The sequence below is a fragment of the Actinomyces sp. HMSC065F12 genome (assembly GCF_001814535.1).
Lineage (GTDB): Bacteria > Actinomycetota > Actinomycetes > Actinomycetales > Actinomycetaceae > Pauljensenia > Pauljensenia radingae_A.
This window is the reverse complement of record NZ_KV817033.1, coordinates 1,276-58,946: the sequence shown is the minus strand read 5'-3', so window position 1 is coordinate 58,946 and position 57,671 is coordinate 1,276. Positions and strand designations below refer to the sequence as shown.

Genomic DNA, 57,671 nt, shown 5'->3' with positions numbered 1-57,671 from the left:
AGTCAGCTGGATCCGCAAGGTCGTCCCACACCTGCGGCAGGAACGTGGCGCGCCGAGTCGGACCGGCGATCAGGACGACCCCGTCAATTCCGGGACGCAACGATTCAAGCACCGCTTTCTCACTCAACGCCGGTAGGGCCACCGGGGCCGACAGCACCGACACCTCCACGCTGATGCTCGGATATTCAGTTGCGTCAAGGGGATCGAAACGCGGGTCGTGGAAGGCGGCTGCGAGGGCATTATGGATGACGTCGTCGTACAAAGATCCGCGCGGTGAGAGCGACCCAATGCATCCTCGCAAATGAGAGTTGATCGTCAGCGTCACAAAGCTTGCTCCTGGCTCCTGCAGCCATTCGGGCCGGTCGTGCGGTGCCGGTAGGGAGTTCATGACAATCTGGTCGGTACGTGTTCCCTGCAGCCTGAGCCGTATGGCTCCTCGCGCCAGTGGAACCAGGATGCGTCCCGCATTGTCTGGCAGTGATGATGGCATCTGGGTCAGTCCTTTTCGTCAGTCAGTGCAAACGCTGCGTATCCGACGACACGCGCGGTGTCACCTCCCAGAACGTCTCCGGAGTTGTGTGAGCCGAGCGCGGTCACCGTCAGAGAGTGTCTCCGGGCATATTCGAGCAGGCCGTTCATGGGACGGGCGCCGCAGGCCTGCTCGGGTTCAACGGGGTACTGTCTTCGTTCGATCATGTCGATGGTGCGTTGGTCGATGCGGCGCGCCTCGTCGTATGTGTGGTAGTGCGAGAGGTCTGAGCTGACTGCGATCAGCGTGGTGGGCGAGGTGAGCGCGTCGATCACGTCGGCAACTGCTGTGGGAGAGGCTTCTCCGACGTTGAGGGGCACGAGTTCGACGTCGTCTCCGAACAGTGCCGTGATGAAAGGGACCTGGACTTCCAGCGCGTGTTCATCCCGGTGGGTGCCTTCGTCGCAGTGGACAGGTTCGACGCACGTGCGCGTGGATTCGAGGATGTCACGGGTGGGGATATTGAGCATTGCAGCCGGTGTTCCGAACCGGTCCGCACCGGGCAGCGCGATTCCCCGGATGGCGACACGGTGGGTCGGGCCGAGCAGGACGATTCGTGTGGTTCGGGGGCGACTGCGCGCCGCGTACGCCCAGCCCAGCGCAGCAAGATCGCCCGAGTATCGCCAACCGGCGTGGGGCACGATGATTGCGCGTGCCGGGTGTGCCTCACTGTCTGACGGGGCGGTGTGCTGGCGGGCACGATCAATCAGCGCACTGGCAGTTGAGTCAATATCGGTTGGACTATCTGGGTAGAAGAATCCGGCGACTGCGGGGGCGCGGACGGTCAGCGAGGTATCGCGAGTGTCAGAGCCGGTCGATTCGGGCGCGGTAGACTCAGGGGCGGTGAGGTCGGGAGGTTGCGTCACACTCGTTCTCCTCTCCTGGCGTGGATGGGGCACCATCGACCCATCCACTGTATGTGATTCTAGCCTCTTGCGGGTGCCGCTTGTCACACTCCTTCCATTATGTGACAACGTTGCAGGTCACCCCCATTCCATCAGCATCAGTTAATGCACAGTCACCTGCTGTTTACCGAATAGTCATTTACTCAAAAACCGAGGCGGCCCAACATTTTCGGATCTGACTGCCAATCTTTGGCGGTGCGCACATGCAGATCCAGGAAGACTCTGCGTCCCAGCAGCTCCTCGATTTGCTTGCGGGACTTCGTGCCGATGTCACGCAGGCGCGACCCGCCTCGTCCAATGATGATCGCCTTTTGGGAGTCACGTTCCACATAGACATTGACGTGGATATCCAGCAGAGGTGGGCGCAAATCGCCCTCCTTGGCCGGGCGCTCGATAATTTCTTCGACCTGCACCGCCAGGGAGTGCGGCAGCTCCTCGCGAATGCCTTCAAGCGCTGCTTCGCGAATGTATTCAGCAATGAGGGTGTCGCGGGATTCATCCGTCACGTCATCTCGCGGATACAGCGGCGCGGATTCAGGGACAGTGCGCGAGAGCACGGAAATCAATTCCTCCACCTGCTCACCTGTCTGAGCGCTGACCGGGACGATCGCTTCCCACGATCCCAGCCGGTCAATCGCCAGCAGGTGTTTCATCAGACGGTCTTTCGGCACCAGATCGATTTTCGTGGCAACTGCGATGACGGGGCGGCGCACATCAACCAGTTCGCGGGCAATAAAGCGGTCCCCCGGCCCGATCTTCTGATCGGCCGGCAGGCAGAACACCACGCAGTCCACCTCAGCCAGTGCTTCTCGGACCATGTCATTGAGGCGTTTACCCAATAAGGTTCGAGGGCGATGGTATCCGGGCGTATCGACGATGACGAGCTGCGAGGTGTCCCTATGGACAATCCCGCGTATGTTATGGCGCGTCGTTTCAGGCCTACCTGACGTGATCGCCACTTTCTGGCCGACCATTGCGTTGGTCAACGTGGATTTTCCGACGTTGGGGCGCCCGACAACCGAAACGAATCCGGCACGAAAACCCTCCGGGTAGGTCAACGACATCAGTCCGTGCGCATCGGCAGCCTGCTCGGCTTCCTGACGTGCGTCGCGAATGCTGGCGACCTCGTCACGCACCTGTTCTTCAGAGGCGTCATCCCACTCGTCAGTGGAGTCATCCCACTGGTCATCACGGTCATTCATCGGTGTCCTCGCTCTCCGGCGTGCAGCTCAGTTCAAGCAGTTGTGATTCGTCGAGGATGCGGAAACCGTCCTCGAACGTGGTCGGCAGTGGCGACAGCGCGCAGACAACGGTGCCGACCTGACGGCGTCGCCCTCGTGCCTCCTCGGCCAGCATGTAGATGCCGTCCATTTCACCGCGAGCGCCGGGCAGCGGCACACGGTCAATCGCCTTGGTCAGCAAACCGCCGACCGAGTCCACATCATCGTCCTCGAGCTCCATGCCGAAAAGCTCGCCCAGCTCGTCGATCGGGAATCGGGACGGGACTCGCCATACCCCTTCGGCGACCTCTTCCGGCTCGATTTCGCGACGGTCATGCTCATCGGTCACTTCGCCCACGACTTCCTCGATCAGGTCTTCCAGGGTGACCAGGCCAGAGATCCCACCGTACTCGTCGACGACCAGCGCCATGTGGAAGTGCTCAGCCTGCATCTGGTGCAGCAGATCGTCAGCCGGTTTGGTCTCCACAGTAAAAACTGCCTGTCGCATCATGTGGGAAGCGGTCAGATCCTTACTGCCCGCATCATGCACCATGCGCGAAATGACGTCCTTGAAGTACAGGATGCCGCGCACGTCGTCGATATCCTCACCAATGACAGGCAAGCGGGAAAACCCTGATCGGATGAACAGTCGCAGTGCTTTGGAAGCTGGCAGATCCACGGTCGCGGTGATCATCTCGGTGCGCGGCACCATCACCTCGCGCACCACCGTGTGCCCCAGTTCAAACACGGATCGCAGCATCTCGCGATCTTCTTCTTCAAAGCCTTCTGTTTCACCAACCTGGTCGACCATTTCGCGCAGGTCGTCAGCCATTTCCTGCCGCGCTTCCGCATCGGTTTGGTTCGACTGAGGCAGGCGCTTGCGTACGAAACGGACAATGGGGTCGGCAATGTGAGAGATGGCAACCAGCCGCGACGCCAGAGGCGTTCCAACCAACGCCATGCGTTCAGGGTTACGCGTACCCAACGGTACCGGCAGCATCACCACGGCGAACAGTTCGATCAAACCCACCGCAGCGACTGCAATGATGCCGATGAGCCACCACCTCAGCGACGGGTGCACCAGCGCCAGGGTGATACCGACGGCGGCGATGACCTGCACAAACATGCGCACTGTGCGCAGGGTCAACGCGGTGCGCCTGCGCTGCGCAAGCAAGTCAACCAGTTGAGGAGCACGTTTGCGGCCTTCTTCGACAAGGTCTTCCGCGGCCGCCCTCGACAGTCGGGAAAACGCGGTTTCGATGGTGGCGAGGATTCCCGCCAGCAGCAGGCAGATCACCGATACGGCGATCAGCACTGCAACAGGAGCAGTATCCGACAGACCTGACGGGGATGGCTGGTGAGCGAAAGGAATCATGATCGTGTTGCCAGGAATGTCAGCAGGAGTTTGCGTTGCAGGGCAAACATTTCTTCCTTTTCCTCCTCCTCAGCATGGTCGTATCCCATCAGGTGCAGCATGCCGTGCGTCGCCAGCAGCAGCATCTCTTCAGCGGCAGAGTGCCCCGCTTCTTTGGCCTGTTTGTGCGCAACCTGCGGGCAGATACAGATATCCCCCAGTACACCCTCGGTGGGTTTGTCGTCGGTTCCCGGCCGCAGCTCATCCATCGGGAAGCTCATCACGTCAGTCGGTCCTTCCAGGCCGAGCCACTTGACGTGCAGATCTGCCATCGGTTCGGGATCGATGAACAAGATGTTAAGTTCAGCTGTCGTTGCCACATGCATCTGCATCAGAACGTAGTCTGCGAGTGCGGCGAATTCAGACTCGTCAATCTCACATTCCGTTTCGTTTATCACTTCAGTCATGATCATTCCTTCGTGACCTGCGGCCGCTGCGCGTCGCGGAGCGCGTGTCGGCCTGCCTGTGGGCGCGTTCTTCCCACCGGGAATACGCGTCGATGATCTGTCCGACTAGGGGGTGCCGGACGACGTCCGCGCTGGTCATGTAGCAAAATTCGACATTGTCGATATCTGTCAGAATATCCTGCACGACGTTCAGCCCCGATCGGGTTCCTCCGGGAAGGTCGATTTGGGACACGTCGCCCGTGACAACCATGTGCGAGTTAAAGCCCAGACGTGTCAGGAACATTTTCATTTGCGAGGGCGTCGTGTTCTGCGCCTCATCCAGGATTATGAAGGAGTCGTTCAGGGTGCGTCCGCGCATGTACGCCAGGGGCGCCACTTCGATTGTGCCGGCAGCCATCAGTTGCGGCAGTGCCTGTGGATCGATCATGTCATGCAGGGCGTCGTACAGGGGCCTGAGATACGGGTCGATCTTTTCAGTGAGAGATCCTGGCAGAAAGCCGAGGTTCTCCCCCGCTTCCACCGCGGGACGTGTCAGCACAACGCGCCGCACCTCGCCCGAGAGCAATGCGCGCACGGCCTGGGCCATTGCCAGGTATGTCTTACCGGTGCCGGCCGGGCCGATCCCGAAGACCACAACCGAGCGTTCAATGGCCTTGATGTAGCTGCTCTGCCCTGGGGATTGCGGGTGAATGGTGTGGCCGTCAGCAGTGACGATGTCATCGGAAGTGTCCTGGCCGGCGCGCGGCTGAGGAGCGGTCAGCAGCCGGATGGCGTGTTCAACGCCGGGCACATCAAGCATCGTGCCGGATGCCGTGAGGTCAACCAGTTCACTTACCAGTTGAGCGGCGACGTCAATGGTTCCTGACGAACCCGTCATCGTGATGGTGCGTCCGGCGACGAAGAAACGGACGGTTGGAAAGCCGCGTTCCAGTGCGCGCAGAATCTGATCCGATGTTCCCAGCAGCTGAATGGGTTCGACATGCGATGGGATCTCGACGCGGCGGGTTGACATCGCCAGTGTCGGGTCGTTATGCGTCGTGTTTTGCTCACTCATACGCGTGTCATGCGGTGGGCCACACATTCCTTTGCATCTGCATCCATCGTGTCTCTACTTTATCGTATGGGAGAGCCTGCAACATGGGCATCCTGCCTGTCAGTAGGCGCCTCGTGACGCCATGTCGTCAGCGCGCGTATCAGCGTGGTGGCAACGGGGCCGGCAGTTGAGGAGCGCAGGACGTTCGGCCCCAGAAGAACCGGGATGGCACCTGCCTCGGTCAGGGTCGCATATTCCTCATCATCGATGCCTCCTTCAGGCCCGACAATGATGGCAATGCTGCGCGGTGACGCACCAACCGCTTTGACAGTTCCGACCTCTCGAGGAAATGCAGACCCAGCGACCGTCAGCCCCAGTTGGCTCATAGCCTCCAGGATCGACACAGTGGCCTGTTCGTGACACATGAAGACGACATCACCATGCGAGCAGCGATCCTGAGTCCACCGGGCAAGAGCGCGCGAATCCATCGATTCCAGAACCTGCGGAATCCACGCGCGTCGTGACTGCTTAGCTGCTGCGCGCACAATGTTGATCCATTTGCTGCGTGCACGCTCTGCTTTCGACCCGGTCCACCTGACGATGGAGCGGTGCGCCTGCCAAGGGATCACGCTGTCGATACCGATCTCCGTCGACGTTTCGATGGCCTGCTCATCGCGTCCACCTTTCGCCAGGGCCTGCACGAGGATCAGGTGCGGATCAGAGGCAGGTTCACACATGACGTGCTCCACCACCAGATCCAGTTCCTGACCGTTCACGGCTCGCACGCGGCACTGTGCTCGCCACCCTTCCCCATTCACAAGATCAAACTCATCTCCAACCTGCATGCGGCGCACCGTGGCAGCATGTTTGCCTTCGGCTCCGCCCAGGTGGACGTGGTCCCCCTCGGCAATGATGGATAAGTCGGAATTGAGGTCGTCAGCGAAGAAGACTGGAGCGGTCATGGGTGCTCCTAGTTCGTGAACTTTTCGCGGATACGGTCAAAGACTGACTGATCGGCCCGTCGCGGCTCCACGCGGTCCTCTCCACGATTGGCAGCCAGTTCTTCCAGGATTTCGCGTGAGCGCTGATCCAATTTGCGTGGAATCTCCACATCAATATGGACCTGCAGGTCACCTCGGCCGGCGTCCCGGCCCGAACGCGACAAGCGCCCCACTCCCAGACCCGACAGTGTCACTGTTTCCTGCGGCTGCGTACCGGGTTTAATGGTGACTTCCTTCGCGCCATCGAGCGTGTCCAGCTCGAACACGGTGCCCAGCGCCGCCGTGGTCATCGGAATGGTGACCCACGTGTGAAGGTCATCGCCTCGGCGCGTGAAAATCGGGTGCTTCTTTTCACGCACCTCAAGGTAGAGGTCTCCTGCGGGACCACCTCCCATGCCGACATCGCCACGGCCACTCATGCGGATACGGGTTCCCGTTGTCACACCCACAGGAATATCCACCTTCATCGAGCGGCGCGTGCGCACCCTGCCGTCACCGGAACATTCCGAGCAGGGCTGGTCGATTATGGAACCGTGTCCGCCACAGTCCGGGCACGGGCTTTGCGTGCGGATGACGCCCAGCAGTGAACGCTGCATCCGGGTCACGCTGCCCGACCCGTGGCACCCTGAGCAGGCGCGCGGTTGAGTGCCCGGCTCACAGCACGAACCTTCACATCGCGCGCACAGCACATAGGTATCCACTTCGATGTTCTTGGTGACACCGAAGGTAGCTTCTTCCAGGGTAACGTCAATGGTCAACAGCTGGTCTGAGCCATGTGTGGCGCGCGAGGTCGGTCCGCCTGATGAGGCGAATCCTCCCCCGCCGAACATAGTGTCGAAGATGTCGGAGAAGTCGAATGGCATACCGCCACCGCCAAACCCGTAGCCGCCTGCTCCGCCCCCGTGCACAGCTTCAGGTCCACCGAGGTCATACATTTGGCGCTTGTCAGGGTTTGACAGTGTTTCGTAGGCAACTGAAAGTTCCTTGAAGGCTTCTTCGGAATCAGGCCCGGCGTAGTCAGGATGCAGTTGTCGAGCCTTCCTGCGATAGGCCTTCTTGATCTCTTCCGGTGAGGCATCCCTCGAGACGCCCAGGATCTCGTAGTAGTCGTTCACTCGATTCAATTCCCTCGTTGTTTCGACAAGCGTTGTTCCGACAAGCAGCTCGCGCCGGACATGTCAGTGTGGCAGATGTGTGCACTCATGACGCTAGGTATTTCGACAAGTAGGACGCAACTGCCCTGACGGTTGACATCGTGCGCCCGTAGTCCATGCGCGTCGGACCGATGACACCGAGGTGCGCGACCGCTCCGCTGGACGTCCCGTACGTTCCCGATATGACGGATGTTTCCGCGAACGCTCCGTCAGGGTTTTCCGTCCCGATCGACACATGCACGTCACCGCTGGAATGTTCCTCGTCCAATTCCGACAGCAATCGCAACAGCACCACATGTTCTTCGAGGGCGTCCAACAGCGCGCCGATATCGGTGAAATCCACATGTGAACGCGTCAGGTGGGACATCCCCGCGATGACGACGCGCGATTCAGCTGCTGTGGGATGCAGTAGTTCCGTCAGTGCACTGCACACGGCGTCGACGAAGTTCTGATGCCCGCTTGGAGCCTGATTCCTGATCTCATCAACGATGGTACGCACCTTGTCGGCAGTGTGGTTCTCGCATTCGTCGTTGAGCTTTTCGCGCAGAAATGAGATGACATGTGGGGGAACCTGCTGGGGGAATTCCAGCATGCGTTCTTCCACGCGTCCCTCGTTCGTAATGACGATCAGCAAGACTCGATGCGGTGCGAGGTCAACCAGTTCGACTCGGAGCAGTGAGGACGTGGACAGCGAAGGGTACTGGACGACCGCGACCTGCCTGGTGACTTGCGCAAGCAGTCGAACAGTCCTGTTCACGACGTCTTCGAGGTCAACGCACTGGCCGAGGAAAGTCTCAATCGCCCGCTTCTCGGGTGCGCTCATCGGTTTGATCTCAGAGAGCGTGTCGACGAAGAGGCGGTAGCCCTTTTCAGTGGGAACTCGCCCGGCAGAGGTGTGAGGCTGGTAGATCAGATCATTTTCTTCCAGCACAGCCATGTCGTTGCGAATGGTTGCCGGTGAGACGCCTAAATCCTGCGTTGCGGCGATCATTTTCGAGCCGACGGGTTCGCGGGTGTGGACGTACTGCGACACGATCGCACGCAAGACGTCGAGCCTGCGATCAGTGGCCATGTTGTGTCCTTTCCACGATCCGTTCTGTGGTGGTGCTGTGGCACGTCCATGTCTGCGACACAAACGCCACATTTGGCACTCACCCTGTCTGAGTGCCAATTCTACTCCGTTCAGGCGATTTCCTCTCACCGGCTGCGGTGGAAAATCCGCGTCTATTGCTCAGGGCGTACATGCGTTCCCACGGCGCATTGTCGGCTAGAGCGTTCCCTGCGCGGTCACAAAATCAATGAGCTCTTCAACCCTGCCAAGCAGTGCCGACTCGAGGTCACGATAGTCGCGCACAGTGCGCAAGATTCGTCGCCACCCCTGCGCAATATCAGCCTGCGAGGCATGAGGCCAGCCCAGCGCCTGAAGGGTTCCCACTTTGATGTCAACGGATCGCGGGATCGCCGGCCACGTGTCGAGTCCAACACGCGCCGGCTTGACCGCCTGCCAGATGTCAACGAACGGGTGCCCAACAATGAGGACGCTGTCCCCCCACCGCTGCTGCACGCTGTGAGCAATACGGGATTCCTTCGAACCGGACACCATGTGATCGACCAGTATTCCTGCACGTGCGTGAGGCGTGGGCGAAAACTCTTCCAGAACGGCTTCCAGGTTATCGACCCCTTCGAGCAGTTCGACCACAACCCCTACATCTGCCAGGTCATCACCCCACACGTATTGGACCAGGTCAGCATCGTGGCGCCCTTCGACCCAGATTCGTGACTGGCGAGCCACACGCGGATGCGTGCGCGCCGATTCTTCCGGGCGGGCGCGTCGCGACCCAGAATTGGTCACCGCCCGCCCACTGGCGGACACCGATCCTGCGTTCTGAGGCGTCGCCTGCGCGCGAGGCAATGGCGGCAGGGCAATAATCGGTCGGCCATCGAGCCAGAATCCACCGCCCAGGGGAAAGCTGCGGCGTCTCCCTCGTCGATCTTCCAACTCGATCACGTAGATCCCTGCGGATTTTTCAGTCCGGATGACTGCGCCCACGAATCCGGTGGTGACATCTTCGAGGACCATGCCAGGCTCAACGTGGACCTCTCGCGAGCGCGGGCGATGCGCGTCGGGACCATCGCGATGCGGGTCAAACTCGAAGATATTTGTGCCATACGGGTCATCCATCACCCGGCTATTGTACGGGCGAAAAAGATGCGCCTAGTCAGTGAGCTCGCGCGTCACGTAATCAGCCAGAAGCCTGCCACGCAGGGTCAGTGCGATGTGGCCACGCTCCAGCGCTTCTGAGTCCAGCAGGCCTTCGTCACGCAGACGGTGACAGGTTTGCGAGGCGTTCTCCCTGCCCGAGTGAGCGGCAACATCGCCTAGTGCGATGCCATCTGACGTGCGCACTCTCAACAGGACGCGCTCCAGGTAACGCGTCTGGTCATCGAGGATTTCACCGGCGGCGGCCGGTGACTGCGCGGATCGAAGGCGACCAGCCCAGGCACGCGGGTGTTTGACGTTCCACCAGCGGGCGCGCCCGATATGCGAATGGGCACCGGGGCCAAAGCCCCACCAGTTCCAGTCGCGCCAGTAGGCCAGGTTGTGACGGGACGCGTGCCGCAGTTCGGTGGCTGGAAGACCTGCTTCATCTGCTTCTTCGCGAGCAAAGTTCGAGATCTCGTACCAGCGGTATCCGGCGCTGCGTATCATCTGGTCGAGCAGTTCATACTTGTCGGCTTCATCATCCGGATCAGGCATGGGCAGCTGCCCGTGAGCAACCTGCGCCGCCATCTTGGTGCCGTCCTCAATGACCAGTGCGTAGGCACTGATGTGGTCGGGCTGCAGGTCGCACGCTGCCTGCACTGTTGTGGCCCAGTCATCGAGTGATTCACCCGGCGTGCCGTAGATGATGTCAACGGATACGTCCAGTCCTGCTGCGCGCGCCCACTCGATCACCTGGCCGACACGTTCGGGGCGGTGCTGACGATCCAGGGTGTGCAAGATTCGCGGAACTGCGCTTTGCATGCCCACCGACAGTCGTGTCACCCCGGCATCTGCAAGCCTCTTGACAGACTGCTCGTCAACGGTTTCTGGGTTTGCCTCGCAGGTAACCTCTGCACCTTGGGCAATTCCGATTCGGTCTGCGAGATCGTGCAGCATACGCGCGTGGGCACTGGTGTTCAGCATGGTGGGCGTGCCGCCGCCGAAGAAGACGGTGCGTGCAGGTGTCTGTCCCAGCCCCGCCTCGTCCAGCACGCGTGCCGCCAAAGAGATTTCGCTGCTGACACTGTCCGCGTACGTATCGCGGTCGGCCCCCGGACCGAACCCAACAGTGTAGGTGTTGAAGTCACAGTACCCGCACCTCACGCGGCAAAAAGGTACGTGGACGTAAATGCTGAGGGGTCGGTGAAGCTCGGGCTGCGCGTTTTCAGAGCTGATAGCGCCAGATTGTGGCCAGCGCATTCCGTCGGGCAGCTGCGGGCTCACTGCTGGGGGTTTTCGCTCGCGGGCTGTGTGCGTGGCAGTCGAGGCTCCCGGATCGCTTCGATGTCGTGTGCATGGCGTTCGTCGTGGATGCCGCGGGATTCGAAGTGGGTGAGCACGCGCCCTTCCCACCGCGGTGCGAATCCCCCGCGCTCCCCCTCGGGGTCATTGGGGTCCGCCCGTTCGCCTTCATACGGATTGACGAGGACGTCGCACGCCTCGACGACATCACGTATTTGCCATGCGTAATCGTCCCAATCCGTTGCCAGGCGCCACACTCCCCCGTCTTTGAGGATTCTGGCGATCTCCAGGGCGAACTGGTCGTTGACGATGCGGCGCTTGCGGTGACGCGCCTTGCGCCACGGGTCTGGGAAGAATGTCCACACCTCGTCGGCAATCGCACTGTCCAGGGTGATCGGGATCGCCTGGGCGGCGTCAGCTTCGACGACGCGAATGTTCTCAACTCCGGCGCTGACTGCTCGTGAAACGAGTTTGGCAATACCCGGTTGCCAGACTTCAAATGCCAGAAAGTTGTGGTCGGGCCAGCGATCTGCCGCCGAGACGATCTGCTCGCCGACGCCCGGTCCGATCTCGACAACCAGTGGCGCCTCGCGCCCGAACAGTTCAGTGGGCGCCAGGTGGAAGTCGGATGCGACAGTGGTGTATCCCTGTGAGCGCTTAACGGGCACAACGAAACGGTCACCATGCTTGTCCATCGTGCGCTGCAGCGATTCGGTCAGGCGACGCGAGCGACGCGTGAAGGACTTCGTGCGGGCACGGTACACACCGTTTTCCTCGTCGTGGCGGTCGGATGAATCCAGCACTGACTTGCGGGCTCGATGTACACGGTTCATCGGCCGGTCACTGCTTCTTTCCTGTGGGCACATCTGACGTCAAAGCCGCAATGAATGCCTCCTGCGGCACGTCGACACGCCCGATGGACTTCATGCGCTTCTTACCGGCTTTTTGCTTCTCCAGCAGCTTGCGCTTACGGGTGATGTCACCGCCGTAGCACTTGGCCAGCATGTCCTTGCGCAGGGCTCGGATCGTTTCACGCGCGATGATGCGCGCACCGATAGCAGCCTGCACGGGGATTTCAAATTGCTGGCGTGGAATGAGTTCCTTGAGGCGCTTCGTCATCTTCAGCCCATAGGCGTAGGCCGCATCTCGGTGGACGATGGCGCTGAACGCATCGACCTTTTCACCGTTGAGTAACACATCGACTTTGACGAGGTCAGCGCTTTGCTGCCCGGCATCGTGGTAGTCCAGCGAGGCGTACCCTCGGGTGCGGGACTTGAGCTGGTCGAAGAAGTCGAACACGATTTCAGCCAGTGGAAGCTTGTAGCGAATTTCGACGCGCTCAGGCGACAGGTACTCCATCCCTTCGAGGGTTCCGCGCCGCTCCTGACACAGCTCCATGACCGCGCCGATGAAGTCTGACGGGGTGAGCACGGTGGCGTCCACGATCGGCTCACGCACTTCTGCCACTTTACCGTCCGGGAAAGTCGAGGGGTTGTCGACACGAATGCGGGTACCATCTTCTGCGACCGCTTCGTAGACCACGTTGGGTGCGGTCGCGATCAACGACAGGTCGAATTCGCGTTCGAGGCGTTCACGCACAATTTCCAGGTGCAGCAGCCCGAGGAAGCCACAGCGGAAACCGAAGCCCAGCGCCGCTGAGCTTTCCGGTTCGAATGTCAGTGCTGCATCGTTGAGCTGGAGGCGTTCGAGTGCTTCACGCAGGTTAGGAAAGTCTGTTCCGTCCACCGGGTAGATGCCGGAGAACACCATCGGACGAGGATCCTGGTAACCCGATAGCGGCTGGTCGGCTCCGCGCACCGATTCGGTTACTGTGTCGCCGACTTTAGATTGGCGCACATCTTTCACGCCTGTGATCAGGTATCCAACTTCGCCAGCTCCAATTCCGTCGGTAGGCGTGGGGTCAGGTGAGATGACACCAATTTCGAGCAGTTCGTGGGTGGAGCCTGTGGCCATCATTTTCACTTTTGTACGCGAGGACAATGAGCCATCCACGACGCGCACATACGTCACGACACCGCGGTACACGTCGTACACGGAGTCAAAAATCATGGCTCGTGTGGGAGCATCCGGGTCGCCACTTGGCGGTGCCACCAGGTTCACGATCGCGTTGAGCAGTTCTTCGACACCTTCGCCTGTCTTGCCGGAAACGCGCAGAACTTCACTGGCGTCCACACCAATGAGCTGGGCAATTTCGTCGGCGTACTTATCGGGTTGGGCGCTGGGCAGGTCGATCTTGTTGAGTACAGGGATGATCGTCAGGTCGTTTTCCATTGCGAGGTACAGGTTCGCCAGGGTCTGCGCTTCAATACCCTGAGCTGCGTCGACCAGCAGAACTGCGCCTTCGCAGGCAGCGAGGGATCGGGAAACCTCGTACGAAAAATCGACGTGGCCAGGGGTGTCGATCATGTTAAGCGCGTAGCCGGTGCCGTCAACAACCCACGGCATGCGCACAGCCTGAGACTTGATGGTGATGCCGCGTTCGCGTTCGATGTCCATGCGGTCCAGGTACTGGTCGCGCATATCGCGCTGCTCGACGACGCCAGTCAGTTGCAGCATCCTGTCAGCCAGGGTGGATTTGCCGTGGTCGATGTGGGCGATAATGCAGAAGTTTCGAATCCGATTCTGCGGGGTATGCGCCGGAAGAATCGACTGGCGTACTGCATCAGTCAAACTAGCAGACAAGGAACAACCTCCGAACATCACGATGTATACCCCCTATCGTCCCATTGAAGACGGGTCACGCGCCAACTGTCGCCTTGACCAGTTGCGCACATCCCGGGTCAGGGACCACCGCCGCACGTCGCGCCGCTTCCGCTCGCCTACCGTTGCCGAATGCCCTCCTGCGTGTCGACAGCTTCCTGGCAGGAGCCCTGAATGTGCATGTAGATCTGCACATCCTCTTCAGTGAATCCGGCGGGCAGATTCTCCAGCAGTTCGGTGCACCAGTGCTGCGCGGCCGAATAATCGTCCTCATCGAGGGCGAGGGCGACCTGTAAGATCCGCTGCCGGGCTGTCATGTCAGCGCGCTCACCCAGGAACCGCCGGCAATCTTGTGTCAGGACAGACCATAATTGTCGCGCCTTTTCCACGTCTCCTGAGGCAAACAGGCATGCTGCAAGGGAATCGCGAATACTCAGCGTCAATTCGCTGCCTTGCCCCCACACCGGTATCACGTCTTTTACGAGCTCTTCGTAGAGTGCAATCGCTGCATCCCACTGTTCGTCGAGGGCGAGCACTTCGGCAAGATTGTCACGAATCGTCAGGAGCATCGGGTCATCAGGATCCAATTCGGCACCCATGTCATCAGCAAGTTGTCGGTATATCAGGGCAGCTCCCGCGTAATCTCGGCGTTTTTTATACGGCATTGCGGAGTTTGTGCGCGCGGCCCATGCCAGTGAATCGGTGTGCCCCAGGGTACGGCAGATATCCTTGATGAGCGGTTCGAACTGCGGCTGTGCAGCCTCGTCGTATCCGCTCATGCACATCCAGTACAGCTCCGAGTGACGGACAAGCAGGGACAGTGGGTGGCACGCTCCCAGATCGCGGCGCGCCAGGGTGACCGCTTTGGAAGCTGATCTGCGCGCGTAATCGGCCTGTCCGAGGTGCCCATGCCAATCGACGACCTGTTTCATGATGATGACTTGCGTCGCAGTATCGACGTTATTGCACGTGATCACCTGTTTGGCGACGTGAATTGCTTCTTCAAGGTTGCCTCCGTCTGCCAGCTGCCGCATACGTTCCAAGGCGCGCCCTTCAGTGGCGATATCACCAGCGCCGCTTTTCATATTGACAGGGGCTGGCATCCCCCCGGCACTGCTTCGATGCTGCGAGCCTGTCGTAGATTGTCCCACACCATTACCTCATTTCATGTCAGTTCCTTTCGGTTCACCCATACTGACATGAGTTCATGGCACACACATGTATGGCCGAGTACATCTGTGGATAAACGAAGACTCCTTCTATCCCTGTGGATAAAAGGAGCCTTCCAGAGAAGTCCTCAAGCCTGCATCGGCACCCCGTGCCCATCATAGGCGTAAGATCCCGATCCGATGAAGTACATGATCGATTCGATAAACGCCCAGATCGCGACACCGGTGAGCGTGAAGAACCCGATGATGATGAAGCACAGCGGGAACGACACGAGCGTCACCAAGAGCTGAATAATGCCCAGCGTCGTCCTACCGGCATAGAAGTTATGGACACCGAGCGTGCCGAAGAACAAGCCCAGGATTCCTGCGACGATTCGCGACTTCGGTGCCGAATAGGTTGGATTCGCCTGATATCCGGCGGGATTCTGGTAGGCGCCCTGAGACTGGTAGCCTCCCTGGTTGCCATACCCGCCCTGGTTTGGGTACGGGGTTGCGCCGTGCGCCTCGTACACACCCTGGTTGGAATAGCCGCCATAGGACTGGCCCTGGTAAGAGGACCCATCGGGAGCGCCATTGGCAGCACCGTTGGGAGCGCCGTTGGCCGATCCATAAGGGGAACTGCCGTACGACCCGTAATATTGCGACGAGTTATATCCGGACTGTTCCAATGCGGATCCAGTTGATGCTGAGTTGCCGTACTCCTGGCTGGAATCAGACGATGAAGGAACATCCTGTTCCGGCCACCGGCTGGCACCATACGTGTGATCGTTGTCCACTGAGAATTCCTAACGTGTCACGTACCGACCTGAAAGTATTTTCAGACACTAACAGTACTGCAGATGCCCACAATTGTGCAGGTGGTACATGAACTAGCCTCGCATTCTGTCCGTGATGCCACGCACACCGGCCACTTTTGGGTGACAATGATGACGAAGCGTACTGAAGGAAGGTTCCATGACGTCTGAAGCAACCCCACTGCCGCCGCGCACACATACACCCATCCCGGCCACCACTCAGCGGGTTTCCCGGTGGATTGCACGCGTGACAGGTTTTATCGGCCTGCTCGTTCTAATCACAGCCGCAACGACAGCAGCCATCTGCGCATTGCTCGGCATTTTCGTGGTGCGCCAGCGCGACGGTTTCGGCTCATGGCTCCCCCTGATTATTGCGGTGGTCACATTGCTTGTCACCGGTGTCTTCTGGTACGAACGACGCCTGTGGGTCAAGGCCATTCGGGAAGACTCCCGAGCACATCGCCATTCGAGTGGAGGCAACTCAATCACCGTCCACAATGCTTCCCCCTCATCGCCTCAGGAGTCGGCACTTTCTCCCTCGACAATTCTTGACCGCGAAGAAGTGCGCTGGCTCAACGCACGTAAGGAATATGACCTGCGGCGCAAGACCACTCTTCCTCGTGTCGAGGCAGCTCAACGTGCCGCAACGGAATACCTGGGCGGGGTGGAAAATGCGCCCTGGCTCGAACGCGATTTGCGCACCAGCGTGATTGCCTTCTTCGCCATGACGGCGGGTGGTGCGATCTGTGCAGTCACCTGCCTTGTTTCCATCATCGTTCTAGCTTCTCATTAGGATTTCCTCATGCCATCGTGGTCCCGACTCGCACGCAACATTGCCCGCAAAGCGCTGTTCACTGTGGTGTCTCAGATGCGCACCTCCGGCTCGCAGGCGCCCACGCAGACACGCAAATCGCGGCGCAACTCCATGCCTTCTGACGGTTCCCAGCCGCGCCCCCTCGGCGCGCATTCCATTCGCGAGGTTGACTTGTCCGAGGGTCTTGCGCATACCTCCTACGATCCTGATCCGGATGGGGATGCGGATCCGGGTGAAGTGGTGTGGACGTGGGTTCCCTATGAGGAGGATGCCTCCCGCGGAAAAGATCGCCCGGTCGTGGTCATTGGCCGCTCGACAAAGTCAGGCACCCACGGCGTGTATGTTGCGCAGCTGACCTCGAAGGACCACGATCGAGATGCCCGCTGGGAAGCCTCGCAGGGCCGTCACTGGATGGACGTCGGTACCGGCAAGTGGGATTCACGAGGGCGCCCATCCGAGGTTCGACTCGATCGGGTTTTATGGGTAGCTCATGATGAAGTGCGTCGAGAAGGCGCAACACTGAAACGTCAGATCTTCGAACGCGTCATCAACGGCATGCGCACCGTCGACTCGAACAGGTAAGGACTGCCGCCAACTCCCACCGCTGAAGATTCTCGTTGAGTCGCGCGACTGCTCGCTATCGTCAAGGTGCGCCTCTGAGAGGGCCACCGCCGGCTCACTTGTTCTGGAGCCGGCGCCCGAACCGGCCGAAGGTGAGCGTATTCACCCCGTTTTTTCGTTCAGCTACTGGCACGGACGCGCTTGATGCTGGTAATGTTAACGGTCGGGCTCCCGGCTTGGTCGAGCAGGGGGTCTGGTTGTTTACCGTTTGCGGGATGTCCCCTCGTCCCAGTCCCGGTAGCGACAGAACCCTCACCGACCTGGACGTTCATGAAGTAAGGAGATTTCCGGACAGTGGCGAATATTAAGTCTCAGATCAAACGCAACCGCACCAACGAGAAGCGTCGTCTGCGTAACCAGTCAGTGAAGTCTGAGCTGAAGACCTTGGTACGTAAGGCTCGCGAACTCATTGAAGAAGGCGACGAGGACGCTGCAGAAAAAGCAGTGCAGGTTGCTTCCCGCAAGCTTGACAAGGCTGCTTCTAAGGGCGTGATTCACCGTAATCAGGCCAGCCAGCGTAAGTCGAAGCTGTCGCACCGTCTGAACAAGATGACGGCTGAAAAAGCAGAGTGATTCTGCGCCCCGAGCGGGCACACACTTTCACAGGGAGCAGGCATGGCGCCTGCTCCCTCGCTTTTTGGTTCGGCCACGCCATCCTCCTTCGTCCGCTTCGCGCGCCATCACGCATTCGCCGGCATTTTCTGCTCGCGTTATCGCAGGTGTTCCGCGTTCGACCGTCCTCGTTCTCGTTCTGCACGCGAGTGTGGTCAATGGCACACTGGAGTCATGAGCGATATTCCTGTGATGAAACTGAATGACGGCTACGAGATCCCTCAGCTGGGCTTTGGGGTATTCCTCGTTGAAGAAGATGAGGCACAGCGGGTAGTGATGGACGCCCTCGAAACTGGCTATCGCCACATCGACACGGCGAAGATCTACGGGAACGAGGAAGGCGTCGGACGCGCGATCGCTGAATCGGGAATTGCCCGTAAAGACCTGTACATCACCACGAAGCTGTGGAACGATGACCAGCCGAAAGCACGCCAGGCACTTGAGCAGTCCCTGGAACGCCTGGGACTTGACTACGTTGACCTTTACCTCATTCACTGGCCGTGCGCCCGGCAGGATGCGTACCTCGATGCATGGCATGAAATGGAAAAGTGCCGAGAGGAAGGGCTGATTCGCTCGATCGGTGTGTGTAATTTCCTGCCGAAACACCTGGAGCGTTTGCTCGGTGAGTCCGAGACTGTTCCGGTTGTGAACCAGATTGAGTTGCATCCGACCTACCAGCAAAGCTCGGTGACGCAGTATTCACGCTCGCACGATATTGCGATTGAAGCCTGGGGACCGCTGGGACAGGGCAAGTACGACCTGTTCGGTGAGAAGCCGATCAAGGAGGCTGCTGAAGCTCATGGAAAGACTCCTGCTCAGGTGGTATTGCGGTGGCATTTGCAGATGAAGAACATCATTTTCCCGAAGTCAGTACATGTTGAGCGCATGCGCGAGAACATGGAGATCTTTGATTTCACGCTGACCAGTGACGAAATGAGCGCGATCACCGCGCTGGAGCGAGGCAACCGTGTCTCGTCTCACCCCGACGAAGTCGAAGTGGACTAGAAGCGGCTCCTAGGCTCTTAGGCGCGGGCCGACCCGCGCAGTCGACAGATCGTGAGGACACATTTTTCGACTGCGCGTTCAGGGTCACGTGACAGGCCTTTGGCCTCTTCGTCTGCGAGCGCGATGGCTTCAATGGCACCGGCCAAAGCCGTGTCAGTCCACCCTTGCACGTCCCGCCGTGCACGGTTGAACTGCCACTGATTCATCGACACAGACTGCAGAGCGCCACGCGGAGCGGTTGCGTACGCCATCGACCGAAACTTCGATGCCAGTGCGCCGACGATCATCAGCGGCGCGACACCTGTTGCCAGAGCGTGGCGTAGCAGTGTGAGCGCCTGAGCTGTCCGACCTGCGAGTGCAGCGTCAGCAACGTCAAAGCCGGAGGCTTCCACTCGGCCTGAATGGTAACGGTGGACGGCTTGCGTCGTGATCGTCCCTTCGACGTCACTCATGAGTTGGGACAGTGCGCTCACCATTTCCGCCAGGTCAGATCCCAGAGCGCCGACGAGCATGTGCGCAGCTTCAGCTTCGATGCGTCGGTGCAGGCGGCGCGCCTCGGACATGACGAGGTCGATTTTTTCGTTGTCGTATTTGAGCGGATCTGCCGCGATCGTGGGCACATGTGCTTTCTTGAGCGCATCGAGCACTTTCTTGCCACGGTTACCGCCGTTGTGTCGGACAATCATCCACACGTCGTCTGCCGGGTTGTCAATGTAGGCCAGCAGATCCACCATCAGTTCGTCATTGGTGACTTCAAAATTAGGGATCACGATCAGGCGGGGTTCACCGAACAGGGACGGTGAGGTGACAACATCGAGTTGTCCAGCCGGATACGTGGCGGCCGAAATCTCCACGCGTTCAACTGAAGCGTCGCGTTCAGTGGCCTGGCGTCGAAGCTCACTGACGGCACGGTCTGCCAGGAAGGCTTCGGATCCTTTAACCAGCACAAGAGGTGCCAGTTCGATCGGGTCACTTGAGCGTGACTGGGATCGACGCGCCATCTGCCATCCTCCTCCGCTTCCTCACCGTGTCGTTTTTTAGATTCAGGGTATGCCACTAGTGTGACATGCGTCGACGGCATCTGCGTACCACTGTGGACACACTCAGCATTCCGATTGCTGCGCTGGCCAGGACGATAGTTCCCTCGATCCCCTGTGGCCATGACACGTTCGCCATCGGCCATGACGACACCCATGTAGCGACCCACGCGATCCATCCCGTGAATGTTTGTGCAACGTGCGCCATCAGGGTTGCTGCAGCGGGCCACCACGGCGCACACACCGCTGTCATCAGGGCGCAGACGCACGCTGGCGCGATGACAGGGCTGACCAAAACGTTCGCAATCACACCCCACACTGGTAGAAGCGGCGACATCAGTACGAGGACAGGCGCCACCAGGATTTGAGCGGCAAGTGGAACACAGCACGCCTGCAGCAGGCGTCTGACACAGCGCGCATACCAGGCATCGCTGCGCACCGCGTGCTTGACAGCTTCGTTCCACTGTTGAGCAGGGCCGACAACGCCCCACGTGGCAAGGACGGACAGCGCAAACCCCACTGCCCGGGCAGAAAACGGGTCAATCAGCAAAACCAGTACGACCACGGTGGACAGCGCTGCCTGCGCTCCCCCAGGCCGTTTGAGCAACAAGCCTGCGACTCCGACGCTCGCGGTCAACACCGCGCGTATGACCGAGGGCTGCGGTCCGACAACTGCCACAAGAAGACTCATCGCCGCAAGGGTCGCGCCAGCGCGGATCAATCCTCGCCCTGGCACTGCGCTGACGATCAGTGACAACATGATCGCGATGTGAGTTCCGGACACGGCCGTGAGATGCGTCAGCGACGACGTCTTCATTGCGTCCGAAAGCTCCTCGTTCATGGCGCGATCATCACCAATGGCGACGCCGGGAACCAGCGCCTGGCCTTGCACAGTGAGCGTCGAGCACACCTGACGCATCGATGATCTGACATGACGGACAATCGAGACCCATCCGCCCGGGCGTTCAGTCAGCTCAATGTTCTCAGCCTCCATCGCGCCCACAAACGGCGGGTCGGAGCGAAACTGCGAGTCAATACTGCCGCGCACGAGTACGCGATCATCGCGCACATACTCTCCAATCCCTGCACCCATCAACATGACATTCACGTTCGAGGGCTGCCATTGACCGTGAGACACTTCAACCTGTTCGACGCGCGCGTCTGCGTAGAAGCGTGTCCGGTTCCACCGGCTTGCCATCGCAGCTGGGTCATCGATCAGGCGCACGCGGAGCGTCACGTAGGTGCGTCCAGAGTCGATGAGGCGCACGGTCGGATCCCGCGCATGAGCATCGCAGGCACTGCCGGCAACTATTGCAGCCGCACCCGATGCGATAAGTATTGCCGCCCATCCCAACCGTAACGATCCGACAGGAGTGCGCATCCGGCGAGGGCGAGGCCTCCCTCGTTCATTGTGCCGATCACGAACCCGCCACGCGGCCAGTGTTGCTGCGAGTGCCACAAGGACACCGGTCACTACCACCGCATCCTTCAGGTGGATCGAGATGCGCAGACAGATGAGCAGGGTGATCCAGATGCTGGCGGCAACCGGCGTGACACGCATATCACGCATGCGCGGATAAATCCTCGGTGAACTCATCGGATGGCCTTCAGTGACGGTGGCGCCCCGGGAAACGGCTGACCGGCATGGCAACGGCGAGTGCGAGCCGATGATTCAATCAAGAAAAAGTGCTGCATGAGGACGAGGGTATGCATTCGTCTCACCGCATACCACCGTGTGTCCTTCGCCTGTGGGTGAGCGCTGCACACGTGTGGTGGCTGTGGACGGCGGTGGTTTTCCACACGACAAAACCCCGGTCGGATTAAGTTGTCGTTCGATTTACAGGGGCGACGCAGCGCGCTTACAGTAGGACTCATCTAACCGCGCTCATGACAAGGACACCCGTTTGAACCCACCATACGTTGCTCCTGATGCTCACGACGCTGCGATACGGACACCTCCGGGACCATCTCCAGAACTCTTGCACCTGCGCGCATCAACGAGGATCGTCCGCGCACTGAGTGCAGCACGCTTACAGCGCGCTCACACCAAGTCCCGCACTGATGCGCTGAGAACGCGGGTGCGATCGTTCCTGATGTTGCCACTTGTCACACTCATGGTTGCGTTTGCGCTGACGTCGTGTCATTCCTCGCAGCCGACGACGGATAATCAATTCTGGGATGGATCCTTATCCCTCGAGCAGCGCGCCACAATCGAGGATGTTCAGCGCACCATCCTGCCCGCATTCCAGGAAATCCTCGCCAACCTGTCCGCAGCTGGAGCCGGACAATTTTCAGAGCTCGAGGGCCCTTCGCTGACGGGTCGTGCGACTGATCGTAACACGGGCAAGATCTCGGCTTTTGAAGTTGCAACTGCCATTGCCGCTGGCCACGCAATTCCGCCTGAAGAGGCTCGCCGGATCACAGGCGACATTGTGACCCCGCTCGGAATGACCCAATTCAGTGACCTCACACCCGATGATGACGACACCGGCGAGGTCTCGTACAACTGGTTTGATCCGGATAACGGTGGATTCGTCGAACTGACGATTCTACCCGATAGTTCCATGACTGTTTATTACATTTCAGGCATGCGCCCGACGGATGGTTCGACAACTCAAGCCGAACAGTGGACTGACGGAGCCCAGTCCGATGCGAGTGCCCAGTAGCAGGCGTTTCTGTCGGTGGCAACGCCGCTCTTACACACACGCACCTGTCGAAATCTTCTGAAGCATTGCCGGTCCAATGCCTGAGACATCATCGAGCTGTTCGACTGAATCGAAGCGACCAACTGTCTGGCGATAGTCAATGATGCGTTGCGCAATGGCTGGTCCCACGCCGTCGAGATTTTCGAGTTCGGCAGATTCAGCGGTGTTGATGTTGATACAGGATGGTGCCGTGTTGCCTGCCGGGTTGCCATCAGAGTCATTGCGTGACGGAGTGCCTGTCTGAGCACCGGGTGGAGGGCTTTCACCTGGTTTGGTCACGGCTATGTGTTCACCATCGACCAGCACGCGCGCCATGTTGAGCGATTCAAGGTCGGCATCAGCAAGTGGACCGCCCGCAGCATCGACCGCATCGATGACTCGTGAGCCGTCGGGAAGCTCCACGACTTGCGGCTGCCCGACCTGCCCTGTCACGTAGACGGTGACGCTGGCAGTGTCAGATGGGGTGAGTAGATCGCCCTCGTCAACGCCCGTAACAGCCGAGGAGGACTGAGCGGACTGAGCAGCCGGTGCTTCGTTTGGCGATGATTCGTCGAGGCTATGGGCGGTATCTGGAGCTGAACGAAAGCGCCATACTGAGATTGCGCTGACAAGGACAATGACGAGGACCAGGACAATGACTGCCGGCGCCGATGGCAGAATACGGATGCGCTGCTCGGGTGTTTCGTCGCCGCGTTCAGACGCTGCCTGGGCGTACACAGCGTGTGTCAGCTTTTTGAGACGACGGCGTTGAAGGAGGTCCATGTGGGCACTGTATGGATACTGCGGACTGTCTCGGAACAGCGGCAGTGCGAGTGTGGATAACTCCAGCGCGCAGTGCCTCATGTGGATAACTGGGCACTGTCCACATCACAAGCGATTTATTCCAACCTCTTTACTCGAGGGCATGCATCTCTTACCATGAAAACGCCCGCTGACAAGGAGACAGAGGACTACCGTGACAGATTTACATGTCGTGCCAGGAGATTTCGGCAAGCTCTCCAATTCAACTGCATCTATCGCTGACGATCTTTGCTCCGTCACAGTGGCGGACGCACTTTCAGGACTTTCATCAGCAATGCCCGGCGCATCGTCACCTTCAGCCGCGGCGGAGGCCGGCGCGAATATCGAGGAACGCTCAAAAGCTACCGCCAATTTGCTGTCTCGGTTCAGCGATGCTGCTATGAGTACTCAAAACAGCTTCAACGCCACAGAAAACAGCATTACTAACGGATTTTCAGGCAACACTGTAAAGCCGCCAGCGTACTCAGAACCTGCTAGAGCCACTGATGGCGGCACAGGTGGGGACACCGCTGTTCACACAGTGAAGTAGGAGGTCGCAATGCCCTCGTGGAGCGATATTCAATATTGGAATGACAGCCCGGTCATTGAAGCGGCGAACAACCTGACTGATTCCTACCATAAGTTCCGAGCTCAGGCGGATGAAGCAGCCGCAGCACGAAACGAGATCCAGTCTGTTGGTGAGGCTGCAGACTCAGCGCGCGATCAATTAGGCACGATCATTGAACATCTGAGCCGCGTCATTAATGACACTGCCGAGCTCATGATGGCAACGGCAGATGCTGCTGATGGCGTCAATGAAGTCATGACTCTCGTTCATGAATGCATCACTCAGGCACAGATCGATGGTGTGGCGATCCATGCAAATGGATCGGCATCTCATCCCCCGCCACCGTCCACTCTCCCCCCAGACGTTTACGCCATTGAGGCGGCGCGGAACGAAGCGGAATGTCAGGCTACGATTGCAAACATCAACCGTGCAGTTCAGCGAGCAACAGAAGTGGACAGCGAGTATGCACATCGCACTCGCGCCGTGGCAGAAGGCTCTTATCGAAATTCGGAGAGTAGCAGCTCTACGAGTCCGGGTTTATCAGATTTGCCTGACCCTGCCACCTGGTCACCAGCAGAAATCGCAACGTGGTGGAATGCTCTATCTGAAGATGAACAAGATGCCCTCATCAAAAATCATCCAGACCTCATCGGAGGGCTGGACGGCCTGCCTGGATCCGCACGCGATGAAGCCAATAAGATTCGTCTTCCTGCCATGCTCTCTGAAGCTGAGCAAGCCGAGAAGGAAGCTCGCAAGAAATACCTTGATGCTCAAGAACGCTTGGGGCCATCGGGTTTTGCATCACTCGAATATAGTGAATGGCAGCGAGCTCAAGAGAAACTGGAAGATCTTCGCGCTGTCGAGTCCACACTTAATTCCGACCCGGAATTGTCCTTACTCGTTTTAGATGATTCTGGAGAACGATTGAAAGCCGCTGTCGCTCATGGAGATATTGACAGCGCTAAGCACGTTGCGACTTTCGTTCCCGGTATGAACACTACAGTTCACGATAGTCTCGACTCGTACACGGCCAAGACAGACGTCATGCAGAGCAAGGCTTTGAAGAACAATAATGGCGATGTCGCAACTATTGCATGGCTCGGCTACGATGCTCCGGACTTGTCAGATGTTGCCTCCACATCTAAAGCACACGCAGGTGCCGACAGGCTCAATTCTTTCGTTGAAGGAATCCAGGCCTCGCGTGAGGCAGGCGAATATGGTGACCCGCATCAGACTGTTCTCGGCCATTCGTATGGCTCGACTACTTCCGGTATGGCAGTGAAGGACACGAGGACAGGAGTAGTTGACGATCTCGTGATGTTTGGCTCCCCTGGATCGGGTGTGCAGGACATCCGTGAATATAACCTGCCCGCTGATTCAGGAGGAGATCCGGGACCGCATGCGCACGTCTCGCACGCCCAATACCGAGATCGAGTGCAAGGGATAGGACCGGACTTTTCCTTCGGCAAGAACCCGAACAAGCTTGACGGCATCGAGCATCTCGCAGATTCCACTGCTAAGCCTGATACCTTCTGGGAATGGGTCGACCCGTTTTCGCAGCACAGTTCTTACTTTGAAGAAGGGTCTGCGACAATGAATGACTTCGGCCGTGTAATCGCGGGAGTGAAGTAGATGGTGTTCGCAGCACGTACAAGACTGCACGCTCCGAGCATTCCCTTTCTATCCGTACTGATAATTGCAGCGTTGACAGCAGCGTCGTGTACCACAAAGGAGCAAACAGTGACTAACGAGTTCTGGGATGGCAGCGCCCCCTTTGAGAAGCGCCAGACAATTGAAAGCGTTCAAACGGAAGTTCTCCCCGCCTTTAAGCAGCTTCTCGACGAACTCTCCGAATCCGGAGCTGGGTCTTTCTCTGAGCTCAAGGGGCCTTCTTTGGACGGACGAACGACAGAGAAAGAAACCGGAGCCATCGTTGGCTTTGAGGTCAGCACTGCAGTCCTGGCCGGCAACGCAATTCCTGCTGACAGCGCGCGTGAAATCGGCGACCGTGTCCTCCCCCCAGCAGGTCTGAGCCACTTCACCGATATCACGCCTCAAGATGCCAAATCGGACACCACATTTAACTGGCACGATGAAGAAAACGGTGGATTCGTCGAACTGACGATTCTTCCCAAAGGCGATCTGACGATCTACTACGTCTCCGGAAATCGCCCCTCTGACGGCTCAACAACACAAGCCGGACAATGGATCGACGGTGCTCAGTCAATTGCGGGCGCCAACTAACCCTGATCCTTGCGGTGAGCTTTTAGACTCGAGATATGAGTGAAAACAACGCCGACTTGGAAGCTCAACTCGCACAGGCTCGCGCTCAGGCGGCCGAAGCTGAAGCACGCGCCGCCCGAGCAGAAGCCGAGGCCGCCGCAGCCCGCCTCGCCGCACTGGAAGCGCAGGGCGGATCAGTGCAGGCGCCCGCAGACCCAGCCCAAAACCCCGCCGAGAACGCACAGGACGACAACCCGCCTTCTGACAAGCCCCACGACGTGCAACCGCACGCTGACGAATCTGAGCAGGAGCAAGAATCCGCCGACAAGGACTCAGCAGCAGACGCGCCCCAGCAGGCACCAGAAGGCACGACGGACAATGCGCCCGATAAGCCTCAAGAAGACACGACGCCTCCTGCCTCTTCACCTTTGGCTGACACTATCAGCGCCGCCTACGCATTCGCGGACACCACATCGGCTCCAACCATCACGGTCGGTACGCTGCTAGACGGCGACACTCACCTACCCCAGGCGACCGCCACAATACCGCTGTCCATCCTCAACCGTCACCTACTCGTAGCCGGCGCCACCGGCTCTGGCAAGACTCGCACCCTCCAGCTCCTGGCAGAAGGACTGTCAACAGCGGGAACCCCGGTCGCCCTCGTCGATGTCAAAGGCGATCTGACCGGCCTTGCCGAAAAGGGTACTGCCAACGACAAGCTTGCTGCGCGCACGACCGCCAACGGGCAGGACTGGCAACCGGCTTCCTTCCCCACACAGTTGCTCACACCGGCAGGCTCCAACGCCCCTGTTCCCGGCGCGATGGTGCGCACACGCGTCAGCGATTTCGGGCCGCTGCTTCTGGCCCGCGCTCTCCAGCTCAACACCACGCAGGAGCAGGCACTTCAACTGATTTTCTCGTGGGCCGACACGAACGGTCTGGAACTTGTTGACCTCGGTGACCTGCAATCAGTCATCACATTCCTCACTTCCCCTGAAGGCAAAGAGGAGCTCAGCGGGATCGGCGGCGTGTCCAAAGCGACCGCCGGTGTCATCTTGCGCACGCTGACCGCCCTTGCTTCCCAGGGGGGTGACCAGTTCTTCGGGGAACCCGCATTCGACACGGCTGACCTGATGAAGGCCGACAGTGACGGGCGCGGGATTATCTCCCTGCTGGAAGTAGGCGACATGTCCCGCCAGCCGGCCCTGATCTCCGCGCTGATCATGTGGCTGCTCGCTGACTTGTTCTCCAGCCTCGACGAGGTCGGTGACCTGGACAAGCCACGCCTGACATTCGTCTTTGACGAAGCACACCTGCTGTTCACCGATGCGACCAAGGAGTTCGTGCGTCAGGTGGTCCACACCGTGCGCCTGATCCGTTCCAAGGGCGTCAGCATCGTCTTCGTCACCCAGTCCCCCACGGACATCCCCTCTGACGTGCTCGCACAGCTCGGTTCGCGCATCCAGCATGCGCTGCGTGCCATCACACCGGACGATCAGCGCCGCCTCAAGGATGCCGTCAAGACTTTCCCCACCACTGATCTGGACTTGGCGGAGATCCTGACCACGCTCGGCACAGGTGAAGCGGTGGTGACGGTACTCGACCCGAAAGGCCGCCCCACACCGCCCGCACCGTTCAGCATCTGGGCTCCCGCATCGGTCATGGGAGAGGCGTCCGACGCGACGATCTCTACGTTGTTGTCGGCCTCAGATCTGGTCGCCCGCTACGCCACGCCTGTTGACCCGCGCTCTGCCACCGAAGAGCTGGCTGAGCGCACCCAGAAAGCGATCGACCAGCGGGCCGCAGAAGAAAAGCAGGCCGAGCTGGAAAAGGAACAGGAGAAGGCTCGCAAGAAGGCCGAACGAGAGGCGGAAAAGGAGCGAGCCCGCTGGGAGAAGGAAGCCCAACGTGAGCAGCAACGCGCTCAGAAAGCCCGCGAGCGCCGCCAACGATCCATGGAATCGGCACTGGCCAACGTGATCAAGTCCGCCGGCACTCAGATTGGGCGCGAAATCACCCGCAGTATTTTCGGCACGCGCCGCAAGTAACGTCACGCCGGTCATGCCGCCCACTTTGAGTCGCCCTCGTCCGCTGGCAATAATTGACGAGGGCGACGCGCGCACGCGAAGAAGGAGAAGATCATGCGTATAGGTTTCGTTGGATCAGGATCAATGGCAGGAGCAATTGCTCGCGGAGCGGCTCACAGTGAGGCCATCGACTCCCTGATGTTTTCAGATACCGGCTCCGGCAGGGCAGGCGCACTGGCCGATGAGCTGGGCGGACAGTCTGCGACCAATGAGCGTATCGCCGCCGAATGCGACATCGTCGTCCTGGCCGTCAAACCCTACGCGATTCGTGAAGTGTGCATCGCGCTGGCTCCAACAATCGCCGAACGCGGCGGGGTATGCGTGGCGTCCCTGGCTGCCGGCACGCCGATCGATACGCTCAGTGCAGCGCTGGGTGATGTTCCGATTGTGCGCGTCATGCCGAATGTGAATGCGCAGATCGGCCAGTCCATGAGTGCACTGTGTGCCAACAAGGCTGCCTCGACTACCGCCGCCTCCTTCACCACACATGGCACCTACCTTGACGCCGTTCGCGCACTGATGAACGCGGTGGGCACCACCCTCGTCATTGACGAAGACAAGTTCGCAGTATTCAGCGCACTGGCAGGATGCTCACCGGCTTGGGTGTTTCAGATCATTGAGGCGCTCGCGCGCGCCGGTGTGAAATACGGCCTGTCGAAGAGTCAGGCGACCACCATTGCAGCCCAGGCGGTTGCCGGGTCTGCCAGTCTGGTCCTTGACCGAGCCGAAGACGGCATCGTGCCTGCTCAGCTGATCGATCAGGTCTGCTCGCCCGGTGGCACCACCATTGCAGGACTGCTCGCAAGTGAAGAAGCAGGCCTGTCGAATGCACTGGTCGCCGCTGTCGATGCGGCAGTCCAGCGCGACGGTGAGTTGAGGTAGACACCACTGGATGCTGGACGTCTTTGGTGGCAAGCGCCTTAACCTCGTAGGCTAAGGGCAGAGTTATACGCGTATCGGATGGAGTCAGACTCATATGACCACACAGCAACCCCTGTCATCGCGACCGCACCTGGGTCAGGTGCTCGACAAAGTGACAGCAGATGGATTAGAGGACAAGTGGGGCGGCCGTTGGGAAGACGCCGGAACGTACTCATTTGATCGCACGGCCACGCGTGAACAGGTCTATTCGATCGACACTCCTCCGCCCACCGTTTCCGGATCCCTGCACGTGGGGCATGTCTTTTCCTACACGCACACTGACGTGGTTGCCCGCTACCAGCGCATGATGGGCAAGGAAGTGTTCTACCCAATGGGGTGGGATGACAACGGCCTGCCAACTGAACGCCGCGTTCAGAATTATTTCGGCGTGCGCGTCGACACGTCACTGCCCTACGACCCCGACTTCCAGCCCCCGCACACCGGTGGCGGAAAATCCATTAAGGCTCGCGACCAGCAGCCGACCAGTCGCCAGAACTTCGTGGAGCTGTGCGAACGCCTGTCCATCGATGACGAGAAGCAGTTCGAAGCGCTGTGGCGTCGCCTCGGCCTGTCGGTCGACTGGAAGCAGCATTACCAAACCATCGGCGCACATGCCCGCAAGGTTGCCCAGGCAGCGTTCCTGCGTAACCTGGCGCGCGGCGAGGCCTACCAGCAGGAGGCGCCCGGCCTGTGGGACATCACGTTCCAGACTGCCGTGGCCCAGGCTGAGCTCGAATCACGCGAATACCCCGGTTTCTACCACCGCCTCGCATTCCACATCACTGACGAGGGGGCCGCACGCCAAGCCGCTGAGCAGGGTGCACCGGTTGAAAACGGTCGCGATGTCTACATTGAGACCACGCGACCCGAACTGCTGGCAGCCTGTGTTGCCCTGATCGCTCACCCTGACGATGAGCGTTTCAAGCCGTTGTTCGGCACCACGGTTACCTCGCCCGTCTTCGGTGTGGAAGTGCCTGTCCTTGCCCACCCGGAAGCGGAGATGGATAAGGGCGCGGGCATCGCGATGTGTTGTACGTTCGGTGACACCACTGACATTGACTGGTGGCGCGACCTTGATCTGCCGTTGCGAGCTATTTTGCGCAAAGATGGCCGCATCGCAACCGACGTGCCCGAATGGATCACGGATCCCGCCGGCCGCCAGGCGTATGAGGCGATGGCCGGAAAGACCACGTTCTCAGCGCGTCAGGAAGTGGTTGACCGCCTGCGTGAGTCCGGTGAAATGAGTGGTGAACCCACTCCGACGCAGCGTCAGACAAACTTCTTTGAGCGCGGCGAAAAGCCTCTGGAAATCGTCACGTCCCGCCAGTGGTACATCCGCAACGGTGGGCGCCCATGGACGCATGAACCAACGGGTAAGGACTTCAATGAGGAGCTCATTGAGCGCGGGCACGCATTGGACTTCCACCCCGAATTCATGCGGGTGCGCTATGAGAACTGGGTGGGTGGCCTCAACAATGACTGGCTCATCTCCCGTCAGCGCTTCTTCGGCGTGCCGTTCCCGCTGTGGTACAGGATCGACGAGGATGGCACAACGCTGTACGACCAGCTGATCATTCCTGATGAAGCTGACCTGCCGATCGATCCGTCCAGCGACACGCCGCACGGATACACGGAGGATCAGCGTGACCAGCCCGGTGGCTTCGCAGCCGAGCTGGACATTATGGACACGTGGGCGACCTCGTCCCTGTCCCCACAGATTGCAGCCGGCTGGCTGGAAGACGAGGACCTGTTCACCCGTGTTTACCCGATGGACCTTCGCCCGCAGGGGCAGGACATCATCCGCACGTGGCTCTTCTCCACGGTGGTGCGTGCCGCACTCGAATTTGGCGAACTGCCCTGGCAGCACACGGCTTTATCCGGCTGGATCGTCGATAAAGACCACAAGAAGATGTCGAAGTCGAAGGGCAACGTCGTCACGCCGATGGGCCTGCTCGAAAAGTACGGGTCGGATGCGGTTCGCTACTGGGCGGCTTCCGCCCGTCTGGGTGTGGACTCAGCTTTCGACGAGTCGCAGATGAAGATCGGTCGCCGCCTGGCTATCAAGGTTCTCAACGCCTCGAAATTCGCGCTGACGATGGGCGACGATTCCGGTGAGGTGGATCTTGATGCCTCGCATGTGACGCAGCCACTTGACCAGTCTGTTCTGGCACACCTGCGTTCCGTCATCGACACTGCCAGCAGCGCATTTGCAGCCTACGACCATGCGCGTGCCCTCGAGGTCACTGAATCATTCTTCTGGACGTTCTGCGATGACTACGTGGAATTGGTCAAGGAGCGTGCCTACAACCACGACGGCGCCTGGTCGGACGAGGAAGCTCAGTCGGCACGCGCGACGTTGGCCCTGGTCATCAACGCTGCTGTGCGTCTGCTCGCGCCCTTCCTGCCCTACGTCACGGAAGAGGTGTGGTCGTGGTATCAGGAAGGTTCCATTCATCGCGCGTCCTGGCCTACCCTCGATGAGCTGTCCGGCCCCGAGGGTGACCCGACTGTTCTGGATGCTGCGTCGGCAGCGCTGATCGTCATGCGCCGCGTCAAGTCGGAAGCCAAGGTTTCTCCGCGTACGCCGTTCCTGGCTGTGACGGTGCAGGCTCCTGCCGACATGATTCCTGCCCTCGAAATGGTGGAATCCGATCTGCGCTCTGCTACGAAGGTGACGGGTACGCTGACTCTTGAAGAATCCGCGTCAACACCCGACAGCGGCGATGATTCGCATGAGACCCACAGTGTCAAGGTTGCTGACGTGACCCTGGGTGAGCCTCCGGCCAAAAGAAAGAAGTAGTCATGGCGCACAGCTCCAGCGAGCCCGATTCGAATGCCGATGAACAGGTAGTCGTCGAGCCGGCAGGACAGGAGTCTCCCTCGTCAATTGGTGTGGAAGAGGCAACGTCTGCTTTCACATCGTCTCAGCTCCGCCTGCCGTCAGGAGACTCGATTGACGCGGGCGAGAGCGAGGACGAGAGCGAACCTGTCTCAACCGATGCACTCGAGTGGCGGGCGCCTGTCCTGGTCCGGATCGACGAGCACACCACGATTCCCTACCTGCTGCAGCGCAGGGTGCAACGCTCACCGCGCAGGCCGATTATTGAGCGCAAGCTCTCGATGGGGGACACGTGGCGTCCGATGAGTGCCGCGCACTTCTACGAGGATGTGCAGCGCACATCTGCCGGCCTGATTGCAATGGGGCTCGAACTCGGTGATCGGGTCGCCGTCATGTCGCATACGCGCTACGAGTGGACGCTGTTGGATTTTGCCTGCTGGTGTGCAGGACTGGTGCCCGTTCCGATTTACGAGACGTCGTCGATCGAGCAGATCGCCTTTATCCTCAGAGACACGCAGGCGCGCGTGGCGATCACTGAGACCATCACGATGGCGGAACTGGTGCGTGCCGCGGCCAGCTCGCAATCTCAGGATGTCACCGTGCTGTCGCTGGATTCCGAGGCGATCCAAACCATCCAGGATGGTGGCGCTCAGGTTCGGCGCACAGTGCTGACTGGTCGCATGGCGCAGCTCACCACCGATTCGATTGCCACGATCGTGTACACGTCGGGCACGACGGGACGGCCCAAAGGCACGGTGCTCACGCACGGCAACTTCACTGAGCTGGCGGTGAACTCGCACCGTTGGATGCCGGAGATCGCGGCGGGTGACGATTCACGCCTCTTATTGTTCTTGCCGTTGGCACACGTGTTTGCGCGTTTCCTGCAGGTCTTCCAGATTTCAGGTGGAGGTGTGCTGGGGCACAGCCCTGACACGAAGAACCTGCTGCCGGATCTCGCTTCGTTCAGGCCGTCCTACCTGCTGGTTGTGCCGCGAGTGCTGGAGAAGATCTATAACTCGGCGGACGCTCAGGCGGGCTCGGGCCCTCAGCGCAAAGTATTCCGTTGGGCTGCACATGTGGCGGTGGAATACTCGCGCGCGTTGGATACTCCTGAAGGCCCCTCGCGTTCGCTGCGTTCCCAGCGCATGGTGGCTGACAAGCTGGTGTATCAAAAGCTCCTGAAGCTTGTGGGCGGCAATGCCAGCTACATTGTATCCGGCGGCGCTCCCCTGTCCACGCATCTCGCTCACTTCTATCGCGGTATCGGACTGCCTGTGTTGGAAGGCTACGGCCTGACTGAGACGGTTGGGCCGGTGTCGGTCAATACACCGCGTCTGACCAAGATTGGCACGGTCGGACCGCCGCTTCCGCCGCTGTCGATCAAGATCTCTGATCAGGGAGAAGTCCTCATCAAGGGGTGTTCGGTTTTCCAGGGCTACCACAATATGCCCGACGAGACAGCTCAGGCGTTGACTGAGGACGGTTGGTTCCGCACCGGTGATCTGGGGTCGCTGGATCGTGATGGGTATGTGCGCATCACAGGTCGAGCCAAGGAGCTGATCGTGACGGCAGGCGGCAAGAATGTTTCACCTGCCACGCTGGAAGATCCACTTCGTTCTCATCCGCTGATCAGTCAGGTTGTGGTCGTAGGTGACAAGCGTCCGTTCGTCGCTGCTCTCATCACGTTGGATGAGGAGATGTTGCCGGTGTGGTTGAAAAATCACGGCCTGCCAGCGATGTCCGTTGCTGAAGCCTCGACCAATGTGGAGGTACAGGCGTCGTTGGAGCGAGCAGTTGAACGTGCGAACGCACATGTGTCGCGTGCCGAGTCGATTCGAGCGATCCGCGTGCTGACCTCTGACTTCACGGAAGCTAACGGCATGCTGACGCCCTCGCTCAAGGTCAAGCGTGCGGTTGTGACCAAGCGCTTCGAGGCTGTCATCAACGACATCTACGGCGGACCGCTTGAAGAGGACCAGGATAAGTAGCGTTCGTGTGCTTCTTGCCCGCGCTCTCGTGCAGGGCGCGGGCAAGAAGCCAACCGTTTGCGATGTTCGCGCAGTCGCACGTCAACGGGTCAAGGTCCTAGTCAACCGGTCAAGGTCAACGCACCGCCGCGCGTCAACCCGTCAAGGTAAGAGGGCCGCTCACTTCGCACAGCCGACCGTTGAACATCGACTTTTCCGCACTACATCAACGTTCTCATATCGTGAGATGTTGAATCCTACGCCTCATACCTTGACTGGTTGACGATTCAGCCCTTCAATTACCTTGACCCGTTGATCAGCAGATCATCCAAGCCGCTTTCGGCTGCACGCAGCCGCGGAATATCACGGCCACAGCCAGATCACGATGCTCAGCCGCCCCCAATTCACGCTGCTGATGGGTTGACCTCTGTCACGTACTCACCCACGCCACGCGACCACCCAATTCACGCAGCTGATGGGTTGGCCAGCCGCCCCACTACCACAGCACGCCCGATGAGGGGCCGGCCGTCTGCATCATGATCGACCGCCACGGCGCGATCGGCCAAACCGCCGCTAAATGGCTTTGAGTGAGAGGTTATCGTTCTTCTTGGCCTTCATCATCATGAACGCCAGTGCACACGCACCTGCCGCGATGCCGATCAGGTCGGTGATCGGCTCAGGCGACATCATGGATAGGCCTGCGCCCAGGAACACTGCTCTCATGAGCAACGGTACCTTTTCCATAAAGAAGCCTTCGACGGCGATCGCCAGCAGGAGCACGCCTGCAACAGCCGTGGCAGTTACCTTCATACCCTCCAGCCAGTTCACGTCCTGGAGCAACAGAACCGGGTTGAACACAAAGATGAACGGAATGACGTATCCGGCCAGGGCGAGTTTCATCGACTGGAAGCCCGTGCGCATCGGGTCAGCCCCCGACAGGCCGGCAGCGGCGAAGGAGGCCAGGGCGACAGGCGGCGTGATGTTGGCGAACAAGCCGAAGTAGAACACGAACATGTGTGCAACCAGCGGAGGCACGCCCAGCTGACCAAGCGCAGGTGCAGCCATCGTTGCGGTGATGATGTAGGTCGGAATCGACGGCAGGCCCATGCCCAGAATGATCGAGGCCACCATCGTCAGCACCAGTGACAGCAAGATTGATCCTGCGCCGAATGCTACGATTGCATTCGCCAGTTTGACACCGAACCCCGTCATCGTCACAACACCGACGATGATGCCAACGGCCGCGCAGGCCACAGCCACGGAGATTGCTGTTTTGGCACCATTTGCCAGCGCTTCGATGATGTCTTTGACTGACATGCGCGTAGCCGGGCGAAGCTCTGCGACCACTATGGTCACCAGAATCGTCAGCAGCGCAGAGAACAAGATGGTGCGTCCTGAGAAGAACAGCATGTAGATCAGGAAGAGCAGCGGGATGACCAGGTGACCGCGTTCTTTCATGACGTCTCGCACCAGAGGCAACGAGTCACGAGAAATACCCTTCAGGCCTTCCTTCGTTGCCCTCAAATGCACCTGCGCGATGATGCCCAGGTAGTACAGCAAGGCGGGGATCAACGCGGCAATCGCGATTTCACTGTATGGCATGCCCAAGGTCTCAGCCATGATGAATGCTGCAGCGCCCATAATCGGCGGCAGGATCTGGCCGCCAACAGATGACGAGGCTTCCACCGCGCCCGCAAACGTCGACTTATAGCCCACGCGTTTCATCAGCGGAATCGTGAAAGCACCGGTTGTTACCACGTTCGCCACGGCGGCACCGTTGATCGACCCAAGGAAGCCGGAGGCAATGACCGACACCTTCGCGGGGCCACCACGGGATTGACCGGCAATAGCCAGCGCGATGTCATTGAAGAACTCACCCATGCCTGACTTCTGCAGGACCGCTCCGAACAGGATGAACAGGAAGATGTAGGTAGCGGACACAGAAATTGCCGTGCCGTAGATTCCTTCGGTCGTCAAATACAGGAAGTTGAACGTGTCGGAAGGATAATACCCGCGGTGACGGAAGATTCCGGGGAACAATCGCCCGTACAGCGCGTATATCACGAACGCGATCGCCAGCAGCGGCATGGCCCAGCCGGTGAGCCGGCGCGCCGCTTCAATGACCAAAACAACCAGAATCATCGCAAAGACAAGGTCTGCAGTCGAGGGCTCACCGAACCGACGCACAATCCCGTCGTAGTTGGTTATCACGTAAACGGCCGTCGACAGCGCAGCCAGGGCCAGGATGATGTCATAAAACGGGACTCGCGAGCGCACGCCCTTTCGGATCGGCGGATACAGCAGGAATGTCAAGAACAAGATGACGCCGACGTGGATCGATCGGTGGATCAGCACCGGCGGCGCACCGAAGTAGGCGGTCCACATGTGATACAGGGACAGGGCGACTGCGACGGCTGTGATGAGAATGGCCATCGGTTTCCACTCGACCTGGCGAACGCGCGATTCCCGGTCAAATTCTTCAAGCACGTCTTCGGCGTGTACATCAATGTCGTGCGTGTCGACACTGACACGTTCGTCGTCACGTTTCGACCGGGTCGGGTGCGTCTGTGAGGGGTGAGCCTGTGTGGTGTGTGAGTGAGACATGGTTCTACTCCTGAATTCGTAGTCGCACGAGGGCATGATGTGGCAGATCCGTCGGGGCGATGACATGAGTTCCGACGGTGAGCGTGGTGTGAGTATCGTGGCTATGCGCCCACGTCAGCTCCGGAATCGTCCGGTTGATTCCTTCGGTGTGGATGACACCGTCTTTGACGGTGGTCACGCCTCCAGGGTCGGCCGGCACCCCCGCTCCGTATGATTTGATGTCGATGGCGTCAAGCTGCAGGTGGTCGCCGTGGACGGTGTAGTACTCGACCCACGGTTCCTTCTCGATGGAATGGATCCATTTCATCGTGATCGGTTCGTCGTCAGTGGCGGCGAATCGGAAATATTCCTGACCGGTTTCCTGATCTTCAATGATTATCGAGGGTGCGGCATGGAGCGCGGCTGCATACGCACCGCACATTGCACCCGTCGCGACGAGGGCGATGCCGACGACGGCTGCCACGATCCGCGGGCTCTTATTCAGACTGTGCAGTGTCTTTGGATGCATCTTTGCTCACCGCCCCCTGTTCTGTGTAATAGCGCAGTGCTCCAGGGTGGATGGGGACTGCTGCGCCTTCATCGAAGCTGTCCAGCGTGATTCCCATTGCAGCCTTGTGAGACGCGTGCAGGGTGTCGAGGTTTTCAAACAGAGCTTTCGTCATTTTGTAGACCTGTTCCTCGTCCAGGTCCGGAGAGACGAGCAGCTGGTTCATAATCGACGCGGTGAGGACGTCCTCTGCCTGCGAGTATGTTCCGCCAGGGATCGCGCTCTGGTCGAAGAAGGGATACTTCTCCTTGAGCCTGGCGAATCCTTCACCCTCGATGGGGACGATGACGACGTCTTCGGTTGTCGCAAGGTCCATGATTGAGGAGTTTGGCAGGCCGGAGGTAACGAACGCTGCGTCAGTCTGGCCGTTCTTGATCTGGTCGATGGCGCCCGAGTATGACAGGAAGTCTTCCTGGATGTCGTCATACGTCATGCCGTATGCATCCAGAATCATCTGCGCGTTCAGTTCCACACCGGAGTTCTTATCTCCCACGCCGACGCGTTTGCCGCGCAGGTCCTCCACCGATCGGATCCCGGTCCTGGCGGTGGTCACGATCTGGACGTAGTTGGGGTACAACGCTGTTAGTGCGGTGAGCTCACTGAGCTGGCGGCGTCCTTCGAATGGGCCGGTTCCCTCGACAGCTTGTCGTGTTGCATCGCCCATGACGAAGGCCAGTTCGGCGCGCCCTGAGGTGATGAGCGAGATGTTTTCCACGGATGCGCCCGTTGCCTGTACGGATGCGTCCGATCCTAGTTCGTTGCGGAAAATCTGAGCCATAGAGGCGCCGATCTGGTAGTACGGTCCAGACGTGCCGCCGGCGGCGATAGTGATGAATTCGACGGATCCGCGTTCGTGCGAAGGACCTGGTGCTATGCAGGCAGTCAGTACCAACGCCGCGGCGGCCATTATGGCTCCAAATCGTTTTCTCATGACGTCCCCTTCCGGGCTTGCTGATGTGTCCGATGAGGTGGCTGTGTGACGGTTGGATTCGCCTGCGCCATGCTGACATACTGGCTCGGTGAATCCTCATGTAGCCAGTTACTTCCCTGTCCTTCAGCTCACATATTTCTTTCGGACAATACCCCTGTTATTATCTTCACGTCAAGAGAAATTTTAGAATTTCATTGCCGTATCTCGAATCGCAGAATTCGAAATACGCAAAAATGCGGCAGATATCGCTGAGGATATCTGCCGCCTTGCGCGTTCCTGGTGCCGCGGATTAGGACATGGACACGGAGGCGCTCGCTGCTACTATCGCAACAATGATGAACCATATGATCATGAGAACAACGAACACGATCAGTGATGCCAGGAAGCCGTTACGCGACATGCGCGAATCGTTCGGACGCTGATCCTTCCAGACCAACCACAAAACCAGGCCGACAATCGGGACGAAGAATCCCAGGACCGCCCATCCGATGCTGCCGGTGTCCACAGGATTTGCTCCCTGCTGATACTGGCTCGCCTGCTGGTACTGCCCCGGCTGGCCGTATGGCGATGGCTGTCCAGCCTGGTACTGCTGAGACTGGGATCCGTACGCATCGGAGCCGGACGAATTGTACTGATTCTCCTGCCCATAATTAGGGTTATCCTGCCCATAATTAGGGGGAGTATTGGTGTTTTGGCTCATTGCCATTGCCCTCATATCCTCGAAAGTGTATGACGTGATTACAGTTCTGACGAACTATCTCTATGATACGGTCACTGGCCCCACTTTGTGAACGATGTCATTTACGTGTTACGCCCCGTTCACTCCTCGTTTCCAAAATTGCGCTTGATGTGTTCATGATGTCGGATAACCTCGCGCACCATAAAGGCCAGGAACTTCTCCGCAAAGTCCGGATCCAGCCCGCTTTCTTCCGCCAAACGCCGCAATCGCGCCACTTGCCGCGCCTCACGCGCCCGATCTTCAGGCGGCATATCGTGCTCCGCCTTGATGAACCCTACGCGCTTCGTGCAGCGAAACCGCTCCGCCAGGATGTGGATGAGCGCAGCATCAATATTGTCGATCGTTTCGCGTGCCTGGCTGAGTTCTACAGGAATAGCGGGCTGCGTGCCGGCACTGGCGGCACTCGGGTCAGATGTTTGGTTCATATCAGCACTCCCCTCGTTGTCTTACGTGCTGCGTCGTCTTCGACGCGTGCATGTCTTCCTGCCGGGCACACCCGCTCCGGCAAACGCGGCTACGCGCTTTGAGTCTTCGCCTCACCAGGGGCATACAGTTCCGCGTCCCCCTCGCCGGTGACGACATCGCGGGTAATGACGACGGTGCCGACATCGTCGCGACTGGGTAGTTCAAACATCAGGTCGGACAGCGTCTTTTCCATAATGGTGGACAGGCCGCGCGCGCCCGTACCTCGCCTGTTGGCTTCAGAGGCGATCTCCATCAGCGCGTCCTCGGTAAATTCCAGCGTCATGTCGTCCAGCTCAAACAGGTGCTGGTACTGGGCGACGAGGCATGCCTGCGGCTCGGTGAGGACGCGAACCAGGTCCTGCTCGGTGAGCAGTTTCGTTGAGGTGAGGATCGGGAGCCTGCCGATAAATTCCGGAATCATGCCGAACTTGTGCAGATCTTCGGGCGTGACTGATTCGTAAATGTCACCCATTTCGGAAGAGGATTTCAGTGACGAGGCAAAACCTGTGGAGCGCTGTCCAAGGCGCGCCCGCACGATCTCCTCGATACCGGCAAATGCGCCGGCCGCGATGAACAGAATGCCGGATGTGTCGATTTCGAGGAACTGCTGGTGCGGATGCTTGCGACCGCCTTGAGGCGGGACGGATGCGACGGTCCCTTCAATAATCTTGAGCAGTGCCTGTTGGACACCCTCGCCCGATACGTCTCGCGTGATCGACGCATTTTCGCCCTTGCGGCCAATCTTGTCGATCTCGTCAATGTAGATGATGCCGCGTTCCGCCTTCTTGATGTCGCCGTCGGCTTCCTGGATAAGTTTGAGCAGGATGTTTTCAACGTCCTCGCCAACATACCCTGCCTCCGTCAGCGCAGTGGCATCCACGATCACGAACGGAACGTGCAGCATGCGGGCAAGCGATCGGGCCAGGTGGGTTTTCCCGGTTCCGGTTGGACCCAGCATGAGAATATTGGACTTGGTGCCCTGCATATCCTCATCGTTTCCGGCTTCCCTGGAGCGCACGCGCTTGTAGTGGTTGTAGACTGCTACAGATAGTGCGCGCTTGGCGCGGTCCTGACCGATGACCCACGAGTCAAGGAAGTCGAAGATTTCGCGCGGTTTGGGTAGCGGGGTCTGCGTAGGCGCGCTGTCAGTCTGCAGCTCTTCTTCAATGATTTCGTTGCACAGTTCGATGCACTCGTTGCAGATGTACACACCGGAGCCGCCGATCAGCTTGCGCACTTGTTTTTGTGTCTTGCCGCAGAACGAACACTTGAGCAGTTCTGCCCCATCCGTCAACCGTGCCATGACGCGCCTCCCATTTGATCCGCACACCTCCATGCGCGTGTTTCTAGCCTAATGGAGCCATCCGCAGTGGGCGAACCGGCGCGCGTGGGAACGCCCTCGCCAATCATGTGAGGTTTCCCGGTCGGGTGTCACGTAATTGACGAGGGCGACTTGTCCACGAACAGCTCGGCGCGCTGAACAAAGTGACTGGCACCACCTGCTGATACATGCGAGCAGCACCGCGCGTATCTGAGCCAGCGATACTACGCGCCGGCGATCAGTTACTGGGCTTTGCGCGGCTCGAGCACCTGGTCGATCAGACCGTACTCGCGGGCCTGCTCAGCAGTGAGGATCTTGTCGCGTTCAATGTCGCGGCGTACCTGCTCCGAACTGACGCCTGAATGCTTCGACAGGGTGTCTTCGAGCCACTTGCGCATGCGGTCAATCTCATCGGCCACGATCTCGATGTCCGAGGCCTGACCGTGCATGCCTTCCATCGCAGGCTGGTGAATCAGGATACGAGCGTTCGGCAGTGCGAGTCGGCGTTCAGGCGCGCCCGCGGCCAGCAACACGGCGGCAGCCGAGGCGGCCTGCCCCAGGCACACGGTCTGGATCTGAGGCTTGACGTACTGCATGGTGTCGTAGATGGCGGTCATCGCAGTGAACGAGCCGCCGGGGCTGTTGATGTACATCGTGATCATTGAATCGGGATCCTGAGACTCCAGCACGAGCAGCTGAGCCATCACATCGTCAGCCGACGAATCGTCAACCTGAACTCCGAGGAACACGATGCGGTCCTCGAACAGTTTGGCGTACGGATCCTGGCGCTTGTACCCGTAGGCGGTGCGCTCCTCGAAGGTGGGCAGCACGTAGCGGGCCTGCGGCATCTGACGGGCCATTGCGTCAAAGTAAGGAGCAGTGCTGGACATATCAGTTCTCTCCGTTCTGCGCGTCGTTGGCACGGTGGCCGATCTCCTGCGGTGTGGAGACGATCTTGTCGGCAAATCCGTAATCGACAGCTTCCTGAGCGCTGAACCAGTGGTCGCGGTCGGAATCCGCAAGGATCTGCTCGACGGACTTACCGGTGCGCTCAGCGGTGATTTCCGCCAGTTCGCGCTTCATCTTGAGAATCAGTTCGGCGTTGATGCGAATGTCGGTGGCCGAACCACCGGCCCCGCCTGAGGGCTGGTGCATGAGGACACGCGTGTGCGGGGTGATGAAACGCTTGCCGGGTGCGCCTGCGGTGAGCAGGAACTGTCCCATGGACGCTGCAAGACCCATGGCCACGGTGACAACATCCGGCTTGACGTACTGCATCGTGTCGTAGATGGCCATGCCGCCGGTGACCGAGCCGCCGGGGCTGTTGATGTACAGGTAGATGTCGCGGTCGGGATCTTCAGCAGCCAGAAGCAGCATCTGCGCGCAGATTGCGTTCGCATTTTCGTCTTCCACTGCACTTCCCAGCCAGATAATGCGTTCCTTGAGCAGACGCTGGTAGACAGCATCTCCGAACGAGCCTTGAGGCTGCGCGCCGTCGGCGCCTCTCACGCGCTGTTCACTCACTTGACGTCCTTCCATCGGGCACTTTTCATCACTGATGTCCAACCTACCGGTTTCGCACTGCGCCGTCGGCCTGGATTGGCACTTTTCGCTGACGGCGCACGCTCGCGCACGCTCATACATGCTCACCTCATGCAGGCGGGGCAGGACCGTTTTCTGGTTCCTGCCCCGCGTGTGAGTGATTGATCAGCTACGCGATCACTTCTCGTCAGCTTCTGCTGCCTCTGCGTCTTCAGTCTCGGCTGCATCGTCGGCCTCAGCTGCATCCTCAGCCGCTTCGTCAGCGCCTTCGGCTGCATCATCGCTAGCTTCTTCATCACCAAAGAACTCAGTCAGGTCGATGGCCTGGCCGTTTGTGTCCTTCACGGTGACCAGACGCAGGGCCTCGATGATGGCCTTGGTGCGGGTCAGTCGTGCAACCACGGTCTGGACTTCCTCGGGCGAAGAGATCAGCTGGTTAATGTCGATGCCGTAGGTCTGCGACATCTGCATCAGGTAGTCGATCAGTTCGCGTTGGGAAACCTGGACTTCCAGTTTCTTGGCCAGTTCGTCGGAGAGGATGTCGCGACGGAACTCGAGTTCGAGCTCTTCGCGGGCTTCCTTCTTCTTCTTGGCGGTGGGCTTGTCACCCAGCTGCTGCTTGACAGCCTCGTCGATGACGGATTCAGGCAGGAGGATTTCCACCCTGTCCAGCAGTGCATCGACCAGACGGTCGCGTGCGTCCAGCGCCTGCTGAGAACGCTTGGTCTGCTCAGCCTGCTTCTTCATGTCCTCCATGAGTTCGTCAGCAGTGTCGAATTCGGATGCCATCTGGGCGAATTCGTCATCAACCTTCGGCATTTCGCGCATCTTCACGGAGTGAACGTGCAGGACAACTTCCGCCTCTTCACCGGCATGATCTCCACCCTTGAGCTTGGACGTGAAGGTCACGTCGTCACCCGAGTGCGTGCCGCGCAGAGCCTTGTCCTGGCCATCCAGCATCGTGCCGGAACCGATTTCGTAGGAAACCTCGGACACCGAATCCACCTCTTCACCGTCGACCGTTGCAGTCAGGTCGATGGTGACGAAGTCGCCGGTCTTAGCCTGGCGCTTGACGGACTTCAGCGTGGCGAAACGTGCGCGCAGGCGGTCCAGCTCGGTCTGCACGTCTTCGTCGGTGACATCCGCCGGGTCAACCTCAACGGTCATGTCATCGGTAATTTCGGGCACTTCGAAGGCGGGAACGATGTCGACCTCGCCGGTGAAGACGAGCTTGCCGCTGATCGGGCCGCTGGTCGCCGGAATTTCGGTGACTTCGATGCTGGGTTGAGCCATGGGGCGCAGTTCGTTTTCCACGACCGCCTGCGAGTACAGGCGAGGCAAAACCTCGTTGACTGCCTGCTCGATGATGGCGGCACGACCAAATCGCTGATCGATAATGCGCGGCGGAACGTGTCCCTTACGGAAACCGGGGATATTCGCCTGCTTCGAAATTTCCTTGTATGCCTTGTCCATCTGAGGCTTGATTTCTTCATGGTCGGCCTCAACGGTCAAGCGCACCTTGGTGGGCTCGAGGGTCTCAACAGTGCTCTTCACGTGTGTGCACTCCAACGTCTTGTTTCGATTTCAGCCCGTATTTCGGGCACATGACAACCCCTCGATTCTACGACAAGTCCCAGGCGTTGTCTGCAAGGGATCCGTCATATGTGGGATGAATCTACCGAATGTGCGACACGCACCACTGAACGTCCCCATCGCAACGTAATCTGCGTCACAGTAAAGGTATGGCTCCAACGACCTTAACTTTCGTGGGCGCAGCTGGAACCGTGACCGGTTCCAAGCATCTTCTAACCGTTGACTCCCCACGAGGCGAGCGACGGATTCTCATCGATTCAGGCCTGTATCAGGGCGAGAAAAAACTCCGCCGCAAGAACTGGTCTGATTTTCCAGTCCCGGCCGATTCCATTTCGGACATTCTCCTCACTCACGCACACCTGGATCACGTGGGATATTTGCCACGCCTGGTCAAGCAGGGCTTCAGCGGCACCATCTGGGCCACACCGTCCACCATCGACCTGGCACATATCGTTCTGCGAGATTCTGCCTACCTGCAGGAACGCGACGCCGAGCATGCACGCACCTATGGGTACTCCAAGCACCGCCGGCCGTTACCGCTGTATACGGTCAACGACGTTGAGGACACGCTGCCACTGATGCGAGCTGTCGATTTCGACGCTGACATTGACGTGGGCGGGCAGGTCAGTGCGCACTGGACGCGCGCCGGCCACATCCTCGGCTCAGCTTCGATCCGCGTCCACACACCTGGCGGTGACGCGCTGTTTTCCGGTGACCTGGGCCGACCCACGCACCCCGTTCTGCGCTCGCGAGAAATTCCCGAGGGTGCCCCGACGGTTCTGCTCGAATCAACATATGGAGATCGTGAACACTTTGAAGCTGATCCAGGACACGAAAAGCACGAAGTGTTCCGTGACGCCATCTGCCGAACCATCGATCGCGGCGGCTCCGTTCTGGTTCCAGCGTTCGCCGTCGACCGCACTGAAGTAGTGCTGAAAGTACTTTCCGACATGGTCGCTGCCGGCCAGATCCCCTCGGTGCCAATCTACGTGGACTCCCCCATGGCGCTGGCGTCCCTGCGCCTCTACCAGGCTGTCAGTGCGCGCGGCGAACTCAATGATGAAGTGGGAGGCCTGAAGCTGAGCAACCTGAATCTCATTGAGGTGCGAGACCAGGAACAGTCGCAAAAACTCAACGATCCTAAGGAGCCTTCCATCATTGTGTCGGCCTCCGGCATGCTCACCGGCGGCCGCGTCCTGCACCATATCGAGCACATGCTCCCCCAGGCGATTCATACCGTCGTGTTGACCGGCTATCAGGCGGTAGGCACACGTGGGCGCGCGCTCCTGGACGGCGCACGCGAACTGAAAATGCATGGCGCGTGGGTGAGCGTGCAGGCCGAGGTGATTCGCGACGAGGAATTCTCCGTACACGCAGATTGCTCGGAGCTGGTGGACTGGGTACGCGATCTGGTGCCTCAGCCTCGTTCAGTGTGGTGCGTGCATGGCGAAGATAAGGCTGCACAGGCGTTAGTCGATTCGCTCGATCAGGAGCTGGGCGTACGCGCCCGGGTGGCCGTCCCGGAGAAGACCATCGAGTTGAAGAAGTGACAAAGCGTCCACTCCCCCGCTTCTCAGTCGACCAGAACCGACCGGAACAGAACACGCTTTTTTCCTACTTTTGTGTCCTTTTCGTAACTTTTCTCATCGCAATTGACTGACGTGCGTCGTGGCGTGCCATACAATAATGTCTGCGACTAAAGTCCTATATGCGCCACTGTGCATACAGGTGGCGGACCGACGATGGTACGCCGCGTCGCGCATCTGTTCTGGGATTCTCCGTCGAGGGCGACGCGTCCTCTGTGTCACGAAAGGTCACCATGAGTATTCCTACCCTTCACACATCGTCATCACATGCGGCAGCTGATGACTACGTAGCGCCATCACGTACCGTCCACCTTGTGCGCATGGCGGGCCTGCTGGGAGGCCCGCTCCTGGCTGTACTGGTGTACTTCATCATGCCCGACAATGCCGCCGACATCGCAGCACAAGGCTTGTCCGACGACAAGCTCAGCACCATGAATCTTGACGGCCTGCCCATCGTGGCCGCGGTCGCGATCCTCATGGGCATCTGGTGGATGACCGAAGCCATCCCGCTCGCCGCCACTGCCCTGATTCCAATGGTCGTCTTCCCTGCCCTACAGGTCGATTCTTTTTCCGGAACAGCCGGACCGTACGCCTCGGACACGATCTACCTGTTCATGGGTGGATTCATCCTGGCGCTCGCCATGCAGCGCTGGAACCTGCACCGACGTATCGCGCTGACCGTGGTCAACATGGTCGGGACGAAACCTCGCCAACTGGTCGCAGGATTCATGATCGCAACTGGCTTCCTGTCAATGTGGGTGTCCAACACCGCGACCGCCGTCATGATGCTGCCCATCGGAATGTCGGTGCTGCAGCTCGTCTCCCAGCTCGAAGGTTCCCGCCAGGCAGATTCTGAGGATCTACCCGCCGACGCTGAATCAGTGTCCGGCACAGCTCGCGACGCCACAAAAGGTGGCGTCGTGGCAGCAATCGTTCAAAAAGGTAAGGATGCCTCGGAAACGATCAGTAAGCAGACGCAGCTATATCACTCGAAGTTCGCCATTTCCCTCATGCTCGGCATCGCCTATTCCGCTTCGATCGGCTCACTGGGAACCATCATCGGCACTCCGCCCAACTCGCTCCTGGTGGCATACCTGAAGGAAAACCACGATATTTCGATCGGTTTCGGACAGTGGATGCTGGTAGGTGTCCCACTGGCGGTGACGTTCCTGGCGATCGGATGGTTCCTGCTGACATATGTTCTGTTCCCACCGGAAATCTCGGAAATCCCCGGAGGTAAGAAGCTCATTCGCAGTGAACTGAAGAAGCTCGGCCCGATGGGCAGCGGCGAGTTACTCGTCGGCATCCTCTTCGTGGCCGCCGCCATCTTGTGGGTGTTCCTGCCCTTTTTCCTGAAGTTTTTCGGCATTCAGATCAAGGGGATCGACACCATTATCGGCATGGGGATCTCCTTGCTGCTCTTCATCATTCCGGCAGACCCGAAGCGAGGGGTGCGTTTGATGAACTGGGAGTCAATGAAGGACCTACCCTGGGATATCATCCTGCTGTTCGGTGGCGGTCTGGCTCTGTCTGGCCAGTTCTCTCACACGGGCCTGTCAAACTGGGTAGGCCACTCAGTTGAGCAGTTGCGCACCCTGCCCATCATCGTGATTTTGTTCGCGATCACGGCGCTCGTCCTGGCTCTGACGGAGCTCACCTCCAACACCGCAACTGCTGCCGCGTTCCTGCCGATTATCGGCGGCGTCGCCATCGGCCTTGGGTACGGCGATATGAACATCCTGCTCTTCGTGATCCCGGCTGCGTTGGCTGCCACGTGTGCGTTCATGCTCCCGGTCGCCACGCCTCCAAACGCCATCGCGTACGGGTCGGGTTACGTGCGCATCGTCGACATGATCAAGGCAGGTTTCTGGTTTAACGTCGTCGGCATCTTCCTGGTGATGGGCACCGTACTGGCTCTGGCGGTCCCGATCTTTGGTCTAGCTTTAACGCCTTCCGTGTAGCACTCCGGTCGCCCTCGGCAATCACGATGAACGAGGGCGACCGCGGCGCCGTGTCGAAACTCCAGCTTGAATCATCGGGCGGATGACCGCGCGCCACTTTAATGACGGTGTGTCATAATCATGGCATGACACCGACCTCCCTGAAAAGTGCGTCCACTGCGCCATCTCAGTCATCAACACTGGCGCACCCCTGGATCGCACTCGTTTTCCTGTCTCTGGCACTGTCACTGATCGTTATGGACGGCACCATCATCAACGTGTCTTTGCCGACAATCATGCGTGACCTCGAGCTCACATTCACGCAGGCTCAATGGCTGACAACGAGCTACGCGCTGATTTTCTCGGCGCTGCTGATCACCGTGGGACGTCTGGCCGATAACTGGGGACGACGCAACATCCTTCTGGCAGGGATCGCCATCTTTGTTATCGCATCAATCATTGCCGGCACGGCGCGTACTTTCACTCCTCTGCTCATCGCACGTTTCCTGCAGGGCACCGGAGCGGCGGCCGTTTCTCCAACAACACTCTCAACTGTCAACGCGACGTTTACAGGCAAGAGGCGCATGATTGCGTTCGCCGTGTGGGGGTCAGTTATTTCAGGGATGGCCGCTGTTGGTCCTCTGCTGGGTGGCTGGATCACGACGAGCACCACCTGGCCGTGGATTTTCCTGATCAATGTTCCGATCGGCATCATCGTTGCGCTCGGCTGCATTTTCTTCGTGCCCAACACTTATGGAGAACGCTCCGAACACGGTTTCGACGCGGGCGGGTTTATCACCTCGTCAATCGGTTTCGCCGCTCTGGTCTACGCACTGATTCAGGGGCGTGACCTGGGCTGGTGGAAGCCGATCAATGAGGACTGGACGTCATGGCCACTCTCGCCTGTGCCGCTGGCGGCTGCTCTGGCCGCCGTCCTGCTCGGCTTTTTCATCTGGTGGGAACGGCGACAGCTGCGAGTGGACGGGCCGCACCTGCTGAATCTGAATCTTTTCAAGCTCCGAAGCTTTTCTGCAGGGAACGTGGCCGCTGCGGCAATCTCAGTGGGAGAATTCGGTCTGCTCTTCGCGTTGCCTTTGTACCTTCAGAACGTCCGCATGCTCACACCGCTCCAATCAGGCGGTGTCCTGGCTGCAATGGCTGCAGGCGCCTTTATCGCAGGTGGCTCAGCATCCCCACTGGGGCGTCTCTTTTCTGCAACGTGGGTGGCGCGCGCCGGACTGGCCATAGAATCCATTGCCGTATTCAGCCTGGCGATCAGCCTGACAGCCCACACGCCCATCGCAGTTATCGTCACAGCACTGGTTGCCTACGGTTTTGGTCTGGGGTTGGCGTCAGCGCAACTCACATCCGTCATTCTGGTTGATGTGCCACCCAGCACGTCGGGGCAGGCATCCGCCACCCAGTCCACGACACGTCAGGTCGGTACAGCGTTGGGAATTGCTCTGGTTGCAACGTTCCTGGCTGCGTCGGTGAATTCACAGGTACAGGGAAGCCTCGACGATGTGCCGCTGCCCGAGCAGGCACGTCACGGCATCGAAGCGTCTGTCGCACCTTCAGCTGGCGCTTCCATTCGGGCGCTGACTGACTCGGACGGTTCAGAAGGCGTTCCAGCGGAACTGACCGATGAGGTGATCGACAAACTGTCGGAGGCTTTCAGCGTCGGAACGTCGCGCGCAATGGGAGTGGCCGGCGCAGCCCTCGGACTGGGATGTGCACTGACGTTCTTCCTGCCTGGCGCCCGCAAGCCCTCAGGCGAATAGGGCACGTGGCACGGGGGGGTTACCTCGCGTCACACGGCGGCGCTTCTGCGGATACTTGTTCGACACGCCCGCTTAAATCGCTACACTATATCAATTGCATCCCATCTGACAGCGACGATCGCTGTGGCGTAGAACAAGAAATGAACGGAGTATGTATGACCGATCCCCATTCACGGCCACAGAGCCCGATCCGTCGGATCGCACTGATTACAAACCCTGTTGCAGGTTTGGGATCGTCGATGGATGCGGCACGGCGCGCCACTGAGTTTCTGGCCAATCGCGGCATCGATGTGGTCTCCATTGCCAGCTACCTGCCACTGACGACGAGCCTGCGCACTCGCGAATTTGTCGCTGACCCAACCATTGACGCGATTGTGGTGTGCGGCGGAGACGGGCTGATCAACCTTGCATTGCAGGAGGTGGTCGGCACAGGCAAACTCTTCGGTGTCATACCGGCTGGCACCGGTAACGACCTGGCACGCGAATATTCCATTCCTTTCGATCCCAGAGCAGCCGCATCACTCATTGTGGACGGCCACCACGACAGCGTTGATGTGGGCCTCATGAGCCACGCGAACGGGGAAGAACGCTACTTCGCAACAATTATGTGCGCGGGCGTGGATTCAATGATTAACGATCGTGCCAACCAGATCAGATGGCCGAAGGGTAATTCACGCTACCTGCTGGCACTGGGCATCGAGTTCGCACGCCTACGCCCCCTGCGCACAACGATCCGCATCGACGGCAAAGGCACACATCACGTCCCGACAATTCTCAACGCCATTGCCATTACCAAGACGTATGGCGGCGGCATCATGATGTGTCCGCATGCTAACCCCCGCGACGGCCTGCTGTCGATCAGCCTGGTGGAAACGCTCAATCGCCTCGAAGCGATCAGCAAAGTTCCGAAGGTCTTCCTGCACCGCCTGGAGGAGGTACCGGAGGTCCACATGTACCGTGCCCACAGTGTTGACATCGAAGTCAGCGGCCTCGATGCATTTGCTGACGGCGAGCGTCTCATGCCCATGCCTTTGCACATCGAATGCGTGCCGCGCGCCCTCAACTTGATCATGGCGAGGTAGAGCGGCGCACGCAAGTCGCCCTCGCTCATTGTGACGAACGAGGGCGACTGTGGCAGATCAGTGAGTTTGCGTCGAATCGGTGGGGCTGGCTCACTATGCTGCTGCAGACCAACGGCCAGCCACCGAGAGGCACCCTAGCTTTCAGCCCACGGATCGACGACTATACGGATCGGGTTACCTGTCTTATTGCGCATGATGTCCAGGCCTTCTTCCAGATTCTCCAGCGAGATGATCTGAGAGACCGATTCGGACAGATCCAGTCGCCCGGCCTTGACGAGTTCAGCAAGCAGGAAGATGTCCACTACTTCGTAGCCCAGGTGTCCTATGGCCTGACGGCGCTTGACGCCAAAATCGTACAGGCTTCCGCCGTGGAATTCCTGGCGTGACAGCCCGACCAGCACGGCGCGCCCCCTGTAGTCCAGTGACTGCACTGCCTGCTCGAAGGTCACCTGAAGACCGGCAGCGTCGAACGCAACGTCAATCATGCGCCCACCCGTCGCTTTCTTGATCTTGTCCATCAGTTCGGGGTCGTCGGATCGGAACGTGAAGTCAGCGCCCAGACGTTTGGCTCGATCAAACACACCCTCGTTGATGTCGATACCAATGACAGGGTACGCACCCGCCAGCCGGGACAGCTGGACGATGTGGGTTCCGACTCCACCCAATCCCCACACGGCAACGGCGTTGCCCATCGAGACCTTGCCGGTGTGCTTGACTGCTCCGAACGGGGTTGCCACGGCATCAGCGAGGATCGCGGCCTGTTCCATCGGCACACCATCGGGCACGCGGGTGAGTCCTTCAGCGTTGGCCACTGTGTACTGCGCCCATGCACCGTCATAGTCAAATGCCATAATGCGCAGGTTTTGGCATGAGCCTCGGTTACCTCGGCGGCATTCGCGACACTTCAGGCAGGGCATACCCGACTGCGGGATGACCTTGTCGCCGATCTCCCAGCCCTGCACATTCGATCCCATCTCTGCGATGGTGCCCGAGCACTCGTGGCCCTGCGTGATTTCCGGCATTTTCATGGGAAAATCACTGTCGATCAGCGCCATATCCGAATGGCAGATTCCACAGTAGGCAACTTTGATGAGGACCTGGTTCGGACCGGGTTTGGGAATCGGAATATCCTCGATCGTTACGGTGCGATCTGAATGCAGACGCTGGGCGCGCATCGTGCCTTCCATTGCTCTCTCCTTTTTGCGCGCAGCGCCGTGCCCTCGTGCGCATAAAAAGACAGGCGTCTGTGCCTGCAGATGCGTTGACAAGGTTGTCGCCAAAGCTCACACGACGTCACGCGGACATTATGTAGGAGGATTTCTCCTATGAGCACAGACTAACCCATGACCTGCGGTTATTGGGTCTTTTGACCTATATCGCAGATGCGAGTTTCGACGAAGCGATGCGTGAGCCTGCCTCGACAATAACGAAGAAGCCTCCTGCAACCAACGCGATCGTGCCGCCTGCTGACAGGCCACACACGACCGCAAGCCCCAGTCCAACTACGGCAATAATGGTAGACGCGAGCGTGGACAGTGCGACGAAACGCGGCGTCGATGCGACGCGCCCCTTCAAGACGGTGGGTGCGGCGGCGATTAAGGAGATTGACACGACGGTGCCGACCGCCGGAATAATGACCGTCACCGTCGCGATAATCAGACCCAGGGTGATCAGGCGCATCAGGTCAGGCCGCCCTCCGCTGGCTCGGTAGTTCACCGCGTCGAAGCTGACTGCTACCAGCCGCCCGCCCATCAACGCCCACACTCCCCCAGCGACAATAAGGACGAGGGCGGCCGCGATAACGTCGATGCGCGTACATGCCAGCAGGGATCCTGTCAGGAAGCCGTCGATTCGCAGCGGCAGGGGCGCGAACCACTTATTGAGGAAGTAGCCAGAGGCAAACCCCACGGTGAGCGTGATTCCGGCGGCCGCCTGCGAGGAAATTCCTTTCAGGGCCGATACGCCATGCATCAACAGCGCGAGGACGAGTGAGGCCAGGCCAGCACCGATGAACAGTCCCAGAGACAAAGCCTCATGGCTGCTCGAGACCAGCGCCGCGCCGACCACGCCGATGACGGCGCCCGGGAACGCGGCATGGGTGATTGATTCAGTGAAGAAGATGCGCTGGCTGAGTACGGCGAGGGATCCGACCAGGCCGCACAGAGCTCCCACAACGATTACTTCAACCAGCGGCAGGGCGATGATGGTCCACATCGAGATCATGGGCGCACTCCCTGAATCGGGTGGGCGACAGGCTGCGTCACGTGCCCGGTGTCCAGTGCGCGCACGCACATGCGGTACAACGTGCGCACAGCCAGTACCAGCCCGAACATGGCACACACACTGAGCGAGACAGCAGCCTGCGGTGAGATTGGGCGCGAAACCGGCAAGTTCATAACATGCATCCCCAGGACCGCCCCGCCGACGCCGACCGCAATCCCCACGGGAATCATCCACCCGACGGTGCGGGCGACCAGTCGAGCGCTGGCCCCAGGGATCACCAGATATCCGATCACCAGCAGGACGCCGATGGCGGAAGCGGCTGATACAACAACGGCGGCGATCGCGGTGTTGAGAACAATGTCGACAAGGAGGGTGTTGACTCCCAGAACCGGAGCGGTATCGCGGTCGAAGGCGGTGATTACCTGGCCGCGCCACGTCAGGGCGACGATCACGATGGCGAGCAGGCAGAAGAGGACGGACTGCGCCAGGCGCGCATCGGTCACGTCCAGCAGTCGGCCGAACATGAGCGCTTCCAGCTGGCCGGACATGTCGCCTTTTTTCAGCGAGATCACCACGCCCAGTGCGAAGAAGGTCGTCAGAATCGTTGCGGTGGATCCCTCGGAAATGTGGCTGCGCTGCCCGGCCCACACCAGTGCTGCGATGACTGCGCATGCACATAGCGCAGCTCCGGGCACGATCATGTCGATGCCGCCATAAAGGGCACCTACTACGATGCCAGGGAAGACGCCGTGAACCAGTGATTCTGCGTTGAACTCCGCACACCGCACGTTGACCAGCACGCCGACCACTCCGCTGGCGCAGGCCAGGATAATCAGCAAGACAAATGGCCTGAACGTGTACGGAGCTGACGCAATAAATCCCCATCCAGGTAGTGGCTGCAGAAGCTGCCGTAGACCTTCAAGCCATTCAGCCCACATGCTCGGACTCCTGTGTCGCTATGTGCGCGATGCGAGCACGCCGATCAGCGCGGTGCTCCTCTTTACCTGCGCTGGTCGCTGCGAGTTCGACGGGCACCGACCCGCCGTATGCCTTCGCCACCAGCTCCGGTGTCAGTACCTGTGCGATTGGCCCGAATGCCACTTGCCTGCCTGCCAGCAGCAGTGCCCGTTCACAGGTAGCGTCAGCCAAGATGAGGTCATGCGTGGAGATCACGACGGCTACGCCCTGGTTCTTGGCGTTGGTGATGATGGAGAGCAGGGCACGGCGGTTCGGCTCATCCAACCCGTTGAACGGCTCGTCGAGCAGGATCATCGCCGGCTCAGCGACCAGGGCCCGCGCCAACAGGATGCGCTGACGCTGCCCGCCAGACAGGTCACCGAACCGGACGTCTCCACGATCACTCATCCCGACATTGGCGAGGGCGTCCTCGATGCGCTGTTTGCCGGTCGATCCGAGCCGCCCAAACAGTTTCCGCTGACCTCGGTATCCCATCGCAACTACCTGGCGAGCAGTGATGGGGAATGTGGGGTCCAGGTTGAGCTGTTGCGGGACGTATCCCACTGTTGAGCCTGGCGGCACTCGAAGGTGACCGGCGCTGACGCGGACGGATCCGATGATGCCGCGCAGCAGCGTGGTCTTTCCTGACCCGTTCGGCCCGATCAGTGCCAGCGCTTCACCTGCCTGGATGCTGCCATCCACTCCGGTGAGCACTGTCTTATTGCCGTATGCCAGTGAGCAGTTGTCGAATTCGAGTGCCGCGCCCATAGCCTTTCCTTGCTCCGTTGCCTATTTTTCTGCGAGCGTGTCAGGCAGCTGTGGTACGTTCCCGTTCCACGCCTGGACCAGCGTCGTCACGTTGTGAGTGATGGAGCCGACGTAGGTTTGTCCTGCCGACCCGTCGGGTCCGAGGGAGTCGCCGTATAGTGCGTCGTCTCCGACGATTGCTTTGACACCGGCGGCCTGAGCAACTGCCTCGATTGACTTCGAGTTGTTGGAGTTTTCTGCAAAAAGCGCGACCGCTCCTGAGTCCTTGACCTGTTGGGCGGCTTTCTTGATGTGGTCAGCGGTGGCGTCCTGTTGGCTGTTGAAATCCGACAGGGCTGCGCCGATGAACTTCACGCCGTAGTCTTTGGAGAAGTATCCGAATGCGTCGTGAGAGGTGAAGAGGACGCGGTGCTGAGGCGGAACCGAATCGATCGCTTCACGCACCCATCCGTCCAGGTCGGTCAGGGTCTGCGTGTACTGCGCAACGTGCCGGTCGAAGAGGTCCTTGTTGTCAGGCGAGGCTTTGCCGAGGATTTCACCGATATTGCGCACCTGGATGGCGGCGTTCTTCGGGCTGGTCCACACATGCGGGTCGTACTGAAACTCCGGTGTTGCGGCACCATCTTCAGGCGGGAACGGCCACTTTTGCACATCGACCTTCTGCGTGCCGCGATCAATGGTGTAGGGCAGGTCGCTTTCACGCTTGGTCACCGAGGCAGGGTCGTCGACTTCCGCTGCCGTCAGAACTCCCGATGTCACTCCCATGATCCCGTGGAAGCCAGATGCCTGGATTGCTGAGTCAAGGAAGTGTTCCAGGTCGACGCCAGAAACGAACATGATGTCGGCGTGAGCAAGGGCGTCTGCCTGTGCCGGGGTCATCTCGTGTTCATGTGCCGAGGCATTCGGGGCGAGTAGGCACGTCAGGTTAATCGTGGTGACGGCTGACTGGACTGGCGCTCCTAAGGCATGAGTGGCGCCCTGTGCGTCAGTTTTGTTGAGCGCCAGCGTCGAGTGCTCATCGGCGTTGCCGGCGATCTGCGTGACGTAATCGCACACTTGGGTGGTTGTAGCCACCACATTCACTGTGTTGGAGGAGCGTTGTGCGCCGGATTGACCATTCGCGGCGGTCGCTCCTGACATGTTCGCCTGGGTATTGCCGCAGCCTGCAAGACTAGCCACCGCCACGGCGACCATCGCTGCTCGAAGGCACACAGTTCTTTTCTTCACTCTTTCTCCCCTTATGTGTGATGCCGCTGGTCGTATTCCCTCCCAGCCCTTAACGATAACGGCTCTCACTATATGCCCAAGTTAGGTTTTCGGTCAACCGAATAATATGTTTGGTTCAATACAATATTTGATGGGTGTGGGAGTGTCAACGTGCAGATCAGGAGGCAACACAAGAGCACGGCAGCGTGCTGGGTACAGGGGTCTCACTGCAGTGTGTGCAGAGGCACAAAGTGCTGAAGTCAGAGGCCTCGCCGCGATGGATACAAGGGGGTAACCGAGGGATTCACAGGAAGAGGCAGTGGCCAGCCACCCTCGAAAATTCGAGAGGAGCGGAACGCAACGGGGACAGCTGAAGAACCCAAGAAGAACGGCACATTCGGAATGAATGACAATAAATCGAAAATGGTCGGGGTGACAGGATTTGAACCTGCGACCCTCTGCTCCCAAAGCAGATGCGCTACCAAGCTGCGCTACACCCCGGTCGGTTTTCCACCGCTTGGAAATGATAATGCATCCGCTGAACGAAAACCAATTCTCCCACTCAATCCAGTTTGTGGGATAGATCGTGGTTTTTCGATTTCACTTTTCAGCCTCGGCACGTTACGATCGATTCGTTCACGCGAGCAGTCACGCCTATCGGCGCTGACATCGCGGGCGTAGCTCAATGGTAGAGCCCCAGCCTTCCAAGCTGGTCATGCGGGTTCGATTCCCGTCGCCCGCTCCACTTGGACGTCGAAAATGATAAGTAGGCGTTTGCGTTAGCGCGTACGCCCCAAGGGGGTCAAGAAAATCGCTTGCGTTAGCGAGTGTGTAGCGCGTTTGCCCTGACCTGCGGAAATGCTTCCTGAGCACTATCGCTTCCCCTGTTGCCATGATTTCTGGGCATGAGAAAAGCCCGTCCGCGCTCATGCACGAACGGGCCAGAATCTTCATCTCAAATCTAAAGCTGAACCCTCACTACCTCACCAACTCGGAATACGAACCGGATCGTATCTTCGCCTACGATGGCGTGGTCGATGAGTGCGCTCCATTGTGCGGGGTGAAACTCGCTCACCGGTTCCCCTGTCAGATCATTCAGGGTTGTGGTGATGGCGGCGTGCTTGGCGGTGTTCGCTGCGATATCTGCCTCTAGGCTCGCTTTGCGTGCGAGCGTCTTACGGTAGGCAGTATCGAGCTCTGTGTAGTGGGCTTGGTAGGCGTCTTGGTCGAGCGCGCGTTGCTGGTTTTCCGCAATCAGTGCTTCGATCTGCTCGGTCAGCTCCACGATTTTCGCCTGGCAGGCGGCGGCTTGTTCTTCCAAACGGCTCGTATCGAACATGTCGCCAAGCACCTGCGGTAGGTGGCTTTCGTACCGGTGGCGGGCGATCAGTTGGTTGAGCGCTTGCACGAAAGAATCCTTGATCTGCTCGTCTTTCACTGTCGCGCTGCTGCAAGGGTGCTGCCCTGCGTATTTGTGGTTGCATTGCCAGACTGTGTACTTGTATTTCGTGTTCGATGCCCACGTTTTACGCCCATACCACGCACCACACTGAAAGCATTTGAGCCGGGTGGAGAACAACCCGACTTTCGCTGATGATATGTTGCCATGTCTGGTGGAGAGTTCGTATTGCACCTGATCCCAGATATGCGGAGCAATAATCGGCTCGTGATTGCCTGTTACGTAGTATTGGGGTACTTCGCCTTCGTTGACCTTCATCTTTTTAGTAAGGAAATCGGTGGTGAACGTCTTTTGGAGAAGAGCGTCGCCTTTGTATTTTTCGTTGGATAGAATGGAGCGCACTGTCGATGTTGACCATACTTCTTTCCCGCGCGGGGTGAGAATCTTGCGGGCAGCGAGTTCGGTTTTAATCTCACTGATCGCCATCCCGTCAAGGAACAGCTGGTAGATCAGCCTGACGGTCGGTGCCTGGGTTTCGTCGATGACGAGACTGCCGTCCGCTCCTTTCTTATATCCGAGTAGTGATGCGTAGGGAACCATAATCTTCCCATCGGCAAAACGTTTCCTGTGTCCCCAGGTGACGTTTTCGGAGATCGAGCGGGATTCTTCTTGCGCCAGACTCGACATGATCGTGATGAGTAATTCGCCTTTGGTGTCAAAGGTGTAAATATTTTCCTTCTGAAAATAGACCTCGACGCCTGCGTCTTTGAGCTTGCGCACGGTGGTCAAGGAGTCGACGGTGTTGCGTGCGAACCGGGAGACGCTTTTGGTGAGGATGAGATCGATTTTGCCTGCCAGGGCGTCATCGATCATGGTTTGGAATCCCTCACGGTGCTTCATAGAGGTGCCAGAGATACCTTCGTCGCAGTACATGCCCGCGAACTGCCAATCATTAC

At 59.2% G+C, this 57,671-nt stretch carries 49 protein-coding genes and 2 tRNA genes (1 of these 51 running past the window's edge); 17 read left to right on the top strand and 34 right to left on the bottom strand.

The window, feature by feature from the left end:
• The 15 genes from amrA to HMPREF2975_RS09975 all read right to left on the bottom strand — a co-directional run.
• Positions 1-490 carry the 5' portion of an AmmeMemoRadiSam system protein A gene (amrA, locus tag HMPREF2975_RS10045; protein WP_070727509.1) on the bottom strand. The gene continues 155 nt to the left of window position 1, outside the view, so 490 of the gene's 645 nt are visible here — the first part of the coding sequence; it begins with the start codon at positions 488-490; its stop codon lies off the left edge, out of view.
• A gap of 5 nt (positions 491-495) precedes the next feature.
• Entirely contained in the window at positions 496-1,395 is a 900-nt protein-coding gene (gene amrB, locus HMPREF2975_RS10040; protein ID WP_058236386.1) for an AmmeMemoRadiSam system protein B, read from the bottom strand.
• Positions 1,396-1,577: 182 nt separating this feature from the next.
• Positions 1,578-2,636: a GTPase Era gene (gene era / locus HMPREF2975_RS10035; RefSeq protein ID WP_074026149.1), complete on the bottom strand. Its 1,059-nt coding sequence runs from the start codon at positions 2,634-2,636 to the stop codon at positions 1,578-1,580.
• On the bottom strand, positions 2,629-4,029 hold the full coding sequence (locus tag HMPREF2975_RS10030) for a hemolysin family protein (protein WP_070727506.1): 1,401 nt from the start codon (positions 4,027-4,029) through the stop codon (positions 2,629-2,631). The genes era and HMPREF2975_RS10030 overlap by 8 nt, the downstream gene beginning before the upstream one ends.
• Positions 4,026-4,475, bottom strand: a complete 450-nt coding sequence (ybeY, locus tag HMPREF2975_RS10025) for an rRNA maturation RNase YbeY (protein ID WP_058236385.1) — start codon at positions 4,473-4,475, stop codon at positions 4,026-4,028. The genes HMPREF2975_RS10030 and ybeY overlap by 4 nt, the downstream gene beginning before the upstream one ends.
• Positions 4,468-5,529: a PhoH family protein gene (locus HMPREF2975_RS10020; protein ID WP_058236384.1), complete on the bottom strand. Its 1,062-nt coding sequence runs from the start codon at positions 5,527-5,529 to the stop codon at positions 4,468-4,470. The genes ybeY and HMPREF2975_RS10020 overlap by 8 nt, the downstream gene beginning before the upstream one ends.
• Before the next feature lie 59 nt (positions 5,530-5,588).
• Positions 5,589-6,470: a 16S rRNA (uracil(1498)-N(3))-methyltransferase gene (locus HMPREF2975_RS10015; protein WP_070727505.1), complete on the bottom strand. Its 882-nt coding sequence runs from the start codon at positions 6,468-6,470 to the stop codon at positions 5,589-5,591.
• Between the two features lie 8 nt (positions 6,471-6,478).
• The gene (gene dnaJ, locus HMPREF2975_RS10010; protein ID WP_058236383.1) at positions 6,479-7,624 is read right to left on the bottom strand and encodes a molecular chaperone DnaJ; all 1,146 of its coding nucleotides are present in this window, start codon (positions 7,622-7,624) and stop codon (positions 6,479-6,481) included.
• An 85-nt stretch (positions 7,625-7,709) separates the two neighbouring features.
• A complete protein-coding gene (gene hrcA, locus HMPREF2975_RS10005) occupies positions 7,710-8,735 on the bottom strand; it encodes a heat-inducible transcriptional repressor HrcA (RefSeq protein WP_070727503.1) in 1,026 nt (341 codons plus the stop codon).
• Between the two features lie 195 nt (positions 8,736-8,930).
• Positions 8,931-9,845 carry a DUF3097 family protein gene (locus tag HMPREF2975_RS10000; RefSeq protein ID WP_083314531.1) on the bottom strand — a complete coding sequence of 305 codons (915 nt, stop codon included), beginning with the start codon at positions 9,843-9,845 and terminating at the stop codon, positions 8,931-8,933.
• 33 nt (positions 9,846-9,878) lie between these two features.
• Complete coding sequence (gene hemW / locus HMPREF2975_RS09995; RefSeq protein ID WP_070727500.1) at positions 9,879-11,150, bottom strand: radical SAM family heme chaperone HemW; 1,272 nt, start codon at positions 11,148-11,150, stop codon at positions 9,879-9,881.
• A complete protein-coding gene (gene trmB / locus HMPREF2975_RS09990; RefSeq protein ID WP_083314530.1) occupies positions 11,147-12,001 on the bottom strand; it encodes a tRNA (guanosine(46)-N7)-methyltransferase TrmB in 855 nt (284 codons plus the stop codon). Before trmB ends, hemW begins: the two co-directional genes overlap by 4 nt.
• A 7-nt stretch (positions 12,002-12,008) precedes the next feature.
• The gene (gene lepA, locus HMPREF2975_RS09985) at positions 12,009-13,871 is read right to left on the bottom strand and encodes a translation elongation factor 4 (protein WP_227469368.1); all 1,863 of its coding nucleotides are present in this window, start codon (positions 13,869-13,871) and stop codon (positions 12,009-12,011) included.
• A 137-nt stretch (positions 13,872-14,008) separates the two neighbouring features.
• Positions 14,009-14,992, bottom strand: coding sequence for a tetratricopeptide repeat protein (locus HMPREF2975_RS09980; protein WP_070727494.1), 984 nt, complete (start codon positions 14,990-14,992; stop codon positions 14,009-14,011).
• A gap of 194 nt (positions 14,993-15,186) precedes the next feature.
• Positions 15,187-15,834: a TM2 domain-containing protein gene (locus tag HMPREF2975_RS09975; protein ID WP_070727491.1), complete on the bottom strand. Its 648-nt coding sequence runs from the start codon at positions 15,832-15,834 to the stop codon at positions 15,187-15,189.
• A gap of 178 nt (positions 15,835-16,012) precedes the next feature.
• Here HMPREF2975_RS09975 and HMPREF2975_RS09970 point away from each other — a divergent pair, with 178 nt between their 5' ends.
• The 4 genes from HMPREF2975_RS09970 (at position 16,013) to HMPREF2975_RS09955 (ending at position 18,904) form a co-directional block, all read left to right on the top strand.
• Complete coding sequence (locus HMPREF2975_RS09970) at positions 16,013-16,645, top strand: hypothetical protein (RefSeq protein WP_070727488.1); 633 nt, start codon at positions 16,013-16,015, stop codon at positions 16,643-16,645.
• 9 nt (positions 16,646-16,654) lie between these two features.
• The gene (locus tag HMPREF2975_RS09965; RefSeq protein ID WP_070727485.1) at positions 16,655-17,248 is read left to right on the top strand and encodes a type II toxin-antitoxin system PemK/MazF family toxin; all 594 of its coding nucleotides are present in this window, start codon (positions 16,655-16,657) and stop codon (positions 17,246-17,248) included.
• Positions 17,249-17,581: 333 nt separating this feature from the next.
• Positions 17,582-17,860, top strand: a complete 279-nt coding sequence (gene rpsT, locus HMPREF2975_RS09960) for a 30S ribosomal protein S20 (RefSeq protein ID WP_058236375.1) — start codon at positions 17,582-17,584, stop codon at positions 17,858-17,860.
• Positions 17,861-18,073: 213 nt separating this feature from the next.
• A complete protein-coding gene (locus HMPREF2975_RS09955; protein ID WP_058236374.1) occupies positions 18,074-18,904 on the top strand; it encodes an aldo/keto reductase in 831 nt (276 codons plus the stop codon).
• Between the two features lie 17 nt (positions 18,905-18,921).
• Here the strand turns inward: HMPREF2975_RS09955 and holA are convergent, their stop codons facing one another.
• Both holA and HMPREF2975_RS09945 read right to left on the bottom strand, forming a co-directional pair.
• Entirely contained in the window at positions 18,922-19,905 is a 984-nt protein-coding gene (holA, locus tag HMPREF2975_RS09950; protein ID WP_070727482.1) for a DNA polymerase III subunit delta, read from the bottom strand.
• Between the two features lie 55 nt (positions 19,906-19,960).
• Positions 19,961-21,511, bottom strand: a complete 1,551-nt coding sequence (locus HMPREF2975_RS09945) for a ComEC/Rec2 family competence protein (protein WP_070727479.1) — start codon at positions 21,509-21,511, stop codon at positions 19,961-19,963.
• 334 nt (positions 21,512-21,845) lie between these two features.
• On the opposite strand from HMPREF2975_RS09945, the gene HMPREF2975_RS09940 reads away from it, so the two are divergent.
• Positions 21,846-22,607, top strand: coding sequence for a DUF4853 domain-containing protein (locus HMPREF2975_RS09940; protein ID WP_141757407.1), 762 nt, complete (start codon positions 21,846-21,848; stop codon positions 22,605-22,607).
• 30 nt (positions 22,608-22,637) lie between these two features.
• Here the strand turns inward: HMPREF2975_RS09940 and HMPREF2975_RS09935 are convergent, their stop codons facing one another.
• Entirely contained in the window at positions 22,638-23,408 is a 771-nt protein-coding gene (locus tag HMPREF2975_RS09935) for a ComEA family DNA-binding protein (protein ID WP_070727582.1), read from the bottom strand.
• Positions 23,409-23,601: 193 nt separating this feature from the next.
• On the opposite strand from HMPREF2975_RS09935, the gene HMPREF2975_RS09930 reads away from it, so the two are divergent.
• The 7 genes from HMPREF2975_RS09930 (at position 23,602) to HMPREF2975_RS09900 (ending at position 34,052) form a co-directional block, all read left to right on the top strand.
• Positions 23,602-23,976, top strand: a complete 375-nt coding sequence (locus HMPREF2975_RS09930; protein WP_070727473.1) for a hypothetical protein — start codon at positions 23,602-23,604, stop codon at positions 23,974-23,976.
• A gap of 9 nt (positions 23,977-23,985) precedes the next feature.
• Entirely contained in the window at positions 23,986-25,626 is a 1,641-nt protein-coding gene (locus HMPREF2975_RS09925; protein WP_070727471.1) for an alpha/beta hydrolase, read from the top strand.
• A gap of 108 nt (positions 25,627-25,734) precedes the next feature.
• Positions 25,735-26,238 (top strand): DUF4853 domain-containing protein, encoded by a 504-nt coding sequence (locus HMPREF2975_RS09920; protein ID WP_070727467.1) that lies wholly within the window; start codon positions 25,735-25,737, stop codon positions 26,236-26,238.
• 35 nt (positions 26,239-26,273) lie between these two features.
• A complete protein-coding gene (locus tag HMPREF2975_RS09915; protein WP_070727462.1) occupies positions 26,274-28,265 on the top strand; it encodes a helicase HerA-like domain-containing protein in 1,992 nt (663 codons plus the stop codon).
• Positions 28,266-28,358: 93 nt separating this feature from the next.
• Entirely contained in the window at positions 28,359-29,186 is an 828-nt protein-coding gene (proC, locus tag HMPREF2975_RS09910) for a pyrroline-5-carboxylate reductase (protein WP_070727460.1), read from the top strand.
• Positions 29,187-29,280: 94 nt separating this feature from the next.
• The gene (gene valS, locus HMPREF2975_RS09905; protein ID WP_070727457.1) at positions 29,281-32,025 is read left to right on the top strand and encodes a valine--tRNA ligase; all 2,745 of its coding nucleotides are present in this window, start codon (positions 29,281-29,283) and stop codon (positions 32,023-32,025) included.
• Between the two features lie 2 nt (positions 32,026-32,027).
• Positions 32,028-34,052 carry an AMP-dependent synthetase/ligase gene (locus HMPREF2975_RS09900; RefSeq protein ID WP_083314526.1) on the top strand — a complete coding sequence of 675 codons (2,025 nt, stop codon included), beginning with the start codon at positions 32,028-32,030 and terminating at the stop codon, positions 34,050-34,052.
• A gap of 552 nt (positions 34,053-34,604) precedes the next feature.
• On the opposite strand, the gene HMPREF2975_RS09895 is transcribed toward HMPREF2975_RS09900, so the two are convergent.
• From HMPREF2975_RS09895 to tig, 9 genes are all read right to left on the bottom strand, one after another.
• Positions 34,605-36,635, bottom strand: coding sequence for a TRAP transporter permease (locus HMPREF2975_RS09895; RefSeq protein WP_083314525.1), 2,031 nt, complete (start codon positions 36,633-36,635; stop codon positions 34,605-34,607).
• A 4-nt stretch (positions 36,636-36,639) separates the two neighbouring features.
• On the bottom strand, positions 36,640-37,098 hold the full coding sequence (locus tag HMPREF2975_RS09890; protein WP_070727454.1) for a DUF1850 domain-containing protein: 459 nt from the start codon (positions 37,096-37,098) through the stop codon (positions 36,640-36,642).
• Positions 37,099-37,111: 13 nt separating this feature from the next.
• Positions 37,112-38,113, bottom strand: a complete 1,002-nt coding sequence (locus HMPREF2975_RS09885) for a TAXI family TRAP transporter solute-binding subunit (RefSeq protein ID WP_070727449.1) — start codon at positions 38,111-38,113, stop codon at positions 37,112-37,114.
• Between the two features lie 289 nt (positions 38,114-38,402).
• Positions 38,403-38,819, bottom strand: a complete 417-nt coding sequence (locus HMPREF2975_RS12130; RefSeq protein WP_083314523.1) for a hypothetical protein — start codon at positions 38,817-38,819, stop codon at positions 38,403-38,405.
• Between the two features lie 113 nt (positions 38,820-38,932).
• Complete coding sequence (locus HMPREF2975_RS09875) at positions 38,933-39,277, bottom strand: chorismate mutase (protein ID WP_058236360.1); 345 nt, start codon at positions 39,275-39,277, stop codon at positions 38,933-38,935.
• A gap of 89 nt (positions 39,278-39,366) precedes the next feature.
• Positions 39,367-40,620 (bottom strand): ATP-dependent Clp protease ATP-binding subunit ClpX, encoded by a 1,254-nt coding sequence (gene clpX / locus HMPREF2975_RS09870; RefSeq protein ID WP_058236359.1) that lies wholly within the window; start codon positions 40,618-40,620, stop codon positions 39,367-39,369.
• A gap of 260 nt (positions 40,621-40,880) precedes the next feature.
• Entirely contained in the window at positions 40,881-41,528 is a 648-nt protein-coding gene (locus HMPREF2975_RS09865; protein ID WP_058236358.1) for an ATP-dependent Clp protease proteolytic subunit, read from the bottom strand.
• Position 41,529: 1 nt separating this feature from the next.
• Positions 41,530-42,162 (bottom strand): ATP-dependent Clp protease proteolytic subunit, encoded by a 633-nt coding sequence (locus HMPREF2975_RS09860; protein ID WP_307876270.1) that lies wholly within the window; start codon positions 42,160-42,162, stop codon positions 41,530-41,532.
• Positions 42,163-42,357: 195 nt separating this feature from the next.
• The gene (tig, locus tag HMPREF2975_RS09855) at positions 42,358-43,734 is read right to left on the bottom strand and encodes a trigger factor (RefSeq protein WP_070727446.1); all 1,377 of its coding nucleotides are present in this window, start codon (positions 43,732-43,734) and stop codon (positions 42,358-42,360) included.
• A 188-nt stretch (positions 43,735-43,922) separates the two neighbouring features.
• Between tig and HMPREF2975_RS09850 the strand changes: the two genes are divergently transcribed.
• From HMPREF2975_RS09850 to HMPREF2975_RS09835, 4 genes are all read left to right on the top strand, one after another.
• Positions 43,923-45,323 (top strand): MBL fold metallo-hydrolase RNA specificity domain-containing protein, encoded by a 1,401-nt coding sequence (locus HMPREF2975_RS09850; protein ID WP_070727443.1) that lies wholly within the window; start codon positions 43,923-43,925, stop codon positions 45,321-45,323.
• 269 nt (positions 45,324-45,592) lie between these two features.
• A complete protein-coding gene (locus HMPREF2975_RS09845) occupies positions 45,593-47,320 on the top strand; it encodes an SLC13 family permease (protein WP_070727568.1) in 1,728 nt (575 codons plus the stop codon).
• A gap of 125 nt (positions 47,321-47,445) precedes the next feature.
• On the top strand, positions 47,446-49,080 hold the full coding sequence (locus HMPREF2975_RS09840) for an MFS transporter (RefSeq protein WP_070727440.1): 1,635 nt from the start codon (positions 47,446-47,448) through the stop codon (positions 49,078-49,080).
• A gap of 155 nt (positions 49,081-49,235) precedes the next feature.
• A complete protein-coding gene (locus tag HMPREF2975_RS09835; protein ID WP_193600044.1) occupies positions 49,236-50,162 on the top strand; it encodes a diacylglycerol kinase family protein in 927 nt (308 codons plus the stop codon).
• A gap of 134 nt (positions 50,163-50,296) precedes the next feature.
• Here the strand turns inward: HMPREF2975_RS09835 and HMPREF2975_RS09830 are convergent, their stop codons facing one another.
• From HMPREF2975_RS09830 to HMPREF2975_RS09805, 6 genes are all read right to left on the bottom strand, one after another.
• Positions 50,297-51,349, bottom strand: coding sequence for a zinc-binding dehydrogenase (locus HMPREF2975_RS09830; protein WP_070727438.1), 1,053 nt, complete (start codon positions 51,347-51,349; stop codon positions 50,297-50,299).
• 184 nt (positions 51,350-51,533) lie between these two features.
• Positions 51,534-52,385, bottom strand: coding sequence for a metal ABC transporter permease (locus HMPREF2975_RS09825; RefSeq protein ID WP_070727434.1), 852 nt, complete (start codon positions 52,383-52,385; stop codon positions 51,534-51,536).
• On the bottom strand, positions 52,382-53,323 hold the full coding sequence (locus tag HMPREF2975_RS09820) for a metal ABC transporter permease (protein ID WP_083314519.1): 942 nt from the start codon (positions 53,321-53,323) through the stop codon (positions 52,382-52,384). The genes HMPREF2975_RS09825 and HMPREF2975_RS09820 overlap by 4 nt, the downstream gene beginning before the upstream one ends.
• Complete coding sequence (locus HMPREF2975_RS09815; RefSeq protein WP_058236349.1) at positions 53,313-54,110, bottom strand: metal ABC transporter ATP-binding protein; 798 nt, start codon at positions 54,108-54,110, stop codon at positions 53,313-53,315. The genes HMPREF2975_RS09820 and HMPREF2975_RS09815 overlap by 11 nt, the downstream gene beginning before the upstream one ends.
• A gap of 21 nt (positions 54,111-54,131) precedes the next feature.
• Entirely contained in the window at positions 54,132-55,304 is a 1,173-nt protein-coding gene (locus HMPREF2975_RS09810; protein WP_083314518.1) for a metal ABC transporter substrate-binding protein, read from the bottom strand.
• Between the two features lie 436 nt (positions 55,305-55,740).
• Positions 55,741-55,817: transfer RNA gene (locus HMPREF2975_RS09805), tRNA-Pro, on the bottom strand.
• A gap of 170 nt (positions 55,818-55,987) precedes the next feature.
• On the opposite strand from HMPREF2975_RS09805, the gene HMPREF2975_RS09800 reads away from it, so the two are divergent.
• A tRNA-Gly gene (locus HMPREF2975_RS09800) sits at positions 55,988-56,061 on the top strand.
• Positions 56,062-56,277: 216 nt separating this feature from the next.
• Here the strand turns inward: HMPREF2975_RS09800 and HMPREF2975_RS09795 are convergent.
• The coding region (locus HMPREF2975_RS09795) for a recombinase family protein (protein ID WP_070727431.1) at positions 56,278-57,671 on the bottom strand (1,394 nt) is incomplete at its 5' end.

Coding starts and splice junctions, on each gene's coding strand:
- HMPREF2975_RS09850 (WP_070727443.1), top strand. CDS start 43,923: ATGGCTCCAACGACCTTAACTTTCGTGGGCGCAGCTGGAACCGTGACC.
- HMPREF2975_RS09915 (WP_070727462.1), top strand. CDS start 26,274: ATGAGTGAAAACAACGCCGACTTGGAAGCTCAACTCGCACAGGCTCGC.
- era (WP_074026149.1), bottom strand. CDS start 2,636: ATGAATGACCGTGATGACCAGTGGGATGACTCCACTGACGAGTGGGAT.
- clpX (WP_058236359.1), bottom strand. CDS start 40,620: ATGGCACGGTTGACGGATGGGGCAGAACTGCTCAAGTGTTCGTTCTGC.
- HMPREF2975_RS09965 (WP_070727485.1), top strand. CDS start 16,655: ATGCCATCGTGGTCCCGACTCGCACGCAACATTGCCCGCAAAGCGCTG.
- HMPREF2975_RS09835 (WP_193600044.1), top strand. CDS start 49,236: ATGACCGATCCCCATTCACGGCCACAGAGCCCGATCCGTCGGATCGCA.
- HMPREF2975_RS09945 (WP_070727479.1), bottom strand. CDS start 21,511: ATGCGTGATATGCGTGTCACGCCGGTTGCCGCCAGCATCTGGATCACC.
- HMPREF2975_RS09815 (WP_058236349.1), bottom strand. CDS start 54,110: ATGGGCGCGGCACTCGAATTCGACAACTGCTCACTGGCATACGGCAAT.
- HMPREF2975_RS10020 (WP_058236384.1), bottom strand. CDS start 5,529: ATGAGTGAGCAAAACACGACGCATAACGACCCGACACTGGCGATGTCA.
- HMPREF2975_RS10030 (WP_070727506.1), bottom strand. CDS start 4,029: ATGATTCCTTTCGCTCACCAGCCATCCCCGTCAGGTCTGTCGGATACT.
- proC (WP_070727460.1), top strand. CDS start 28,359: ATGCGTATAGGTTTCGTTGGATCAGGATCAATGGCAGGAGCAATTGCT.
- valS (WP_070727457.1), top strand. CDS start 29,281: ATGACCACACAGCAACCCCTGTCATCGCGACCGCACCTGGGTCAGGTG.
- HMPREF2975_RS09840 (WP_070727440.1), top strand. CDS start 47,446: ATGACACCGACCTCCCTGAAAAGTGCGTCCACTGCGCCATCTCAGTCA.
- HMPREF2975_RS09885 (WP_070727449.1), bottom strand. CDS start 38,113: ATGAGAAAACGATTTGGAGCCATAATGGCCGCCGCGGCGTTGGTACTG.
- HMPREF2975_RS09865 (WP_058236358.1), bottom strand. CDS start 41,528: ATGTCCAGCACTGCTCCTTACTTTGACGCAATGGCCCGTCAGATGCCG.
- HMPREF2975_RS09980 (WP_070727494.1), bottom strand. CDS start 14,992: ATGCCAGCCCCTGTCAATATGAAAAGCGGCGCTGGTGATATCGCCACT.
- HMPREF2975_RS10015 (WP_070727505.1), bottom strand. CDS start 6,470: ATGACCGCTCCAGTCTTCTTCGCTGACGACCTCAATTCCGACTTATCC.
- HMPREF2975_RS12130 (WP_083314523.1), bottom strand. CDS start 38,819: ATGGCAATGAGCCAAAACACCAATACTCCCCCTAATTATGGGCAGGAT.
- HMPREF2975_RS09955 (WP_058236374.1), top strand. CDS start 18,074: ATGAGCGATATTCCTGTGATGAAACTGAATGACGGCTACGAGATCCCT.
- HMPREF2975_RS09875 (WP_058236360.1), bottom strand. CDS start 39,277: ATGAACCAAACATCTGACCCGAGTGCCGCCAGTGCCGGCACGCAGCCC.
- trmB (WP_083314530.1), bottom strand. CDS start 12,001: ATGAACCGTGTACATCGAGCCCGCAAGTCAGTGCTGGATTCATCCGAC.
- HMPREF2975_RS09925 (WP_070727471.1), top strand. CDS start 23,986: ATGCCCTCGTGGAGCGATATTCAATATTGGAATGACAGCCCGGTCATT.
- HMPREF2975_RS09810 (WP_083314518.1), bottom strand. CDS start 55,304: ATGGTCGCCGTGGCGGTGGCTAGTCTTGCAGGCTGCGGCAATACCCAG.
- HMPREF2975_RS09845 (WP_070727568.1), top strand. CDS start 45,593: ATGAGTATTCCTACCCTTCACACATCGTCATCACATGCGGCAGCTGAT.
- HMPREF2975_RS09970 (WP_070727488.1), top strand. CDS start 16,013: ATGACGTCTGAAGCAACCCCACTGCCGCCGCGCACACATACACCCATC.
- HMPREF2975_RS09900 (WP_083314526.1), top strand. CDS start 32,028: ATGGCGCACAGCTCCAGCGAGCCCGATTCGAATGCCGATGAACAGGTA.
- HMPREF2975_RS09820 (WP_083314519.1), bottom strand. CDS start 53,323: ATGTGGGCTGAATGGCTTGAAGGTCTACGGCAGCTTCTGCAGCCACTA.
- holA (WP_070727482.1), bottom strand. CDS start 19,905: ATGGCGCGTCGATCCCAGTCACGCTCAAGTGACCCGATCGAACTGGCA.
- ybeY (WP_058236385.1), bottom strand. CDS start 4,475: ATGACTGAAGTGATAAACGAAACGGAATGTGAGATTGACGAGTCTGAA.
- HMPREF2975_RS09935 (WP_070727582.1), bottom strand. CDS start 23,408: ATGGACCTCCTTCAACGCCGTCGTCTCAAAAAGCTGACACACGCTGTG.
- hrcA (WP_070727503.1), bottom strand. CDS start 8,735: ATGGCCACTGATCGCAGGCTCGACGTCTTGCGTGCGATCGTGTCGCAG.
- HMPREF2975_RS09895 (WP_083314525.1), bottom strand. CDS start 36,635: ATGTCTCACTCACACACCACACAGGCTCACCCCTCACAGACGCACCCG.
- HMPREF2975_RS09825 (WP_070727434.1), bottom strand. CDS start 52,385: ATGATCTCGATGTGGACCATCATCGCCCTGCCGCTGGTTGAAGTAATC.
- HMPREF2975_RS09830 (WP_070727438.1), bottom strand. CDS start 51,349: ATGGAAGGCACGATGCGCGCCCAGCGTCTGCATTCAGATCGCACCGTA.
- HMPREF2975_RS10000 (WP_083314531.1), bottom strand. CDS start 9,845: ATGGATGACCCGTATGGCACAAATATCTTCGAGTTTGACCCGCATCGC.